The sequence below is a fragment of the Burkholderia sp. 9120 genome, assembly GCF_000745015.1.
Lineage (GTDB): Bacteria > Pseudomonadota > Gammaproteobacteria > Burkholderiales > Burkholderiaceae > Paraburkholderia.
Genome location: NZ_JQNA01000001.1, coordinates 1,778,216 through 1,835,886 on the forward strand (window position 1 = coordinate 1,778,216; position 57,671 = coordinate 1,835,886).

Sequence of the window (57,671 nt, forward strand, 5' to 3'; positions counted from 1 at the left end):
TTCATAACCATTGTTATTAACAAAATTCGCATCTTCAGAAGCAATAATCGCCCGCTTCAGATTGTGCGAAATCTGTTCATACGGCACCCACGTATGCTGCAAAGCCAGATCCGGCCGATCCTGCGACAACCGCCACGCATCCGACCGCATAAAAGCCGTCGAAGAAGGATTAACGGAATTCCACACCGCAATCTGCGCGAAATAAAACGCCTGCGTCGCCAGCCACGCAATCGCCACCACCATGCCCAGATAAAACATCCATCGCACCGGACCTGGCCGGCTCACGTGGCGCGTCGCTGTCATCGTGCTTCCCGTCCTCGAATCGGTGAATTCGGCAAAGTGAACCGCCCGCCCTACGCGTGCGATGGCGCACTCAATAACACACGCAACTCGGCCAGCACCGGCGCGCCGTCAGGCCGCACGCCGCGCCACACGTAAAACGATTCGGCCGCCTGCTCGACCAGCATGCCCAACCCGTCCGCGCCGCGCGCACCTAACTTGCGCGCGTGCTCCATGAACACCGTCGGCTGCGCGCCGTACATCATGTCGTAAGCCAGCGTGCCGCTGCCAAACGCGCGGTCGTCGCACTCGGGCAACGACGCGTCCAGGCTGCCCGCCGTCGCGTTGACGATCACGTCGTAAGCGCCCGCCTCGATCGCTCGCGCGCTGCCGCCACTCAGACGGCACGCGGCGTCGCGCGCGGCCTGCGCGAACTGGTCGACCAGCGCTTCAGCCTTGGCCGCCGTGCGGTTGACGATGGTCAGCGTATGCGGCGCGCGGTCCAGCATCGGCAGCACCACGCCGCGCGCGGCGCCGCCCGCGCCCAGCAACAGAATGCGCGCGCCCTTCAGCGACACGCCAAGATTCACTTCGATGTCACGCACGAGGCCGAAGCCGTCCGTGTTGTCGCCATAAACGCCGTTTGCGTCGAAACGCAAGGTGTTCACCGCGCCCGCCGCAGCCGCGCGCGGCGACAGCGTGTCGGCGAATGCATGCGCGTCGAGCTTGAACGGCACGGTCACGTTCAGACCGCGTCCGCCCGCTTCGACAAACGCGCGCACGTGCGGCACGAACGCATCCACCGGCGCCAGCAGGTGGCCGTACTCGACCGGCTCGCCGGTCTGCGCGGCAAAGCGCCCGTGGATGAACGGCGATTTGCTGTGGCCGACCGGATTGCCGATCACCGCGTAACGATCGAGAGAATCGGTCGAGTTCATCGTCCCGGCTCCGCGATGTGCTGATCCGCGGCGGCATTGGTGGCATTGGTGGCATTGGTGGCATTGGTGGCATTGGTGGCATCGGTTGCGTCGGTCATGCCGGCGCCATCCGCGCTTTGCGCGTCGCTGTCGCCCTCGGCGCTCGCTTCGGCACCGTCGAGGTCCGCTTCGGCCTGAGCCTCGGCTTCGCCTTCGGCGCTGTCGTCCGGCGCGTCGTTGATCTCTTCTTCGCTCTCGTCGGCTTCCTCGGCTTCTTCAGCCTCGCTACCGCTCGTCACGGCCGGCGCGTCGAGCACGTGCAGCAGACGCACGGACGCTTCGACGGTCAATTCGTCGAGCGACATGACTTCCATCTGCAGACGCGTACCGCGTGCATGCACGCCGAGACCCGGCACATGCAGCAGCAACGGAATCTCTTCGAGGCGCACCAGATCGCCCTTCACCACCGACGCCACCACCTGCTTGCGGTTCTCCTGCTTCAACCAGCGCAAGCACCAGAAGTACTCCATGCGACGCTGGTGATCGGCATACGCGCTGTAGGTATCGTCGAAACCTTGCACGACGGCGAACAGATCGGCGTCCTTCGGCTTGAACGGCGCGGCCAGCTTGGCGGTCACGCCATGCTGCACGCACGCGATCAATTGCCACTGATTCACCAGGTCGACGTAACGGCGCAGCGGCGACGTGCTCCACGCGTATTGCGTGACGCCGAGGCCTTCGTGCGGCGCGGCGTTGGTCTGCATGCGGGTACGCTTCGGGCCGGTCGGCGCGCCGAACGCGCGCTGTGTGCGGTAGATGCCAGGCACGCCGTGGTCGTGCAGGTACGCGCCCCACGACGAGTTGGCGAGAATCGCCAGTTCGGCGACGATCGTGTCGAGCGGCGAACCGCGCCGACGCGGCGTGATTGTGATGTGCTCGCCTTCCACGTAAAAATTGAAGTCGGTATTGCGCTGCACCTCGCGGCGCAGACCGTAACCGGCGCGCGCGGCCTGGCGCTTTTCGAACAACGCCTGCGCGAACGGCCACAGCACGGCGATGTCGTCCTTGTGCGGATACTCGCCGGTGCCGGCGGCCAGCGCCTCTTCGGTGACGAGTTCGTCGAGCGTGTTGTGACGCAGATTGTTCTTCACGAACACGCGCTCGGCGCGCGTTTCGCTCGCGACGATCTCCTGGGTCTCACGGTTGACGATCACATACAGCGACAACGCCGGACGCAAGCCGCCCTCGGCCAGCGTGAACGCTTCGACGACGCTGTCGGGCAGCATGGTGATCTTGTCGCCCGGCATATAGACGGTGGACAGGCGTGTGCGAGCGATCTCGTCGACCTCGTCGCCACGCTGAATGCCGAGCGCCGGCGCGGCGATGTGCACGCCGATCCGCAAACGGCCGTCGGCGAGATGCTCGACGGAGAACGCGTCGTCGATTTCAGTGGTGGTGATGTCGTCGATCGAGAAGGCTTGCACGTCGGCTTCCGGCAAATCTTCCGGCAAGCTGCCGACCGTGACCGGCGGAAAACCCGTGCCGTGCGGGAAAAACTCCGACAGGAATTTCGCCTCGTGCAGCGCGCGCGCCGACGGAATCGCGCCGTTGTCGAGCATCAAACGCGCCTGCGAAATGCCGCGCGCCGCAGCGGCCGCTTCGAGCGCCTTGTATTCGATCGTGTTCTTGTCAGGCTTGGTGAGCAGCCCGAGCGCCTTGCTGCCGGTGAAACCTTCCGGCAGGCGGCCAGCCTTCAGCTCGTCTTCGTAGCCCGCTTGCACCAGCGCCTGCTGACGCTTGCGCTCGAGGCCGGCCAGCGCCATCTTCAGTTGTTCCTGCGGCGCGCGCTGATACATGCCGCGGCCCTTGCGGCGGAAGTACACCGGCGAACCATGCAGGCGCAGCACCAGAGCGGCACGCTCGATCGCACCAAAGCTTCCGCCGAAGTACTCCGCGCCCAATGCGGCGAACGGGAATTCGTCTTCCGGCGCGCACTCCCACAGGAAGTCCAGATCGATCTCCTGCGCGACGGTGTCGGCTTGTTGCATCAGCTCGGCCGCGCTCGGTTTTTCGAATTCGATCAACACGTCTTTGGCGCGCACCTTGGCACGCCGGCCGCCCGGCAACTCGACCTGAAAAGCATCGCCCTGGCGCGACAGCACGCTGCCCGCCTTGAAACTGCCCGATTCCTCGAAGAAAACGTTCACTCAATACTCTCGTTCTGACTTGCATCTGCCGGCGCGTCCGACCCGGTTCGGCGATCGGTGACTTGCGTGCGCGGCACGGCAACGTGTTCGTGGTAGTGGATCCGCGGCGCGATGCGCGCGCCGGCGGGTTGAAGCTGGGTTGAATCCTGTTGAAACTGTTTGTGCAACGCGGCAGGCGGCTTACTGTCGCACGCCGGTTCGCCGGTTCGCCGGTTCGCCGGTTCGCCGGTTCGCCGGTTCGCCGGACCGTCCAGACTCAGGCGGCCTCGCGCGGCGCCGGCGGTTCGACGTCTTCCGCGCCGCAAAAGGCCAGCACCTCATCGACGTATTGCGCGAACTCGCTGATCGCGTGGTCGCTCCCTTCGATCAGCGTAGTGCGTGCGCCCGGATAGTGCGCAAGCATTTCGCGGTAGTCGAGCACTTCGTCGCCAGTGGCCGCCATCAAATAATAGCGTTCGGGCTGCGTGATCGACGCGACACCGAGCGCGCGCAGCTCGTCCAGATGATGCGGCTCGACGACGATACTGCCGCCGCCATGCCACAACGGTTGCTCGCCGAGATAGGCGCTCAGGTCGCGCTGCGGCACCACCGCCGGGTTCAACAATACCGCCGGCCAGCCGTGTTTTTCCGCCAGATACGTGGCGAAATAGCCGCCGAGCGAACTGCCGATCACCGTGACGCGCTTCGTGCCGGCCGCGGCCACCAGCGATTCGACCAGCGCCACCGTCTCAAGCGGCGACACCGGCAGCATCGGGCAGCACCATTCGTCGCTACGACCCAGTTCGACCAGACGCGCCGCCAGCACGCGCGCCTTGAACGAATTGGGCGAAGAACGGAAACCGTGCAGATAAAGAATCACGAAGCGCCTCGCGCGGAAAGAGCGTCGAGCAGTTTCTGATGCACGCCGCCGAAGCCGCCGTTGCTCATCACCAGAATCTGGTCACCGGGGCGCGCGGCGTGAACCACGGCTTTGACCAGCGCGTCCAGATTGTCGAAAGCCTGCGCCTTGCCGCCGAGCGGCGCGAGCGCCTCGCCGAGGTTCCAGCCGAGCGCGTCGCGACCGGCGGCCGCGCCGTAGCCGAATACGAGGTCGGCGTCGGCAAGGCTGGCCGGCAATTGCGCTTTCATCACGCCCAGCTTCATGGTGTTCGAGCGCGGCTCCAGCACGGCCAGAATCCGCGTATTGTCGCGGCCGACGCGCGCGCGCAAGCCGGCCACGGTCGTATCGATCGCGGTGGGATGATGCGCGAAGTCGTCGTACACGGTCACGCCGTCGACGCTGCCGCGCACTTCCATGCGGCGCTTCACGTTGCGAAAGCTCGCCAGCGACTGCGCGGCCTGCGCCGGCGGCACGCCGACATGGCGCGCGGCGGCGATCGCGGCCAACGCATTCATGCGGTTATGTTCGCCCTGCACCTGCCACTCGACCACGCCGACGCGCGCGCCCTTGTGATACACGGCGAAACGCTCGTCGACCGGCACGCCGTCTTCCGCCGGCAGGGTTTCCCAGCCGCCCTGCACGCCGAAACGCTCCACTTCGCTCCAGCAACCGCGCGTCAGCACACGCTCCAACGCGTCTTCACGGCCGTTCGTCACAACCCGGCCGATGCCGGGCACCGTGCGGATCAGGTGATGGAACTGCGTTTCGATCGCGGCGAGATCCGGGAAGATATCAGCGTGATCGAACTCCAGATTGTTCAGCACCGCGGTCTTGGGGCGGTAATGGACGAACTTCGAGCGCTTGTCGAAGAAGGCCGTGTCGTACTCGTCGGCCTCGATCACGAAGAAACTCGAATCGGTCAGCCGCGCCGACACACCGAAATTCAACGGCACGCCGCCGATCAGGAAGCCCGGATTGAGGCCGGCGTCTTCGAGCAGCCAGGTCAGCATGGAACTGGTGGTGGTCTTGCCGTGCGTGCCGGCCACCGCCAGCACCCATTTGCCGTTCAGCACATGCTCGCCGAGCCACTGCGGACCGGACACATACGGCAGGCCGCGGTCGAGAATCGCTTCCATGAGCGGGTTGCCGCGCGAGACCACGTTGCCGATCACGAACAGATCCGCGTTCAGGCCGTTCAACTGGTCGGCGTCGTAACCCTCGATCAGGCCGATGCCCTGCGCCTCGAGCTGCGTGCTCATGGGCGGATAGACGCCGGCGTCGCAGCCCGTCACGGTATGACCCGCTCCGCGCGCGAGAACCGCGAGACCGCCCATGAACGTGCCGCAGATACCGAGGATGTGGATGTGCATAAGCCTGTCGTGCCGCGCGGGCGTTTTTTGCGTGGGATGGGAGTGCAGAAGAACGGCCGGAACGATGCCGAAGCGACCGTCTGCGAAGGACGCTATTGTAACCGACGGCTCCCGATCGCCCTATGCGGGGCCGGCCGTTCGGCCAGCATCGGGGCGTAGCGCCCGGTGGCGGAAAGTCGCGCCATCAATCTCTAGTATCATTGCCGGATGGTCCGCAAATCACATTTCGATCCCCTGCGCGTGCGCGAAGAAATCGCTATCGCGGCTGCCAGGATGATCGCCGAAGACGGTCTCGACTACGCCACGGCCAAGCGCAAAGCGGCCCGGCAGGTAGTCGGCGAGAGCCGTGTTGCCGGCGAATGGCTGCCCGATAACGACCAGATCGAAGAAGAAATCCGTGAATACCAGTCGCTCTTTCAGGGCGACAGTCAGCCGCTGCTGTTGCGGCGCTTCCGCCGTGTCGCGGTCGACTGGATGGAGCGACTCGCGCCGTTCAATCCGTATCTGACCGGCGCGGTGCTCGGCGGCACGGCCGGCGAGCACTCGGACGTTCACCTGCAGGTGTTCTGCGACAACCCGAAAGAAGTCGCGATCTACTTCCTGAACGCCAACATCCAGTACGACGTCTCCGAAACGCGGCATTTCGCCGGACGCGGCTACGTCGAAACGCTGAGCTTCCTGTGGCGTCCGGCAAACGAAGGGCGCGAGGCGGAGCCGGTCGGCATCCACGTCGCGCTTTACGAAACCGACGACCTGCGCGGCGCGGTGCGCGCCGACGCACGCGGCCGCACAGCCCGGGCCAATCTGCAAGCGGTTCAAGCGTTGCTCACCAGCAGCGAAGCTACCCCTTCTACTAATTAGACTGATAACCATGAATACGAGACGGATTCTGACAGGCGCGCTCGTCGCGATCGTTGCCGCCTGCGGCGGCGTGCTGGCCAATCACTGGTTCAGCGGCGACAGCGAAGTCGCCCACGCTGCGCAAACCACAGTCGCGCCGAGCGCGGTCGAACAACTGTGGGCCGCGCCGGTCACCACCGTCGACGGCAAGCCGCAGTCGCTAAGTTTGCTGAAAGGGCACCCAATCGTCGTCAACTTCTGGGCGTCGTGGTGTGGCCCCTGCGTCGAGGAAATGCCGGCGCTGTCGCAACTTCAGCGCGATTACGCGAAGAAAGGCATCCAATTCGTTGGACTTGGCGTCGATTCGGAGAAAAACGTCCAGGCGTTCCTGCAAAAGGTGAAGGTGGCGTACCCGATCTACATTACCGGCTTTGGCGGCGCCGACCTGGCGCGGGCCTTCGGCAACAACGCGGGCGGCCTGCCGTTCACCGTGGTGATCGACGCCAAAGGCAATGTGCGCTCGACAAAATTAGGCCAAATCAACCCGGAAGCGCTCCGGCAGACCCTCGACGCGCTTTAAATTTCACATTCTTTTAACGCTCGATTCCTGCCGGTACGCGCAAAAATACGCGCAAATCGCATGAATTTGAGAGAAGATGGGCGCCCGGCGCGACGGCAAATCGCCGCCCGCGCCGCTCGTTACGTGCGGGAAACTAGACAAGTTTCTCTAATCAGCGCTAAAGTGCGCCCAATTCCACGGAAAAAGAAGCGACCATGACGCGACTGCTGGTACTGCACGGACCCAACCTCAACCTTCTCGGCACCCGGGAACCCGAGGTCTACGGTCGCGTGACCTTGCCGCAGATCGATCAGGCGCTGGCGGACCGCGCAGCGGACGCAGGCGTCGAACTGGCGTCGTTCCAGAGCAACCACGAAGGCGCTCTGGTGGATCGCATCCAATCCGCCCGGACTGAAAAAACCGATTTCATACTGATCAATCCCGCCGCGTACACGCACACCAGCGTGGCCATTCGGGACGCACTGGCGGGGGTCGGCATCCCGTTCGTCGAGATTCATCTGTCGAACGTGCATCGTCGCGAACCGTTCCGGCATCACTCGTATTTCTCCGACCAGGCTGAGGGCGTGATTTGCGGCCTCGGCTGGAAGGGATATCTGTACGCGCTCGAATTCGCGCTCGACCGGCTCGCCGCCGGTTCGTCGCGCGGCTGATTCCAAACACGTCTAATTTGCGCCGGCTGCGTATGCGCCGGCACTTTACGCATTGAAAGGGGCTTCCTGATGGATCTACGTAAACTGAAAACTCTGATCGACCTCGTCTCGGAGTCTGGTATCTCCGAACTCGAAGTGACCGAGGGCGAAGGCAAGGTGCGCATCGTCAAGAACGCGCCGCCGGTTTACGTGCAACCGTCCGCCTCGTACGCGCCGCAATACGCGCAGCCGGCTCCGTTCCCGGGCGGCGAAGCGCCGGCCGCGGCCGCAGCAGGCGCCCCGGCTACGCCGGCGCCGGTCGTCCCGCAAGGTCACGTGGTGACGTCGCCGATGGTCGGCACGTTCTACCTCGCGCCGTCGCCGGGCGCCGAGCCGTTCGTTCAGGTGGGCGACACGGTCAAGGAAGGCCAGACGATCTGCATCATCGAAGCGATGAAGCTGCTCAACGAGATCGAGTCGGACAAGGCCGGCGTGGTGAAGGAAATCCTCGTCGATAACGGCCAGGCGGTCGAGTATGGCCAACCGCTGTTCGTGGTCGGCTAACGCGGCACGCTTTGCGCTTTTTGCGCCTGCCGCCCGCGCGTCCGCCCTCCCGGGGCGCGCGACCGATCCTCTGAGGCAGCCTGCACCGTGACCGGCCGGGCGCCCATTGATGAGTCGAAAAACCGCTATGTTTGAAAAAATCCTCATTGCCAATCGTGGCGAGATCGCGCTCCGCATCCAGCGCGCGTGCCGCGAACTCGGCGTCAAGACCGTCGTCGTCTATTCGGAAGCCGACAAGGAAGCCAAGTACGTGAAGCTCGCCGACGAGGCGGTCTGTATCGGCCCGGCGCCTTCCAATCTGAGCTACCTGAACATGCCGGCGCTGATCAGCGCGGCTGAAGTGACGGACGCCGAAGCGATCCACCCGGGCTACGGCTTCCTGTCGGAAAACGCCGACTTCGCCGAGCGCGTCGAACAGTCCGGCTTCACCTTCATCGGCCCGCGCCCGGAAACGATCCGGATGATGGGCGACAAGGTCACGGCCAAGCAGACCATGATCAAGACCGGCGTGCCGTGCGTGCCGGGTTCGGAAGGCGCGTTGCCGGACGATCCGAAAGAGATCGTGAAGATTGCCCGCCAGGTCGGCTATCCGGTCATCATCAAGGCCGCCGGCGGCGGCGGTGGCCGCGGCATGCGCGTGGTCCACACGGAAGCGGCGCTGGTCAACGCGGTCAACATGACGCGTGAAGAAGCCGGCCGCGCGTTCGGCAATCCGCAGGTCTACATGGAGAAATTCCTGGAGAACCCGCGGCACATCGAAATTCAGATCCTCGCGGATTCGTTCAAGAACGCGGTGTGGCTCGGCGAGCGTGACTGCTCGATGCAGCGTCGTCACCAGAAAGTGATTGAAGAAGCGCCGGCGCCGGGTATCGCGCGCCGCCTGATCGAACGGATCGGCGATCGTTGCGCCGACGCCTGCAAGAAGATGGGCTATCTGGGCGCGGGTACGTTCGAGTTCCTGTACGAAAACGGCGAGTTCTACTTCATTGAAATGAACACGCGCGTGCAGGTCGAACACCCGGTGACCGAGCTGATCACGGGCGTCGACATCGTGCAGGAACAGATCCGCATCGCGGCCGGCGAGAAGCTCGCCTTCCGTCAGCGCGACATCGTGTTCAAAGGTCATGCGATCGAATGCCGGATCAACGCGGAAGATCCGTTCAAGTTCACGCCGTCGCCGGGTCGGTTGACCTCGTGGCATATGCCGGGTGGCCCCGGCATTCGCGTCGATTCGCACGCCTACAACGGCTATTTCGTCCCGCCGAACTACGATTCGATGATCGGCAAGCTGATCGCTTACGGTGCGACGCGCGAACAGGCAATCAACCGGATGCGCATCGCGTTGTCGGAAATGGTGGTGGAAGGCATTCTGACCAACATCCCGCTGCACCGCGAGCTGATGCTGGACGCGAAGTTCGTCGAAGGCGGCACCAGCATTCACTACCTCGAAAACCGGCTGGCCGCGAAGCAGCAGGCCGCACCGGAAGAAGCGTAAGTCATGAGCTACCGGGAATTGATCGTCGAGCTGGCACGCGAGCACGCGGAAGAGTTTTCCGACGCGCTGCTCGAGTTGGGCGCGTTGTCCGTGTCGGTGGAAGATGCGGACGCCGATACGCCCGACGAGCAGCCGCTGTTCGGCGAGCCCGGTCTCACGCCGGATCGCAGCGCGTGGCAACGTTCGCGCGTGATCGCTCTGCTCGCGCCGGAACACGAACCGGCGCTGCTGCTGACCGCCGCAGCTAATGAAATTGGCCTCGCGAACGCGCCGTCGTTCACGGTGCGGGAAGTCGAAGACCAGGATTGGGTGCGGCTCACGCAGTCGCAATTCGATCCGATCAAGATCGGCGAGCGCATCTGGGTCGTGCCGTCGTGGCATGACGCGCCGGACCCCGAAGCGCTCGTGCTCGAACTGGATCCGGGCCTCGCGTTCGGCACCGGCAGCCATCCCACCACGCGTCTGTGCATGGAATGGCTCGAGCAATCGGTGCAGGCCGGGCAGTCGGTGCTCGACTACGGTTGCGGCTCCGGCATTCTCGCGATCCTCGCGCAGAAATGCGGCGCGAATCCGGTGTTCGGCATCGACATCGATCCGCAAGCGGTCGAGTCGGCGCGTCAGAACAGCGAACGCAACCGCGCGGACGTTACGTACGGTTTGCCGGACGCCTGCCCGAGCGGCGAGTTCGACATCGTGGTCGCCAACATTCTGTCCAACCCGCTCAAGCTGATGGCGTCGATGCTGGCGTCGAAGGTCAAGCCGGGCGGCAAGATCGCGTTGTCCGGCATTCTGGCGCGCCAGGCGGACGAAGTCGCGCAGGTCTACGCGCAGTGGATCGATATCGGCGTATGGCGCGAACACGAAGGTTGGGTATGTCTGTCGGGAACGCGCCGCGAAAGCCATTAGAATAAGGCGTATTGTCCAACCAACGGCCTTTCGGCTTATCGGCTCAATATGCTCCTGGCAACGCGTTGCCCCTTCTGCGAAACCGTCTTCCGCCTGCAACCGGCGCAGCTCGCGCTGCGCCGCGGCCTCGTGCGCTGCGGGCATTGCAATGAAGTATTCGACGCCTCGAGCAGTCTGTTCGACGTCACCGAAGGCGGCGACTTCTCCACCGCCAAACCCGTCGAAGCCGCCGCCGCGATCGAAGCGTTATCCGGCGTTCGCGCCAGGAGCCCCGATTTCAGCGCTGAAGCGTGGGATCCGTGGGCGCCAACGCCCGACGCCGCGGTCGACAATCGCCTGCTGCACGACACCCACACTGTGCCGCTCTCGCCGGTTTCCACCAGCGCGGGCGTAGCGGTCACGCCGCATCACGCTCACGCGCACGAACCCGATCTGCCGGCCAGCGCATTCAGCACGCCGGTTCCGCCTGACGACGAACCGGTGCTGGCCGACGCGCCGCTCGAACCGTTCGCCTACCGGACCGAACCGCCGGCTGAAGACGCGCCGCGGGTTTGGCACAAGACCGATCGGTCCTCCGAACCTTCGTTGGACGAACCCGTTCTGCCGGAGTCGGCCAGTCTGCATGGCATCCCGGATAACGAACCGCGTTTTAACGCGGCCAGTTTTGCTGCGGGAGCTGGTGCAGGCGTGGCGGCCGGCGCCGCTATCGCCGAAGCCGAAACCGATGCCGATGCCGACGGCGGCACGACGGCGCGCTTCGGTGCATCGACCGCCAACACCTCCGCAACCGACGACCCGACTGCCTTCTCCGGCGCGGCGGCCGCATCCAGTGGCGAACCGTTCTCCGTTCACCCGGTGAACGACGGCGTCGATCCGTTCCCGGTCGTGCGCGAAACCCGCCCGGCCGAGCCGCGGCGCCTGGGCTGGATCATCGCCGGTTCGGTGGTGGCCGTGCTGCTGGTGCTGGCGCTGCTCGCGCAACTCGCCTGGTGGCAACGCGAAACCGTGCTGGTCTACTTCCCGAGCACGCAGACGCTCTACGCGAAAGCCTGCGCGCAACTCGGCTGCCTCGTCACGCCGCCGCACGACATCGACGGCTTGCAGGTCGAACCGTCCGATCTCCGGCAGATCGACGGCCCGCACAAGCTCGAACTGAAGATGCCGCTGCGCAACCGCTTCAACGTGGCGCTGGCCTACCCCGCTATCGAACTGACGCTGCTCGACGATCAGAACAACGTCGCCGTGCGCCGCGTGCTGTGGCCGCAAGACTACGTCCCGCCCGGCACACCGATCGCCGCCGGCCTGCCGGCCCGCAGCACGCAGACGATGATCGTGCATCTCGACACCGGCAACGCGGTCGCCTCCAATTTCCGCGTACAGATTTTTTATCCGTAACGCATCCTCGCGCGCCCGGCCATGATCGGGCGCATTCACCCTCGCATCTATCGTCAACACTGACGAATTTCCGGAGCACAAGAACATGAGTCAAGTCACGCTGGGTGGCAACCCGATCGACGTAGCCGGCACGTTCCCGTCGGTGGGCCAGAACGCCCCCGCTTTCTCGCTGGTCGGCAAGGATCTGAAGTCGCTGTCGCTCGCCGATTTCGCCGGCAAGCGCAAGGTGCTGAACATCGTCCCGAGCCTCGACACGCCGACCTGCGCGACGTCGACCCGCAAGTTCAACGAAGCCGCCGCGAAGCTGACCAACACGGCCGTGATCGTCGTGTCGGGCGACCTGCCGTTCGCCGCGTCGCGCTTCTGCACGACCGAAGGCATCGAGAACGTCGTCACGGCGTCCACGTTCCGCGGTCACGAGTTCGCGCAAGCGTACGGTGTCGACGTGACGAGCGGACCGCTGACGGGCCTGACGGCGCGCGCCGTGGTGGTGCTCGACGAGCACGACAAGGTCGTGCACGCCGAGCTGGTCGGTGAGATCAAAGACGAGCCGAACTACGACGCAGCCCTCGCCGCACTGAAGTAAAACCTTCGCGCACGAACCCCGGCGCCGCGCTTCATGCGCGGCGCTGTCGTATCGTCGCGCGCTTTCTCTATTGTTTTCACAGGAACCCTCGCCTTGGCTACGCTGATTTGCGGCTCGCTCGCCTACGACAACATCATGACTTTCGAAGGCCGCTTCCGGGAGCACATCCTGCCGGAGCAGGTCCATATCCTGAACGTGAGCTTCCTGGTGCCGACCATGCGCCGCGAGTTCGGCGGCTGCGCGGGCAACATGGCTTACGCGCTGCATCTGCTGGGCGGCGACGCGCGCATCATGGGCACGCTCGGCGCGGTCGACGCGCAGTTGTACATGGACCGCTTCACGGCGCTCGGCCTGTCGACGGAAAACGTGCTGGTGGTGCCGGACACGCACTCCGCCCAGGCGATGATCACCACGGACCTCGAGAACAACCAGATCGCCGCGTTCCATCCGGGCGCGATGATGCAGTCGCATCTGAATCGCGCCGATGAAGCAAAAGGCATCACGCTCGCGATCGTCGGACCCGACGGCTTCGACGGCATGGTCCAGCATTCGGAGCACCTGGCCGCTGCGGGCGTGCCGTTCGTCTTCGATCCGGGTCAAGGTTTGCCGCTGTTCGACGGCGCGACACTGCGGCGCATGATTGAACTTGCTACTTATGTAGCTGTCAACGATTACGAAGCCAAACTGGTGAGCAACAAAACGGGTTGGTCGATCGAAGAGATCGCCGGCAAGGTCGAAGCGCTGATCGTCACGCTCGGCGAGCAGGGTTCGCAGATCCATCATGCCGGCGGCGTCGAAGACATTCCGCCGGTCAAGGCACAGCAAGTGCTCGATCCGACCGGTTGCGGCGACGCGTTTCGCGGCGGCTTGCTGTACGGCATCGAGAACAAGCTCGGCTGGGCAACCACCGGCCGTCTGGCGAGCCTGATGGGCGCGCTGAAGATCGAATGCCAGGGCCCGCAAAACTACGCGCCCACGCGGGCGGAGATCAACGAACGGTTCAAGCAGGCGTTCGGATACGACCTGCCGTAATACCGAAAGCTATTGGAGTTAGGGAATGAGAACAACGAGTCGCCTGGTCGTGGCCGCTTTGATCGCCGGTTCACTGGCCATGTCGGGGTGTGCGTATAACAGCAGTTCCGCCGACGTCTATACGGCGTCGCAAGCGCAGCGCGAAGAAACGGTCCGCATGGGCACGGTCGACAGCGTGCGCGCCGTCAAGATCAGTTCGAACAACGGTCAGCCGAGCGGCCTCGGCGCAATCGGCGGTGGCGCGTTGGGTGCGGTGGCCGGCAGTGCGCTCGGCGGCGGCCGCGGTTCGATCGTCACGGGCATCATCGGCGGCCTCGCGGGTGCCGTCGCCGGCAATGCGGTCGAGAACGGCGTGGCGGTACACGACGGCCTCGAGATCACCGTGCGACTCGATAACGGCGACATGCGCGCCATCACGCAGAGCGCCACCGGCGAGATCTTCCGTGCCGGCGACCGCGTGCGACTCCTGTCGAGCGGCGGCGTGACGCGCGTCACGCACTAAAGTTTCCCCTCTCGCGCGGCAAGGCTCAGGCCACCGCCGCGGCGACCTCACACGCATGCCCTCCCCTGTGCATGCGTTTTTTTTCGCCCGCAGGTTTCAGCTTTGGCCAGCGATGCCTGGCAAACGCAGCGCGCCGGGCAGCAGGTTTCAGGTCCAGACGCCAGGCAAAAAAAAGTCCCGTCGCCGGAAACCGGCAACGGGACCCTGACCGAGTAACGCTCTCAACCTACCTTAAGCGCCACTCGATCATCGGACACATCGCGCGATGTGTCGAAGTACTTCTCAAGCTCAAGCTACCGCTTACGGACGGCTGCCCGTCGGGAACGGCCATGCTGCTGCCGGGTTCAGCGCGGTCTTCACCGTCGCTGCCGGTGCTGCGCTCGTGACGGACGTCGCTGCGGGTGCCGGTGCAGCCTTCTTGGCAACAGCCTTCTTCGCAGGAGCAGCCTTCTTCGCAGGAGCGGCAGCCTTCTTCGCCGGTGCAGCCTTCTTCGCGGGAGCGGCCTTCTTGGCAGCGGGAGCAGCCTTCTTCGCAGCAGGCGCAGCCTTCTTGGCAACAGCCTTCTTCGCAGCAGGCGCTGCCTTCTTCGCGGCAGCCTTCTTGGCAGGCGCAGCCTTCTTCGCAGCAGCCTTCTTAGCCGGTGCAGCCTTCTTCGCTGCGGCCTTCTTGGCCGGCGCTGCCTTCTTCGCTGCAACCTTCTTCACTGCGACTTTCTTTGCCGGTGCTGCTTTCTTCGCCGGCGCTGCCTTCTTTGCTGCAACCTTCTTCACTGCGACTTTCTTTGCAGCAACCTTCTTGGCCGGAGCAGCTTTCTTCGCTGCAACCTTCTTCGCCGGTGCTGCCTTCTTCGCTGCAACCTTCTTCACTGCGACTTTCTTAACAGCGACTTTCTTCGCCGGAGCAGCCTTCTTAGCCGGCGCAGCCTTCTTTGCTACAACCTTCTTGGCTGCGGGTTTCTTAGCGACTGCTTTCTTGATAGTTGCCATCATTTTCTCCTTCAGGTTTTCAGATGAGAGTCAGTTCAAACACCACCCTTCGTCAAAACCCGCTTCCCGCGGACGCTTCTCAGGGCGCGCGCTACGAAGCGAGCTATTCATCGGCGTACGCAGGTGCTGCGCGCTTACGCTAATGAATGCGGTAAGGCGCGCCGTGCCGAAAGGCACCGCGCGCCAGATCTGTTCGGCGTTGAAACTCAACGCCGGCAATTGCTTGATCGGGCCGCCGGCGATCACGCCGACGGCTTTTTCCGGAGGGAAGTTTGCCCATCCCACTGAAGGGTTCGCAAAGTGCCAGTCATGTTTGTGGGCCGCGAAGGCACGCGGCGCACCGGGCAAGCTTTGCATCAGGCGGTTCTGCTCCTAACCAAAATTGCCGCGGCGAAGGCCTGCGGCATCCCCATCAATGAATGCATCTGCAGCACGAACCCGGATCACTCCCAGGTCAGCGCGCCGCCAGTCTGATATTCGATCACTCGCGTCTCGAAGAAGTTGCGTTCCTTCTTCAGGTCGATCATTTCGCTCATCCACGGGAACGGGTTTTCCTCGTTCGGGTACAGCGGATCGAGACCGATCTGCTGGCAACGGCGGTTGCAGATGAAGCGCAGATAGCTCTTGAACATCGACGCGTTGAGGCCGAGCACCCCGCGCGGCATCGTGTCTTCCGCGTAACGATATTCGAGTTCGACCGCTTGCTTGAAGATCTCGCGGATGTCCGCGCGGAACTCAGCCGTCCAGAGTTGCGGGTTTTCGAGTTTGATCTGGTTGATCAGGTCGATGCCGAAATTGCAGTGCATCGACTCGTCGCGCAGGATGTATTGGTACTGTTCCGCCGCGCCGGTCATCTTGTTCTGACGGCCGAGCGCCAGGATTTGCGTGAAGCCGACGTAGAAGAACAGGCCTTCCATCACACAGGCGAACACGATCAGCGAGCGCAGCAGCGTCTGGTCTGTCTCGAGCGTACCGGTCTTGAAGCCCGGATCGGTCAGCACATTGATGTACGGAATCAGGAATTCGTCTTTCGCGCGGATCGAGGCAACTTCGTGATACGCGTTGAAGATTTCGCCTTCGTCGAGGCCCAGCGATTCGACGATGTACTGGTAAGCGTGCGTGTGGATCGCCTCTTCGAACGCCTGGCGCAGCAGGAACTGGCGGCATTCGGGCGCCGTGATGTGGCGGTAGGTGCCCAGCACGATGTTATTGGCGGCCAGCGAATCCGCTGTCACGAAGAAGCCCAGGTTGCGCTTGACGATGCGGCGCTCGTCTTCGGTCAGACCGTTCGGGTCTTTCCACAAGGCGATGTCGCGCGACATGTTCACTTCTTGCGGCATCCAGTGGTTGGCGCAACCCGCCAGGTATTTTTCCCAGGCCCACTTGTATTTGAACGGCACCAACTGATTGACGTCGGTCTGGCCGTTGATGATGCGCTTGTCGGCGACGTTGACCCGCGCTTCGGAAACGGCAGCCGTTCCAGCAGCATGAGCCGCGGCGATACCGCTTTCGAAAACATCTTGAGGAGCGAAGACGTTTCGATCCGAGGGAGCATGAGGAGCGGAACGCATTCCGACTTGCGAACCGACAGCCGATCCCGCAGCGCTGCGCAACACATCTTGTTGCGCGCCGCTCGAGGGAGGTACGGCAGTGATCTCGTCATCCCAGTTAAGCATAAATGTCACCATCAATTTAGAACGGTTTGTACCATCTTTTCACGAGCGATAAAAGAGTTCGCTGATGAAAAATCCTGTTTTCGATTCGCGTTGCTACGTTCATACAACACTTTGTTCAACAGACTGTGTGAGTCGCCTCGCGTGAAGCGTGTTGAACGTGTGTCGTCGAGGTGCTTCGCGAGCTCGAAGAGCAACGTGTCGATGCGACGTTTCGCTGCTCTATCTATCTGTATTGCGGAGTGCGTTTGCAGCATCTTGCGGTTGCGTTTTGCTGTGTCGCGTTGCTCGTTGCGTTGCTATCTGCGTTGCTCGTTGCGTTGCTTTTCGCGTTCGTCCGCAGAGGTCTCGCGGTGCTGCTGCGACTCTCTGCTACGCGTCTGCGTTTCGCTTGCGTTCGTCTATCTCTGCTTGCGTCCGCGCCCGCGTCTGTCTGTTCGTCAGCGCAAGCGAAGTGAAGTTCAATGTCGTGTCGAGCGATGCATCGGGCCGGCTGCGTTGATCGGCCCATCGATCGAAGCGTTTGCTCAAGCGCGCTGTGCCGCGCGCTTCGTCGGGTGTTGCCGACTGCTGACTACTGGCTGCTGATCTACCACTGAGGCCTCTCCGAGTTTCCACCGACCCGGCGCCTCGCGACTTCAGTCGCCTGCCCTGCTTCACTGCCCGTCGATGAGCGGCGCGGCTTCGACTTCTTTCACCGCACCGCTCATCGACTTCACTCGTCTGCGTCACTACCGCTTCATCGCATCGAGCTGCGTTGCTCGCCGCATTCGGGTGACTACCTACAACCCGTCAGCAAGCAACGCTCCCGCTATCTGCTTCGCGCTCACCCGCAGCGCTTGTTGGCAACGCTTACTGGCAAGCTTCGCACTCGTCGAAACCTGCGTCGCCCGGACGCATCATGCAGACCGGACCATCCGCTTCCGGCGCTGCTTCGACGACTGCTGCCGTGGCCGCTGCAGCCTGAAAGCCGCCCGGCGTTGCGCCGCCTCCGTTCGCGCCGAAGCCACCCGCTGCGCCGCCAGCCGCGCCACCCGAACCTTCGCCGCCGCCCGAACTCACCGCGTTCAGTTGACCGTGCGCCACCGTCGACTTCTCGACGTGCGTCGCCGCCATCGTGCGGAGGTAGTAGGTCGTCTTCAGACCGCGCACCCAGGCGAGCTTGTAGACCTCGTCGAGCTTCTTACCCGACGCGCCGCCCATGTAAATGTTCAGCGATTGCGCCTGGTCGATCCACTTCTGACGACGCGAAGCCGCTTCAACCAGCCACACCGGATCGAGTTCGAACGCGGTCGCGTAGATCGCGCGCAGGTCCGCCGGAATCCGGTCGATGCGCGACAACGTGCCGTCGAAGTACTTCAGGTCGGCGACCATCACTTCGTCCCACAGACCGCGCGCCTTCAGGTCGCGCACCAGGTAGTCGTTGACCACCGTGAATTCGCCCGACAGATTCGACTTCACATACAGGTTCTGGAACGTCGGTTCGATGCAAGCCGACACGCCGATGATGTTCGAGATCGTCGCCGTCGGCGCGATCGCGACGCAGTTCGAGTTGCGCATGCCGTACTGGGCGACCCGCGAACGCAGTTCGGTCCAGTCCATCGACTCGCTCGAGTCGACTTCCACGTAACCGCCACGCGCGTCGGCCAGCAGCTTCACCGAGTCTTGCGGCAGGATGCCGCGATCCCACAGCGAGCCGCGGTAGCTCGAGTAACGGCCGCGCTCTTGCGCCAGTTCCGTCGACGCGTAGTAAGCGTAGTAGCAGACCGCTTCCATCGACGTATCGGCGAACGCCACCGCCTCTTGCGACGCGTACGGCGTGCGCAGCAGATGCAGGCAGTCCTGGAAGCCCATGATGCCGAGACCGACCGGACGGTGCTTCAGGTTCGAGTTACGCGCCTTGGCGACCGCGTAGTAGTTGATGTCGATCACGTTGTCGAGCATGCGCATCGCGACGCTGATGGTGCGCTTGAGCTTGTCGTGGTCGAGCACGAGCGTGCCGTCGGCCTGTTCCTTCAGGTGGGCGACGAGGTTCACCGAGCCCAGGTTGCAGACGGCGATTTCGGCGTCGCTGGTGTTCAGCGTGATTTCCGTGCACAGGTTCGACGAGTGGACGACACCGACGTGCTGTTGCGGCGAGCGCACATTGCACGGATCCTTGAACGTGATCCACGGGTGGCCGGTTTCGAACAGCATGCCCAGCATCTTGCGCCACAGTTGCGCCGCCGGCAGCGTCTTGAACAGCTTGATCTCGCCGCGCGCGACCTTCGCTTCGTAAGCCGTGTAAGCCGTTTCGAATTCCGCGCCGAACAGGTCGTGCAGGTCCGGGCAGGTGGACGGCGAGAACAGCGTCCAGTCGCCGCCTTCCATCACGCGCTTCATGAACAGGTCGGGAATCCAGTTCGCCGTGTTCATGTCGTGCGTGCGACGACGGTCGTCGCCGGTGTTCTTACGCAGCTCGAGGAATTCCTCGATGTCCAGGTGCCACGTTTCCAGGTACGCGCACACCGCGCCCTTGCGCTTGCCGCCCTGGTTCACGGCGACGGCCGTGTCGTTGACGACCTTCAGGAAGGGAACGACACCTTGCGATTTGCCGTTGGTGCCCTTGATGTGCGAACCGAGCGCACGCACGCGCGTCCAGTCGTTGCCCAGACCGCCGGCGAACTTCGACAGCAGCGCGTTTTCCTTCAGCGCTTCGTAGATACCGTCGAGGTCGTCGTCGACCGTGGTCAGGTAGCACGACGACAGTTGCGAGCGATGCGTGCCCGAGTTGAACAGCGTCGGCGTGGACGACATGAAGTCGAAGCTCGACAGAATGTTGTAGAACTCGATGGCGCGCGCTTCGCGGTCGATCTCGTTCAGCGACAGACCCATCGCGACACGCATAAAGAATGCCTGCGGCATTTCGATCCGCACGCCGTCGTGATGCAGGAAGTAGCGGTCGTACAGCGTTTGCAGACCGAGGTAACCGAATTGCAGGTCGCGGCTGTTGTCGAGCGCGGCGCCCAGGCGCTTCAGGTCGAACTGCTGGAGCTTGTCGTCGAGCAGGCCGGCGCCGATGCCGCGCTTGATGAACTGCGGAAAGTACTCGGCGTAACGCTCGGCCATTTCGCCTTGCGTGACTTCGTCTTCGAGGATCTCGCGGCGGATCGTGTGCAGCAGGATGCGCGCGGTGACCTGGCTATACGCCGGATCTTTTTCGATCATCGTGCGGGCAGCCAGAATCGCCGAGTCGTAGACCTGGGTCATCGGCACGCCGTCGTACAGATTCTTGACCGTTTCCGCGATGATCGGGTCGGCGCTCACGGCGTCGCCCAGATTCGCGCAAGCGGATTCGATGATGCCGCGCAGCGCAGCCATGTCGAGTGGACGCGTGACGCCGTTGTCGGTCACGTTCAGACCCGGCGTGTTGGCGACGATCTGGTCGTCATGACCGCGCGCCTGGGTGCGCTTCTCGCGATACAGCACGTAAGCGCGCGCAACGTTGTGCTCGCCGCCGCGCATCAGCGCGAGTTCGACCTGATCCTGAATGTCTTCAATATGGAACGTGCCGCCGTTCGGGCGGCTGCGCACCAACGCACGCACCACGCTCTGCGTAAGTTGCTCGACCAGTTCGCGCACGCGCGCCGAAGCCGCGCCTTGACCACCGTTGACAGCCAGAAATGCCTTCGTCACGGCGATGGCGATTTTCGACGGCTCGAACGACACGACGCCGCCGTTGCGGCGGATCACCTTGTAGTCGGCGAGCGTCGCTTGCGGCGCGAGCGCCTGTGCGCCTTGTGCCTGGCCGAAGGCCTGGCCGGTCGGTGAACCCTCATAGCGGGTCGTCGCGTTGTCGGTGGTTTGCATGTGCAAAGCTCCTGGTCCTGGAAATGGTGCGGTGATTGCCGCGGATTAAAACGAACGCTGCGCCGCCGCGTGCGCAAGCGATAGGGTGCAGGAAAGAGGCTGGCTGAGCCGGTTGGCGGGATGCGACGGCGACGAAGCCTGATTCGAATTGAAAACGGTCTTCGTCGTATGCGTCGCGATCACTGGCTATGCCCCTTCCCTGAATGCTTCTGGATGCCGCCGGTTGGTCTTGACCGGCCGCGCCACAGGAATTTTTTCACTGCCCGGAATGCTTGCGGCGCCGTGCTCGGAGAGCGGGGCGCCGCTGATTTATGCACTCGGTTATCCACACAGTTATACACAGCCAACACAAGATATGGTGTGAAACCGAATTTCTGGCACCAAGTATAGTGGAGATTCGAGACAGGTCAAATCGTTTTATTTGCTTTGAATGGGTTGACTTTTGGATAGCGCGGCGCGGCGCACTTCCTCGGAGAACAAGGCTGTGCCTTGCTCTCCTCGCATCACGCAAGGTCGCGCAAAGAGGCGTTACGAGTTCGCGGAAAACTTGAGATAGGGGAAATACTGAGCGTCGAGCGCGGTGTCGCGCTGCAGACGTTGCCACTCGAAATGCGGACCTGGATCGGTCTTGCGACCCGGGGCGATGTCCGAGTGACCGGCGAGCGCCTCGACCGGATAGCGGGCCTTCAGCGCGCTCACGAGAGCGCCGAGCGTGCGGTATTGCGCCGCCTCGAAAGCAGCGGTGTCACTGCCCTCCAGCTCGATACCGATCGAGAAATCATTGCAGCGCTCGCGGCCGAAAAAATTCGACGGCCCCGCGTGCCACGCGCGCTCGTTGCAAGAAACGAATTGCTCGAGCGCGCCGTCGCGATGAATCACGAAATGCGCCGAGACCCGCACGCCGCGCAGATGAGTGTCGTAGTACGGGTGCGCGTCGCAGTCGAGCGTGTTGAGGAACAGCTCCGCGATCGCCGTGCCGCCGAACTCGTTCGGCGGCAGGCTGATGTTGTGAACGACGATCAGCGTCGGCACGGCGCCGTCGGGGCGCGCTTCGAAATTCGGCGAACGGAGTTGACTGGCGGCGGCGACCCAACCGTCGGCATCGACGGTGAACGCGCCGCTCATCGAGCGTCGCGGCCCGACGGACGCGCGCTGTGCCGCTGCGCGTGCGCGGCGCTGCAGAACGGCTGCCCCGCCACCACCACGGAATCGCTCTTCGGCGCATGCACGCCGCACTCGACGCAGCGGATCATCGGCTCGGCGAGTTGCGGCCGCGCTTGCGCTTGACCCGCCGGACGGGCGGCGCCATTGGCACCGGCTTGCTGGCCTGGCGCACCGTTCGCTCCCGCGCCGGCGCCGCCGGTGCGCTGCGTGGTTTGCGCATCATGACGACGCAGCGCCTTAACCAGCCATTGGCCGACGACGAACAACAGGATCAGCAGAAATATTTGTCGCATGGAATACGCTCACACTACAGCACGGTGCAACAGCACCTCGAAGACGAAACGGCTGCCGACGTACGCCAGCAACAGCGCGACGAACGACGCCAGCACCCAGCGCAGGGCCGCGCGACCGCGCCAACCCGACACCTTGCGCGCGGTCAGCAGCGCGCCGAACATCACCCACGAAAGAATCGCGAACACGGTCTTGTGATCGAGCCGCAATGCACGGTCGACCAGTTGCTCGCTAAACAGAATGCCCGACAGCAAGGTCAGCGTGAGCAGCACAAAACCCGCGCCGATCAGACGGAACAACAGCTTTTCCAACGTCAGAAGCGGCGGCAGCGTGTCGAGCCAACTCGACAGCCAGCCGTTGCCGGCCGCGGCCGCATGCCGCTGCGCGACGCCGCCGCCGCGCATGGCGTGCAAACGCCGCTCGACCAGCAGCATCAGAATGGCGTGCAGCGCCGCGATCGCAAACAGACCATACGCGATGTTGGCGATCAGGAAGTGCAGCTTGAACAACGGCGCGGCCGAATACGGCAGCACGCGCACGCCGCCGAACGCCAACGGCATCAGCGAAGCGACGCAGGCGAGCGGCAACACCAGCAGACGCAGCCCGTCGAGCGGAAAGAAAAAACTCTCTATCCAGTAGATGCCGGCGCCGAGCCAGAACATGGCCGACAGCGCGAACGCGAAGCCGAACACCATTGCGTTCTGCGGGAAGATGGTGGTGTGCAGCAGCACGCCGTGCGCGGCCAGCGCCACGCCAAGCAGCGCGCGGCCAGCCGAGCTCATGCCCGAGGCGGCCGGCGCGCTGGCCGCGGCGGGCACCGGCGGCACGCTCTCGAGCATGGGGCGCACGGCGGCGTGCCGGTGCGAGCGCCAGCCGGCCACGGCTAAACCGCCGTAGAGGAGCGCAGTGAGGGCATACAGTACAATATCCATATTCGAAGTTTACACTAGGCCCCTACTCCGCGACGTCTTCCACTTCGCGCGCTGCCCGGGCCGCACTGTTCATCGCTCCCCATGCTCGACAATCTGACTCAACGGATGGCGCGCGTCGTCAAGACGCTGCGCGGCGAAGCCCGGCTCACCGAGGCGAACACCCAGGAAATGCTGCGCGAGGTTCGCCTGGCGCTGCTCGAGGCCGACGTGGCGCTGCCCGTCGTGCGCGAGTTCATCGCCAAGGTGAAGGAGAAGGCGCTCGGCGAAGAAGTCATCAGCAGCCTGTCGCCGGGTCAGGCGCTCGTCGGCGTGGTGCAGCGCGAGCTGACCGCGATCATCGGCGGCGACTACGAAGGCAAGGCGGTCGAACTCAACCTCGCCGTCACGCCGCCGGCCATCATCCTGATGGCGGGTCTGCAGGGCGCGGGTAAGACCACCACGGTCGGCAAGCTCGCCAAGCTGCTGCGCGAAATGTACAAGAAGAAGGTCCTCACCGTTTCGTGCGACGTCTACCGTCCCGCTGCTATCGCGCAGTTGAAGATGGTGACCGAGCAGGTCGGCGCGGACTTCTTCCCGTCGGAACCCGATCAGAAGCCGGTCGACATTGCGCGCGCCGCGGTGGACTGGGCCAAGCGTCACTACCATGACGTGCTGCTCGTCGACACGGCCGGCCGTCTCGGTATCGACGAAGTGATGATGGCGGAAATCACCGCGCTGCACACCGAACTGAAACCGGCGGAAACGCTGTTCGTGGTCGACGCGATGCTGGGCCAGGACGCGGTCAACACCGCCAAAGCTTTTAGCGACGCATTGCCGCTCACCGGCGTGGTGCTCACCAAGCTCGACGGCGACTCGCGCGGTGGCGCGGCGCTGTCCGTGCGTCATGTGACCGGCAAGCCGATCAAGTTCGTCGGCGTCGCCGAAAAGCTCGACGGCCTCGAAGTGTTCTACCCGGATCGCATGGCGAACCGGATTCTCGGCATGGGCGACATTCTCGCCCTCGTCGAAGAAGCGCAGAAAGGCGTGGACGTCCAGGCCGCGCAGAAGCTCGCCGACAAGGTCAAGAAAGGCGGCGACTTCGACCTCAACGATTTCCGCGCGCAGCTCACGCAAATGAAGAGCATGGGCGGCCTGTCGTCGCTGATGGACAAGCTGCCCGCGCAATTCCAGCAGGCTGCGGCCGGCGCCAACATGGGCATGGCCGAATCGCAGATGCGTCGCATGGAAGGCATCATCAATTCGATGACGCCGCTCGAGCGCGCCAAGCCGGATCTCATCAAGGCCACCCGCAAGCGGCGCATTGCCGCGGGCGCGGGCGTGCAGGTGCAGGAAGTCAACCGCATGCTGAATCAGTACGACCAGATGCGCACCATGATGAAGAAGCTCAAGGGCGGCAATCTGCAGAAGATGATGCGCGGCATGAAGGGCATGTTGCCCGGCATGCGCTAAGCTTGTTCAAGATGGCGGGCGCGTGCTTTTCGCGCGCGAACGTCGGAAAGCGCTGGCTTCCGATTTGTGCGGGTTTATTCTGTACCGCGCGCCGCCGATCTCACCCACACTATGTATACAGTTATTGCCCGTCAGACGTCATGAACCGCGAAGAAGCCCTGCATATTTTTAGCCACTCCGAAGAAATCGTTTCGGCCAACGACGTCAACGCGTCGATCAGCGGCATGGCGGACGCCATCCGCAGCGAGATGAGCGAGGACTTCCCGCTCGTGCTGTCGGTCATGGGCGGCGCGGCGGTGTTCACCGGCATGCTGCTGCCGCACCTCGATTTTCCGCTCGAGTTCGACTACATCCACCTGACCCGCTACCGCAACACCACCAAGGGCGGCAACGAGATGCAGTGGCGCGTCGCGCCGGCCGAGTCGGTGAAGGATCGCGTGGTGCTGGTGCTCGACGACATTCTCGACGAAGGCGAGACGATGGCCGCGATCCGCGACCGCATTCTCGCGATGGGCGCGAAGCGTTTCCTGAGCGCGGTGCTTTGCGAGAAGATCATTCCGAAAGCTAAACCGCTGCGCCCGGATTACTGCGGGTTCGAAGTGCCGGACCGCTATGTGTTCGGCTGCGGGATGGACGCGAAAGGTTACTGGCGCAACCTGCCGACCATTCGTGCGCTGACCGAAGGGGCTTGAGACTCCAGTTCCTGCGACTACGCCGTGATCACGCGGCGTACCGGCGAAAGAAAAGCGACCCGCGGGTCGCTTTTTTGTTGGTCGCTGCTTGTCGAATCGAGTGGACTTGAATGGCACCGGGCGTCAAAGCTGATGCACGAACGACCGGATGCCGCCCAACATCATCTCGACCGAAATCGCCACCAGCACCAAACCCATCAGGCGTTCGAACGCCATCATCGCGCGCTCGCCGAGCCAGGCCTGAATGCGCTCGGCCAGCATCAGCACGATCGCGCAGACGATCATCGTGACAGTCAGCGCGCCGATCCACTCAAACATCTTGCCCGGCGCCTGCGACGTCAGCAGCATCACCGTGGCCAACGCCGACGGACCCGCCAGCGCCGGAATCGCGAGCGGCACGATCAGCGGCTCGCCGCCGCGCGTGTCGCCGCCGAACGGTCCGTCCGGATGCGGAAACACCATTCTGAGCGCAATCAGGAACAACACGATGCCGCCGCCGATCCGCAACGACTGATCGGTCAGGCTCATCATGCGCAGAAAACCCTGCCCGACCACCATGAAGACCAGCAGGATCGCAAACGCGATCGCCACTTCACGGAGAATCACGACCGTGCGCCGCTGCGGCGACACTCCGCGTAGACAACTAATAAAGAGCGGAATGTTGCCGAGCGGATCGGTGATCAGAATCAGCAGGATAGTCGCGGACAGGAAGGTGTACTCCACCGTCCGCTCCGCTTAGCTCGCCAACGCGGCGCGAATCTTCCCGATCACCGTTTGCGCGGCGTCTTCGACCGGCAGCAGCGTCGCTTCGGCGTCGCGGCGGCCCTGATATTCGAGCTTGCCTTCTTTCAGGCCACGGTCGCCGATCACCAGACGATGCGGCACGCCGATCAGCTCCCAGTCGGCGAACATCACGCCCGGGCGCTCGCCACGGTCGTCGAGAATCACGTCGATACCCGCTTCGACGAGTGCCGCGTACAGCTTGTCGGCCTGCTCGCGCACGGCGTCGCTGCGGTCATAGCCCATCGGGCACAGCACGACTTCGAACGGCGCGATCGATTCCGGCCAGATGATGCCCTTGTCGTCGAAATTCTGTTCGATCGCCGCGCCCAGGATACGCGTCACGCCAATACCGTAGCAGCCCATTTCCATCGGCTGCGGCTTGCCGTTTTCGTCGAGGCAGGTCGCGTTCATGGCTTCCGAATACTTCTTGCCGAGCTGGAACACGTGGCCCACTTCGATCCCGCGGCAGATGTCGATCACGCCCTTGCCGTCCGGCGACGGATCGCCCTTCTTCACGTTGCGAATATCGGCGACGACCGGCTCCGGCAGATCGCGGCCCCAGTTCACACCGGCGATGTGGAAATCCACCTCGTTCGCGCCGACGACGAAGTCGCTCATGTTCGCGACGGTGCGATCCGCGACGACCTTGACCGGCTTCTTCGTGTTGATCGGACCGAGGTAGCCGGGCGGCGTGCCGAAGGTCTCGACGATTTCAGCCTCGGTTGCCATGCGGAATTCAGCCAGACCCGGCAGCTTGCTCGCCTTGATTTCGTTCAGGTCGTGATCGCCGCGCAGCATCAGCAACCAGATGGTCGGCTCGGCGCCTTCGTTTTCGGTCGCGAGAATGATCGACTTGATGGTGCGCTCGAGCGGAATGTTCAGCAGTTCGGCGACGGCCTCGCACTTCGCCTTGCCCGGCGTGGCGGTTTTCGTCAGCGCTTCAGCAGGTGCCGCGCGTTCCGCGTACAGCGGCAACGCTTCGGCCGCTTCGACGTTCGCCGCGAACTCGGAGGTCGGGCAATAAGCGATCGCGTCTTCACCTGTGTCGGCGATCACGTGGAATTCGTGCGAACCGCTGCCGCCGATCGAACCGTTGTCCGCCGCCACCGCGCGGAAGTCCAGACCGAGACGCGTGAAGATGCGCACGTACGCGTCGTACATCTTGCGATACGACTCGCGCAGACCTTCGGCGTCTTTGTCGAACGAGTACGCGTCTTTCATGATGAATTCGCGACCACGCATCACGCCGAAACGCGGACGGATCTCGTCGCGGAACTTCGTCTGGATCTGGTAGAAATTCACCGGCAACTGACGGTAGCTCTTGATCTGATTACGCGCGATGTCCGTGACCACTTCTTCGTGGGTCGGTCCGATCACGAAATCGGTTTGCTTGCGGTCTTTGAAACGGAGCAGCTCGGGGCCGTATTTTTCCCAGCGGCCCGATTCCTGCCACAACTCGGCCGGTTGCACGGCCGGCATCAGCAGTTCGATCCCGCCGGCCCGGTTCATTTCTTCACGCACGATGGCTTCCACCTTGCGGATCGAACGCAGGCCGACCGGCAGGTAGTTATAAATACCGCCGGCCACGCGACGGATCATGCCGGCGCGCACCATGAGCTTGTGGCTGACGATCTCGGCGTCGGCGGGCGCTTCTTTCAGCGTGCCGATAAAGAAACGGGAAGCTTTCATTCAGATTTTCCAAAAGCGGCGGCTCCGGAAGGACCGCCCGAAAGGTGAAAACGGTAGGGAATCGACACAGACACGGCGCTCTGTCAGCCCGGTTCGCCCGACGCCTGGCACAGCGCCGCGTGCTCACGCCTAAGGCGCCTCGACACGCTTTCGCACGCCGCCGAAGCTGCCGCGCAAAGCCTTCACACACGGGATAAGGCACGGAAAGACTGACAGGCTACCGCAAACGCGGGGCCTTTTGCGGCGAATCGTTCCAATCTGGTGCGAATCGGTGCGTCGGGTCCGTTATCTGTTTATAATCAAAGCAATTTTAAAGGATTCGAAGGTGGTTGTATGCTGGATCGTGAAGGCTTTCGCCCGAACGTCGGCATCATCCTCTTGAACGCGCACAACGAGGTGTTTTGGGGCAAACGGCTCCGTGAACATTCCTGGCAGTTTCCGCAAGGGGGCATCAAGTACGGAGAGACCCCCGTGCAAGCGATGTATCGGGAGTTACACGAAGAAACCGGGCTGCTTCCTGAGCACGTCAAGGTGATCGGCCGCACGCGCGACTGGTTGCGTTACGAGGTGCCTGACAAGTTCATCAAGCGCGAAGTACGCGGTCATTACCGCGGCCAGAAACAAATCTGGTTTTTGCTCCGGATGGTTGGACGCGATTGCGACATCTGCTTGCGCGCCACCGACCACCCTGAGTTCGATGCGTGGCGCTGGAACGAGTACTGGGTGCCCCTCGACTGTGTGATCGAGTTCAAGCGGGATGTGTATCAGTTGGCGCTGACGGAGCTATCCCGCTTCATGCGCCGGGCTGTGCCGCGTGCGGAAAAACCTGTCGGGCACCACGTGCCGCGTTATCCCCGGATAGCGTCGTCAATGGAGAGTCCGCCGGATTCCACGATAATGACGGTGACCTCCGTGACCACGGTGACATCTGTCAGCATCGAAACATCGGTTCACACCACGATCGCGTCCGATTGCGGTTCGGGTTCCGGATCGGAGCCCGAGTTGGGCGCCGCGCCGGAGCATGAGGACGAGGGCGAATCCGCTCGCGAAACCGCCGGCTCGCTATTCCGCCCGGGCGCGCGCAATTAACAACGCTGTGCGGCTGTCCTGGCCGCCTCAACCGGCGCGGCTCACTGAGCCGCGCCGGTGTTTCGAGGAAATCATATTGAAAGCACTTGCTCTCGTCGTGGCGTGCGTCGCCACCGGCGCCCTGCTGGCTGGTTGCTCGAGCGCCGGCAAACCCACGAATAAAGACGACAGCGCGTTCGTCTACCTGCTGGACCGCCAGGGTAGCTGGGTCGAAAACAAGGTGGACACGTTGCCGCCGCTGCCGCAAGACGCGAATCTGCTGCCGTTCGCAGTTTCGGGCAATACCCCGCTGCAGTTCGCGGTCGACAAGAATTCGCTCACTGTCGGTACCGACGGTGTGGTTCGCCTTACCGTCGTCGTGACGAGCCCGAGCGGCGCACGTAATGTGATCTATGAAGGCATTCGCTGCGACACGTACGAATGGCGCCAGTACGCAGGCCTGAATGCGGATCATGACGGTTGGGACACCACGGTCGCGAACAATTTCACGCGTATTGAAGATGGTGCGCTGAACGCGTATCAGTCGGCGCTGTATCAGGATTATCTGTGCGCGAGCAAGATGCCTACGGGCAACGCTCAGCGGATTCTTGAGAATATCCGCTACAAGCGCACTGCGGCCTCGTTGATCCGTTAAGGGTGAGTTGTTCCTGAGCAAGTTGTTCGAAGTCGCAACGGGTCGTGGATGTGAAAAAAGCCGTTTCAGCTTGTGCTGAAACGGCTTTTTTGTGTGCGCTGTGCGGCTGGCTCCGGATCTGCTGCGAACCGGCGCTAGGCTCAGACCAGGACCAGATTGTCGCGATGAATCAGCTCGGGCTCGAGCATGTAGCCGAGCACGGATTCGATCTCGCCACTCGGGCGACGCTGAATCAGCTTGGTTTCCGCGCTGCTGTAGTTCGTCAAACCACGCGCCACTTCTCGCCCCGCAGCGCTCAGGCAAGCAATCACCTCGCCGCGCGCGAACGCGCCCTGCACACCGACGATGCCGATCGGCAGCAAGCTCTTGCCACCTTCGGTCAGCTTTTCGACCGCGCCGTCGTCGATTACGACATGGCCGCGCACTTGCAGGTGGTCCGCCATCCATTGCTTGCGGGCCGCCATGCGCGCCGTGCGTGCGATCAACTGCGTGCCGATCGCTTCGCCCGACGCCAGCCGCGACAGCACGTCCGCCTCGCGCCCGCTCGCGATCACCGTATTGGCGCCGCTGTGAGCCGCGCGCTTGGCGGCGAGAATCTTGGTCAGCATGCCGCCGCGCCCCAGGCTGGAGCCGGCGCCGCCAGCCATCGCCTCAAGTTCCAGCGCACCGGCATCGGCCTGCTGCACGAGCGTGGCGTTCGGATCCTTGCGCGGGTCTGCGGTGAAGAGCCCTTGCTGATCGGTGAGAATGATGAGCGCGTCGCCCTCGATCAGATTCGCGACCAAGGCACCGAGCGTGTCGTTGTCGCCGAACTTGATTTCGTCGGTGACGACCGTGTCGTTCTCGTTGATGATCGGCACCACGCCAAGACGCAACAGCGTCAACAACGTGGAACGCGCGTTCAGATAGCGCTCGCGATCGGCCAGGTCGGCGTGTGTCAGCAGAATCTGCGCGGTCTGGATCGAATGCTCGGCAAAGCGGCTTTCGTAGACCTGCGCGAGCCCCATCTGACCGACGGCCGCGGCCGCCTGCAATTCGTCGATTTCGCGCGGACGTTTGGTCCAGCCGAGCCGCTGCATACCTTCGGCAATCGCGCCGGAACTAACCAGCACGACCTCTTTGCCTTGCGCGCGCAGAGCCGCGATTTGCGCCGCCCAGCGGCCGATCGCCGCATGGTCGAGGCCGCGCCCGTCATTCGTGACGAGGCTCGAACCAACTTTCACTACCAATCGCCGTGAATCTGCGATGACGGAACGCATTGTGCGCAGTCTCCAAATTGACGCGTGATGCAAGCCGGCAGCCCATCCAGGCGCGCCGGCGCTCGTGCTTTCTTATTCTTGCGGGTCGACGCTGGATTCGTCCGCGACGGGCGGCGCGGCCGGCTTTTCGCGGAAACGCACGTCGGCGGCGAGATCTTCGGCTTCGGCCGCACGCTGCGCGTCCGAGTGCGAGGCGATGTGGTCGAACACCGCGTAGCAAAGGTTCTCGCAACCCTGACCGGTCAGCGCCGAGATTTCGAACACTGGGCCGTCCCAACCGAAGCCTTCGAGGAACGCCGAAACGCGCGCTTCGCGTTCGTCTTCGGGCACCATGTCGAGCTTGTTGAGGACCAGCCAGCGCTTCTTCTCATACAGCAGCTCGTCGTATTTGCGCAGCTCGTTGACGATCGCCTTGGCTTCCGCGACCGGGTCGACCGCTTCGTCGAACGGTGCGAGGTCGACGATATGCAGCAACAAGCCGGTGCGCTGCAGGTGACGCAGGAACTGGTGACCAAGGCCGGCGCCTTCCGCTGCACCTTCAATCAGACCGGGAATGTCCGCGATCACGAAGCTGCGGCTCGGACCGACGCGCACTACGCCAAGGTTCGGCGCGAGCGTGGTGAACGGGTAGTCGGCGATCTTCGGCCGCGCGTTCGACACCGACGAAATAAAGGTCGACTTGCCGGCGTTCGGCATGCCGAGCAGACCGACGTCAGCCAGCACCTTCAGTTCGAGACGCACCATGCGGCGCTCGCCCGGCTTGCCGTCGGTCTTCTGACGCGGTGCGCGGTTGGTACTGGATTTGAAATGCAGGTTACCGAGACCGCCCGCACCGCCCTGCGCGATTTGCACGCTCTGGTTGTGCTCGGTCAGATCGGCGATCAACTCGCCGGTTTCCATGTCGGAAATGGTCGTGCCGACCGGCATGCGCAGCGTGATGTCGTCGCCGCCCTTGCCGTAGCAGTCGGCGCCACGACCGTTTTCGCCGTTGCGCGCCAGGTGTTTTTTCGCGTAGCGGTAGTCGATCAGCGTGTTGATATTGCGGTCCGCGACCGCAACCACGCTGCCGCCCCGGCCGCCGTCGCCGCCATCCGGGCCGCCGAACGGAACGAATTTCTCGCGGCGCATCGACGCGCTGCCATCCCCTCCGTCGCCGGCGATGACTTCAATCCTCGCTTCGTCAATGAACTTCATGCGTAACTCCGTCCCGTGGTGTGCTGCCAGATGGTGCTGCTAGATTTAATGCTACTGGATGTACTCGATGCTGCTATTTTGCCGCGCCAGCCGGGTGCCGATCAATCGGCCGAACGGCATAGGACTGACGGCATGAGCGGCGCGTTCACGCCCATTCGTCCGGCAAAAGCCGCCGGAATAAAAAAAGCCCCGCTAACTTCGCGGGGCCTTTTACCGGTCCTGAAGCCCGTGCCTGAGTAAGCTCAGACTGCTGCCGGGACGACGTTGACCATGTGCTTCTTCGCTGCGCCTTTCGTCGAAAAATTGACGTGGCCGTCCGTCAGCGCGAACAAGGTGTGATCCTTGCCGATACCGACGTTTTCGCCCGGGTGCATGCGCGTACCACGTTGACGAACAATGATGCCGCCAGCGTTGATAGCCTGACCGCCGTAAACCTTCACGCCGAGGCGCTTCGATTCGGAGTCGCGGCCGTTGCGGGATGATCCGCCTGCCTTTTTGTGTGCCATTTGATTTGCTCCTTAACCGTTGCGCTTACGCGTTGATCGCGTCGATGCGCAGTTCGGTATAGTTCTGGCGGTGGCCGCCATGCTTCTGGTAGTGCTTCCGGCGACGCATCTTGAAGATGGTCACTTTCTTGTGACGACCTTGCGACACGACGGTAGCCTTGACGGAAGCCCCACTGACCAGCGGCGTACCGAACTTAATCGATTCGCCTTCGCCCACTGCGAGAACCTGGTCGAGCGTGATTTCAGCGTCAATGTCTGCCGGTATCTGTTCTACTTTAAGTTTTTCGCCGACGGCAACTTTATACTGCTTGCCACCGGTTTTTATGACCGCGTACATTGAGAACCTCACTCTGTGTTCATTTTTTCCACGCACCGCGCGCGGAAACCCGTGATTATACATAGAGTTAGCTACGCGGTCAAAACTCATTGAGAGATACCGTGCAAGGTGCGCAGCGCCTCGCGGCCGCGCCCCAGCGCACGGCCCCGTCGCTGCCGAACGCGCCGCACGGCAGCCCGCGACACGGAACTGCCGCGATTCGCCTTATAATTCGCGGCACTACCCAATTCAGCCATCATGTCGTCGACTGCCACCCCCTCCTCCAACGCCGCCAGCCTGCTCGCTCCGATCGCCGAAGACATGCAGCAGGTCAATCGCGTCATCAGGCACCGTCTAGCGTCGGACGTGATGCTGATCAATCAGATCTCCGAGTACATCATTAGTGCCGGCGGCAAGCGGCTGCGGCCCGCGCTGCTTTTGCTGGTGGCCGGTGCGCTGGGTGAAACCACGGGGCACCGGCATGAACTGGCGGCGGTCGTCGAGTTCATCCACACCGCCACGCTGCTGCACGATGACGTTGTAGACGAATCCGATCTGCGGCGCGGTCGCCAGACTGCCAACGCGCTGTTCGGCAACGCCGCGAGCGTGCTGGTCGGCGATTTCCTCTACTCGCGCTCGTTCCAGATGATGGTTGGCGTCGGCAAGATGCGGGTCATGGAGATTCTGTCGGAGGCGACCAACATCATCTCCGAAGGCGAAGTGCTGCAGTTGCTGAACATGCATGATGCGGACGTGGACGAAGCCCGCTACATGCAGGTGATCCGCTACAAAACGGCCAAGCTGTTCGAGGCGGCCGCCCAGCTCGGCGCCGTGCTCGCCGGCTCAGACGCGAAAACTGAAGCCGCCGCTGCGGAGTTCGGCCGGCGCATCGGCACCGCGTTCCAGATCATGGACGACTGGCTCGACTACACAGGCACGGCCGAATCAATGGGCAAGAATGCCGGCGACGATCTGCGCGAGGGCAAACCGACCCTCCCGCTGATCTATCTGATCGAACGCGGCACGCCAGAACAATCTGCGCTCGCCCGGGAAGCGATCGAGCAAGGCGGCACCGCCCGGTTCGACACGATTTTCGAAGCCATCACGCGCTCCGGCGCGCTGGACCACACGCTGGACTGTGCGAAGCAGGAAGCTCAGGCCGCCGCAGCAGCAATTTCTTCATTTCCCGATTCCATTTTCAAAGATAGCCTGCTAGAATTATGTTCTTACTCGACGGCAAGACAGTCTTGAACGAGACTGAAACACCATAAGAGTCCAGCAGTACAAAATCGGGGTGTAGCTTAGCCTGGTAGAGCGCTACGTTCGGGACGTAGAGGCCGGAGGTTCGAATCCTCTCACCCCGACCAGATTTGCCTTGATGTTGAAGGCTCGAAAAACCGCCCAGCTTGCTCGGCGGTTTTTTGTTTTGGGTCGGCGGTTTGTCGAATCGTCCAGTGGACGCTGTTTGAACCGCTCCACCAACATCGCCGGCAGCGCCCCCGTTGCAATGTAGGCGCGCCGCACTCGATCGGCATCCGCCAGACACCGGCGGATCTCGCTATCCCGCACGCGACGATGCGTCGCGCACTCTGCCGCCGGGTCACTCACAACGTCCACCAGAATCAGTCGTGGCAGCCGGCTTCGGTGCCGTGCTGCGCCGCACGCGAAATAACGGCGCGCGTCTCTGCAATAAGCAAACGCAATCCGATCAATATCAGTGCCGCGTGATTGTTAATCTCGGCCGCGCGCTCTCGCCTCATCTTAATAATAGGAATAAATTCAAGTCATTAAAAGATAGACGAACAAGCTTGCGCGATGAATAAACCTGGAATAATATTGACTCGAACCAAACGCTTGCCCGATATATTTCGGCATGCCAATCAAACCCAACTAACAGCTAGTCACGAAGGGCCCGCACCGTCGTTGGTTCGGCACGCCCGTAGCGCCTGGCTTTTGGCAATCCGTGAGCGGAGTTTGGTTGAGTCAACCCACGTTAATACCAGGAGACTCAGGCCGTCCGAAAAAATCACCTGATTATCCGAGAAATTCTTATTAGCAGTCGCGCGAATTAAGACTCGCGCTCAATTGGTTTCACTGGAACAAAATCCGCCTGTTATTTAGTCAATGCATTCCATCAACTTCGCTCCCGTCTATCCGGTTAGCCCCATCAGTTTCGAGCACCCTTGTGGCGCCGATCTGGAATATGACGCTGAATTCATCGCGTTGCAGCAAGTCGCAACCGGCCGTCGCGAACAACAATTCGGCGACACGCTGATTCCAGCCGTCGCACCGGACTGGCGGCAAGTGGCGGCGTTGGCGATCGCGTTGCTCGACAGATCGATCGACTTGCGCCTCTTCGCACTGTTGACGCTAGCCTGGACCGCCATTGACGGTCTGGAAGGCTACGCGAAGGGCATCTCGCTCGCCGCAGACGCGCTCGATCAATTCTGGGAGCCCATTCATCCTCAGCTCCAGGCAGCCGGAGAATTCGATCCACTTCCGCGGCTCAACGCATTAGCCGCGTTCACGGATCGCGAGGCCCTCGGACACGCGGTCCGCAGCGCCACGTTGCTGCACTGGCGGCTGGGCCCGCTGTCGCTGCGGGACGCGGCGGCCATTCTCGAAGGAAGACCGGCTTCAGCCGCGAATATGGGTTCGTCGTCGAACGCCGACCTGCAAGCGGAGTTGCGCTCGGTGCTACACGGCGCCCCCGAAGAACTCGCCATTGCGCGGCAAGTGCTCCACGCCATTGAACGCATCTCAGCGCACATCTCGATGAATCTGGACTACGCGTGGGGGTCGGATTCAAGCGCTGTCGAACATCCACTGACCGTGGTTTTGCAGGCAGCGCAGAAACCCGGGAGCGCGAACCTGTCGTCGATCACCGATCATCCCGAGTTCCAACGCGGGCCGAATACCCGAACCGAACACGGTGAAGAGACGCACTGGCGCCGGGAGTCTGTCCAGGAAGAACGGTTCACCCAGCCGTCCGTTAAAACCGGGCAGGTTCAGCAATTCGATCCGGCGTCGGCATCGCTATCAGCGCGGCCCGTTGCCGGCGTCCTCGGACCGCCCAGCAGCCCCATCGCGCTCGGTTCACGCCAGGACGCCATGCTCGCGCTCGAAAGCGTATGCCGTTATCTGGAGCGCACGGAGCCGGGCCATCCCGCGCCTCTGCTGGTACGTCGCGCACAGCGGCTGATGCACATGAACTTCCGCGAAATCGTGCGCGACATGCTGCCCGGCGCATTGCCGCAAATCGAGGCCCTCGCGGGCGAGCCCCAGCAACCAGCGGCTAGTTCCGGCAACTGATCCAACCCACGAGCTGCGAGCAGCCGAAACCCATAGGGAGCGCAAGTCAACATGATCCATTCGAACGCATCGAAAGCAAAAGCAACCGGGCAGAAATTCATCGCGCGAAATCGGGCGCCGCGCGTGCAGATCGAATACGACGTCGAGGTGTACGGCAGCGAGCGCAAAGTGGAAATCCCATTCGTGATGGGTGTCATCGCCGATCTTGCCGGCAAATCCGCCCGCCCTCTACCTGGTTTCGAGGTGCGCAAATTCATGGAAATCGACGTCGACAATTTCGACGAACGGCTCAAGTCGGTCCAGCCTCGGGTGGCGCTTCAAGTGTCGAACGACATTGCCGGCCAAGGCATGCTCGCCGCCGAGCTCACCTTCGAATGCATGGCAGATTTCTCGCCCGCCAGGATCGCGCACCAGGTGCCCGCGCTCGACCAGTTGCTGCAGGCGCGCTCGCAATTGTCGAACCTGCTGTCTTATATGGACGGCAAAAGCGGCGCGGAAGCCTTGCTCACCGAGGCATTGAAGAACCCAGCGTTGCTGAAAGCGCTTGCCGGTACATCGGTCCCTCTCGAAACAAAAAATGCGACCTAGACACCGCCATTGAGACCGCTGACAAAGATAGGCACGACCACCGTGCATGACATCGACTCAAGGATCGCTTTCGGAGATCACCATGACTCTCGCACAGTCCATCACCCAGCAATCAGCCAGCCCGACGTTCACGGCTGAACATTTTTCAGCCGCACTGATGCGGGAATTCAATCCGCGCACCGAGCAAACGCAGCAGGCCATTGACGGCGCGGTCAGAACGCTCGCTTTGCAGGCGCTGGAAAACGCGGTCGTTATGTCGGACGACGCGTATCAGACGATCCAGACGGTGATTGCCGAAATCGATCGCAAGCTGTCACAGCAGATCAACTCGATCATTCATCACCCCGATTTCCAGCAGTTGGAATCGGCGTGGCGCGGACTGCACTATCTGGTCAACCACAGCGAAACGGACGAATTGCTGAAGATCCGCTGCATGCCGATCAGCAAGACGGAACTGAGCCGTATGCTGAAACGGCACAAGGGCGTCGCGTGGGATCAGAGTCCACTGTTCAAGAAGGTCTACGAGGAAGAATACGGCCAGTTCGGCGGCGAACCGCTCGGCTGCCTGGTCGGTGACTACTACTTCGACCACAGCCCGCCTGATGTCGAAACCCTCGGCGAAATTGCCAGGATCGCCGCCGCCGCGCACTGCCCGTTCATTACCGGCGCCTCGCCCGCGGTCATGCAAATGGCGTCGTGGCAGGAGTTGTCGAATCCGCGCGACCTCAGCAAGATTTTTCAGAACAGCGAATACGCCGCGTGGCGCCATTTGCGTGAGTCGGACGACTCGCGCTATCTCGGCCTGACCATGCCGCGTTTTCTCGCGCGCCTGCCGTATGGCGCACGCGAGAATCCTGTCGATGCTTTCGATTTCGAGGAAGACACGGAAGGCGCCAATCACGAGCGCTACACGTGGATCAACTCCGCGTACGCGATGGCGTTCAACGTCAATCGCTCGTTCAAGTATTACGGCTGGTGCACGTCGATTCGCGGCGTCGAATCGGGCGGCACGGTGCAGGATCTGCCCACCCACACATTTCCCACCGACGACGGCGGCGTCGACATCAAGTGTCCGACTGAAATCGCCATTAGCGATCGGCGCGAGGCGGAACTCGCTAAAAACGGCTTCATGCCGTTCGTGCATCGCAAGAACTCCAATAGCGCAACGTTCATCGGTGCGCAATCGCTGCAACGGCCAGCCGAATATCACGACGCCACCGCCACCGACAACGCGCAACTGGCCGCGCGTCTGCCCTATCTGTTCGCGTGCTGCCGCTTTGCTCACTATCTAAAGTGCATCGTGCGCGACAAGATCGGTTCATTCAGGGAACGCGGCGACATGGAAGCGTGGCTGAACAACTGGATCATGAATTACGTAGACGGCGACCCGGTCAACTCGTCGCAGGACACCAAGGCAAGAAAACCACTGGCGGCGGCCCAAATCGTGGTTGAGGACCTGGACGACAACCCCGGCTACTACCGCGCCAAATTTTTCTTGCGTCCGCACTATCAACTCGAAGGCCTCACCGTGTCATTGCGGCTGGTGTCGAAGTTGCCGGCGCTGAAAGACAGCGCGACATCAGCGCAACGGCTCTAAACATCAAGTCATCAGTTTCGCTTCATTGAACAGGGAACGGAAAAATGTCAGTGGATATGTACATGCGGGTAGACGGCGTCACCGGCGAATCGAAAGACGCCAACCATAAAGGGTGGATCGACATCCAGTCCTATTCGTGGGGCGCGGCGCAGCCCGGCAATATGGCGACGGGAAGTGGCGGCGGCATCGGCAAAGCCAGTTTCCAGGATCTGGAGGTCGAAACCTTCATGGATAAAGCCGCGCCGGCGATCCTCAAGTACTGCGCCAACGGCAGGCATTTGCCACAGGTCGAAGTCTCGGTGTGCAAAGCGGGCGGGGCACAGATCGAGTATCTGCGAATCACACTCTCCGAGGTTCTGGTCACGTCCGTCCTGCAGGGCGCCGCGAGAACGTCCGAGGCGGTGCAGGTGACTTACGCATTCCAGGCAGCCAAGGTGAGGAAACAATATTGGGAGCAGACCGACCAGGGCAATCGCGGCGGCGAAAGCGTGCTCGCCTGGGACGTCAAGCAGAACCGCGAGGTTTAAGCCAGCCTTCCTTCTTCAGCGAGTTGTACGGGCAAACCAACGCGATTGCCCGCATGGCTCACCTGCCAGCGAGACTATCTGTGAACGAGCCTTCTTTCTTGCGCGAGCCGTGGGATTCCGCGGCGCCGCGCCGTGGACCGCGTATCGACGTTCAGCCCATGCTGCTGGATCGCCTGACCGCGCACCGTTCGCCCGTATGGAACGAGTCGGGCGAACGCCACGTGCCGCCGCATACGGCGTCGCGCACGGCATTGCGCGAATCGATTCTGCGCGATCTTGGCTGGCTCATGAACAGTGTCCCGCTTGACGTGACGGATAACCTCGACGCCTATCCGCACGTACGCCGCTCGGTGATCAATTTCGGCATGAACGCGTTGGCCGGCTCGTGTTTGCCGGCCAACGGTTGGACTCACATCGAAGGCGCGATTCGCGAAGCGATCACGCAGTTCGAGCCACGCATTCTGGCCGACAGCATCGAGGTGCGATGCGTCGCCGGATCAAACGCGGATCGACACGGCCACACGCTGCCGCTGGAGATCAGCGGACAGTTGTGGGCGGCCGGCGCGCCGCAAGCGTTTGTGCTGCGTTCGCAAATCGATCTCGAGAACGGCCGCGTCATCTTGCACTCGCCAGGTATCGCGTAATGGACGCACGCCTGCTCGACTACTACAACCGCGAACTCGCCTACCTGCGCGAACTCGGCGCCGAGTTCGCGGAAGCGTTTCCGAACACCGCCGGCCATCTCGGCATGCACAGCACGTCCGTGCCGGACCCGTATGTCGAGCGGCTACTGGAAGGTTTCAGCTTTCTGACCGCGCGCATCCAGTTGAAGATGGATGCCGAATTTCCGCGCTTTTCGCAGCGGCTGCTGGATGTCGTCTACCCGAACTACCTGGCGCCGTTGCCGTCGATGGCGATCGTCGCCGTGCAGCCCAATCTGCGCGAAGGCAGCCTGAATGAGGGCTACACGTTGCCGGCCGGTACACCGCTGCGCGCTCATCTCAGCCAGGGGGAACAGACCGCCTGCGACTTTCGCACGGCTCACGCGCTGACGCTTTGGCCGCTACGCGTGACGGAGGTCAGGCTGCGCGGCGTGCCAACCGAATTACCGCTGTCACGACTCAACGTTCAAGGCGAAGTACGCGCCGCGTTGCACGTACGGCTCGAAGTCAGCGGCGCCGACAGCGTGACCCAATTGCCGCTCGACGCCTTGACACTTTTCCTCAGTGGCGCGGAAAACCAGGCGTTGCCTTTGCTGGAACTGCTGCTCGCACATTCCGTCGGCGTGGTCTGCAGTGACGGCGCGCAGACCGCAAACCGTTGCTCGCTGCTCGACAGCGAAGCCCTCCATCACGAAGGATTCGACGCGGCCCAGGCGCTGTTGCCCTACGGTTCGCGCTCGTTCCACGGCTATCGGCTCCTGCACGAGTACTTCGCGTTCCCGGCGCGCTTCCTGTTTTTCAGCATCAGGCATCTGCGCCCCGCGCTGCGCAAGATTGAAGGCACGACGTTTTCGCTGACCATCCTGCTTGACAAGACCGCGCCCGAACTCGAGCGCTCGGTCGACATCCGCAGTCTTGCGCTGTTCTGCACGCCGGTCATCAATCTGTTTCCGAAACGCACGGATCGCATCGCGATCACGCTGCAACGCCACGAACATCATTTGGTGGTGGACCGTACGAGGCCGCTCGACCATGAGATCCATACCGTCGAGAAAGTGACCGGGCATCGGCAGTCCTCCGGCAGTCACTGTGAGTTCCGGGCGTTCTACGGCACGTTTTCCGCCGACGCGCCCGGCGGCCACGGCCGCTATTTCTCGGTCCGTCGCGAACCTCGCCTCGGCAAAGCCGCGCGCGGCCAAGGGCACGGCAACGCACCGGCCGCTTATAGCGGCAGCGAAGTGTTCCTCTCGTTGGTCGACCAGAACGACGCCCCGTTTTCCGACGATCTGCGCCAGTTGTCGGTGGAAGCGCTCTGCACCAATCGCGACCTCGCGCCACTGATTCCGCTCGCCGGCAACAGCGATTTCAGTTTGCGTATTTCCGCGCCCGTCAGCGCTATCAAGGTGCTGCGCGGACCGACGCCGCCGCGCCCGGCGCTTGCCGATAGCGACATCACCTGGCGCCTGATCAGCCACCTCGGCCTCAACTATCTGACGCTGACCGATCTCGACGGCGATCAAGGCGCGCAAGTGCTGCGCGAGTTGCTCGAACTTTATGCGGGCGCCGCGCAAGCCAACGTGATGCCGCAGATTCAGGGGCTGCGCAGCGTTCAGGTTCAGCCCGTCTACCGTCAGTTGCCGCAGCCGGGGCCGCTGATGTTCGGACGCGGCGTAGCCGTTTCGCTAATGCTCGACGAACTCGCTTTTTCCGGCGCCAGTCCCTATCTGTTCGGCGCGGTGCTGGAGCAATTCTTCGCCCGCCATGTGTCGCTGAACAGCTTCAGCGAACTCGCCGTGGCAACGCTGCAGCGCGGCGAGATCAACCGGTGGGCGCCGCGTGTCGGCTGCCGCCCGATCGCATGAACGGCGCCGCCCATCCGTCGCTGCCGACCTTCTGGCAGCAGGTCGCAAACGCGCCGCACGCATACGACCTCTACGCGCTGTTGCGCTGGCTCGACGCCCGCTCCGGTATGCCGGCGCGCCTCGGACACGCGATTCATCCGGGCGACGAGCCACTACGCATCGGCCAGCAACCGTCTCTCGTATTTGCGCCCGCCACGCTGGCGAGCGCGACGCCGGCGATTGAAGGCGCGCCGCCGCGCGTGTCGATCTTCGGCTTCGGCCTGTTCGGCCCCAACGGTCCGCTGCCGCTTCATTTGACCGAATACGCGCGCGACCGGGCGCGCAATCACGACGACTCCGCGTTGACCGCGTTCGCCGATCTGTTTCATCACCGGTTGACGCTGCTGTTCTATCGCGCATGGGCCGACGCACAAGCTACCGTGAGCCTCGACCGTGGCGCGGGCGCGCGCTTCGACGCGTATGTCGCGAGCCTGATTCATCTGGGCTTGCCGTCGCAGACTCCCCACGGTGGCCTGCCCGCTCACGCTTGCCATTTCATGGCCGGCCATCTGGTGCGGCAAACCCGCAATCCGGCGGGACTGCAGCAGATCCTGCAAGCGTATCTCGGCGTGCCGGTGGCGATCGTCGAGTTCGTACCGAGCTGGATACCGGTCGACGCGTCACAACGCACCCAACTGCGTGGCAGCGCGGCGACCCGCAAGCTCGGCAGCGGCGCGCTGCTCGGCGTCGCGGTGCGCGACGTGCAGTCGAAGTTCGAGCTCAGGGTCGGCCCGTTATCGCACGCGCAGTTTTTAGCGCTCTTGCCGCGCACGCCGCGCGCGCGTCAGGTCGCGCAGTGGGTGCGTCTGTACGGCGGCGTCGAATGGGCGTGGGACCTGCGGCTGGTTCTGGCCGCCGACCAGGTGAGCGGCGCCACGTTGGGCGGTAACAGCCCGAACAACCCGCCATTGGGCTGGGGTAGTTGGCTCGGCACCCGCACTGGCGCTACCTCCAACGCCGATGCCACCACCGTCGACGCCGACGATTTCGTCTACCAACCCGAACTATACGAACAGGAAACCGCCACTGCCTGAGCAGCCCCGAAGCCGCACTCACTAACCCTCACGTCCGTCACGCCCGTCGCGCCCGCACGCCCGTCACGCAGGAAACTTGTCATGAACCACATCGTCACCGCACACACGCCGCTCGATCCGGCCATGCTCGCGTTCCGTTCGTTGACCGGCACGGAAATGCTGTCGTCGCTGTACGAGTTTCAGGTGGAACTGGTGAGCCCTTCCGCCTCGCTCGATATGAACGCGCTGCTCGGCAAGCCGCTCTCGCTGGATATCGTCACGAGCTCCGGCGCGCTGCGCCATCTCGGCGGCCAGATCGCGCGCTGTGCATTCAGCGGCCGTGAAACCAGTACGGCGCGCAGCTATGTCTACACGGTTACGCTGCGTCCGTGGCTCTGGTATCTCACGCAGAGCACGGATTGCCGGATTTTCCAGAACCTGTCGGTCGTGGAGATTCTGCGGCAGGTGTTCGACAAATACCGTTTCCAGGTCGACGAACGTCTGCTGACCGCGTATCGCAGTTGGGACTACTGCGTGCAGTACGAGGAGAGCGATTTTGCGTTCGTCAGCAGGCTGATGGAGCAGGAAGGCATCTACTACTTTTTCCGTCACGAAGCGGACCAGCAGGTGCTGGTGCTGGCCGACGACCTCAGCGCGCACGATCCGCTGCCAGGCCATGCGGCGCTGCCCTGGCTCGCCGCCGACCATCTCGCGCTGCCCACCGAAGAAGGCGTCGACGCCTGGCATCCGGCGGTCGAACTGAGCCCCGGCGCCTACACCGTCGACGACTACGACTTCCGCAAACCGCAAGCCGATCTGTCGCAGGTGCGCGCCAGGCCGTTGAGCGCCGAGCACGGCGAATACGCGAAATACCAATGGCGAGGCGGCTATATCGAAGCCGATCAGGGCGAACACTATGCACGTGTACGCCTCGAAGCGGAACAGGCCGCGCACGCACGCGTTCAGGCGCATACGCGTTTGCGTGCGATCGCGCCGGGCTACCTGTTCACGTTGCAAGGCTGTCCGCGGCAGGTGGAAAACCGCGCTTGCCTGATAGTCGGCGTGAGCTATCGACTGCAGGAAGGCGGCTACGCAACCGGCAGCAGCAAAGCCCGCTTCGAATTCGATTTCATCGCGCAACCCGCGTCGCTGCCCTATCGCGCGCCGAGCGTGACGGGCGTGCCAAGGGCGACCGGTCCGCAAACCGCCGTAGTGGTCGGACCAGCCGGCCACGAACTTTGGACCGATCAATACGGCCGCGTGAAATTGCAGTTTCGCTGGGACCGCTACGGCACGCGCGACGAAAACAGTTCGTGCTGGGTGCGCGTGTCGAGCGCATGGGGCGGCGCCCAATTCGGCGGCATTCACGTGCCGCGAATCGGTCAGGAGGTCGTGGTCGATTTTCTGAACGGCGAACTCGACCGGCCGCTCGTCACCGGCCGCGTCTACAACGCCGATCAGATGCCGCCTTTCAGCCTGCCGGAAGCCGCGACGCAAAGCGGCTTCGTCACGCGCACACCCGGCGGCACCCGCGCGAACGCCAACATGCTGAGTTTCGAAGACAAGCGTGGGGTGGAAAAGATCAGCCTGCACGCGGAGCGCGACTACGCGCTGTCGGTGGAAAACGACGCGACGCACGATGTCGGCGGCGACAAAACCGAATCGGTCGCGAACAATACGTCGACCTCAGTCGGCGGCAGTTCATCCGTCTCGGTCAAGGGCGATTCGACCTCGATCACGCTCGGTACGTCCCGCTCGTTTACGGCGCACCAGATCAGTGTGCTCGGCACCGGCGTCAGCATGACCGGCGCGAGCGCGGGCGTGACCGGTTCGGCCATGTCCGCAAACGGTTCGTGGGTCGGGGCGAATGGCTCGAGCGTCACCACGACGGGAACGTCGGTTTCCTCCACCGGTTCATCGGTTTCCGCGACCGGCTCTTCGGTCAGCAGCACCGGGTCGAGTGTCAGTGCGACCGGCGTGTCGTATAGCACCGTCGGCCTGTCGGTCACGTTCTGACGTCGGCCATCCGAATCCATCCGTTATGAAAATCATCAAGCCCACGCCGCTCGGTATCCTCACGCGCTCCTACCGCGCGCACGGTCGCGAACACCTCGGCATCGCGATTCCGGTCATGGCGACACTCGGCGCGACGCCGCAAATCGTGAGCGAATCCGAGTTGTGGAATACGGTCGGTGATGAACTGGCGGGCTATACGCTCGACGTGGCACTGCCCAAATCGCACGCCGAGTTTCTGGTGTCCGCGAATGCCTACGGCACGTACTGTGAACGCGGTGACCGCGGTGGTCGCACTAACACTTGCCAGGTCGGCATCCGCTTCGCGGGCGTGCAGAAGCGGTTACGCGTGTCGGGCGAGCGCAACTGGAACGGCGACACAGCCACGGCGGCCAAACCGTTCGAGTCGCTACGGATCGACTGGCTGCATGCCTACGGTGGTGCCGGGTATGCGGACAATCCCGTCGGTCTGGGATTCAGCAGCGCAACCGGCGACGACCGCGACACGCCGGCTCTACTGCCCAACATCGAATACGCGGAGAACGCGCTCATGCAGCGTGGGCAACACATCGCGCCCGCCGCCTTTACGCCGATCGCGCCGAGTTGGCCGCAACGCAGCGCGCTCTTTGGTCAGTTAGACGAGGCGTGGCACGAGCAGGATCGTCCCGGCTTTCCTCGCACGATGGATCGTCGCTATTTCAACGTCGCACCGCTGGACCAGCAATTGCCGGCACACGCGGCGCTGCCGGACGGCGCGGCCTATGAGATCAAGCGCTTGCATCCGGAGCGCGAAGTGATCGCGGGCGTCTTGCCGGCGTTGCGTGCTCGCAGCTTTATCCGGCGGCGTCAGTCCACGCTGCTGACTGAAATTGCGATGCGTCTGACCACTGCCTGGTTCATTCCCCATCGCGAGCGTGTGGTGATGATTTTTCACGGCGTCGCGGAAATCGAAACGTTCGATGCTCATGACATCGCCTGTTTGCTGATCGCCGCCGAGGCAAGCAGCCAAGCTCGATCAGCGGAGCACTATCAGCGTGTTTTCGAATTGCGGATGGACAGTCAGCACGGCGCGCTGCATGCGTTGCGCGATAGCGACCTTATGCCCGCGTCGATACCCGCATCGACAGCCGCCGACTCAACGCGCGACAACGCCGGCACGCCAGGCGATCCATCACACGGCGCATGGCAGCGCAACCTGTTAAACCGCGCACGATCGCTCGCCGACGAAGCCGCCTTCTCCGCGCAGCACGCAGGCATCCCGTTCCCTGCCAATGCGTTCGCAACATCGCCTGGCCCGACGCACGCACCGCGGCTCGACGATCTGGCCGAGTTCGTGCAGCGTCAGGAACAACTGGCGAGCGAACAGCGCGCCGCGCTAGACCAGACGCGGCAGCGTATCGAGGATGAACACGCCGCCCACTGTCCACCCACGGCACCACGACGCGGGCCGCCGACGCTGCTTCACGACAACGCGCCGCCCGCTCACCCCGTTGATTCCCGGCAAGCCGAAATGGCCGACATGACACGCGAGGCAACCTTCAAACTACGTGAAGCCTACCGCCATACCGCGCACTACCAAGAGGCCGCCCCACGCCTCGACGCGAGTACGGCTGCGGCTCACGCGATACGTGACCGCGTCATAGCCCTGCATGCCAACGGCGAATCGCTCGCCGATCTGGACCTGACGGGCGCCGATCTAAGCGGCCTGAGTTTGCGCGGCGCGTTGCTATCCTCCGCGCTGCTCGAAAACGCCGACCTCACCGACGCCGATCTCACCGGCGCCACGTTGAACGACGCGGTGCTTGTCCGCACCACGCTCACTCGCGCCACATTACACGGCGCGAATCTGAGCCGCGCCAACCTTTCACTGGCGCACTGCGACGACACCAATTTCGACGAAGCAACGCTCGACGGCGCTCTGTTCGAACGCACTCAATTGCACCGATGCAAGCTGCGCCGCGCATCGATCGACCGCGCTCGCTTCAGCCAGTGTCGTTTCGATTCCGTCGATTTCAGCGAGGCCACGCTGAGCGATCTGGCGTTCATCGAACAGGCTTTTCAGCATGTCGACTTCAGCCGCGCGCGAATCCGCAAGCTGGCGTTGATCCAGTGCACGGCCGACCACGTCAGTTTTTCCGAGGCCGACATTCACGGCTTTGCAGGCATCGACACCTCGGCGGTCGGTATCCGTTTCGATCGCGCCACGTTGCGCCAGGCCTGCTTCGTGAAAAACAGCGTGCTGGATCGCGCCGATTTCTCGCACGCCACGCTCAGCGAAGTGAACTTGCGTCAAGCCAGCGCGAAGGGCGCCAATTTCAGCCATGCGCGAATCGACCAATGCGACTTCTCCGATGCCTGCCTGCACGACGCCAATCTGCAAAACGCACGGGTCGAGAACGGCTACATGGTTCGCACCGATCTGCGCGGCGCGAGGCTGGCAGGCGCTGACTTGATCGGCGGCTATCTGCGAGGTGCCGATCTGCGCGGCGCAGGCCTGCACGAAGCGAATCTGTTTCGCGCCAATCTCGCCGAAGTTTTGCCGGATGACGTTTCACGAAGCGGCGAACGCGGGCAGTTCGACGGCGCTTATCTGGAGCAGGCCGTGTTCCATCCGTTAGCGAGCCCGCCATGAGTCTCACGCGCGAACAGATCCAACAGATGATCCGCCGAGGTGAAATCATCGAGCAGCAATCAGTGGGAGCGCTCGACTTGACGCGCGGAGATCTGTCGGGCGGCATCTTCGCGAACGTTACGTTCAGCGGCACGCAACTCACTCACGCGCGGCTCAGCGAATGCGTGTTCAACGAGTGCAGCTTCACGGACGCCGATCTGACTTGTGCCGACCTGTCGAAAAGCGTCATCGTGAACGGCGAGTGGATGCGCACGGACCTCACCGACAGCACGCTCGACGACTGCCGCTTCACCGGCACGCACGCAAGCGGCACACGCTTCACGCGAGCGCGCGCCACTCACGTTGCCTTTCTTAAGTGCGAGCTGAGCGGATGCCAGTTCGACTCGGCGCGAATCGACTTCGCCTGTTTTGACGAAACGCCGATGGATGGCGCGGACTGGTCGGCCGCCGCGATTCGCCAGAGCCTTTTCTATCGACTGGATTTGCACGATGTACGTTTCGCGCAGAGCCGCTTCGACCGCGTTATTTTTAGCGAATCGAATCTGACGGGACAAACGTTTCGCGGACAGACATTCGACCAATGCCAGTTCATTCGCGCCGAACTCCAGGGCGTGGACTTCACATCGGCGCGGCTGCCGTGCTGCAATTTTCAGGGCGCCGAACTCGACCACGCGGTGCTGGACGACGTGGACGCGCCCTTCGCCAACTTCTTCGAGGCGCGCGTGAACCACGCGCAGTGCCGTGGCGGGCGCCTGCCGAACAGCATCTGGGTCGACGCTCGCGCGGCAAGCGCCGATTTCAGCGGTGCGGATTTGTCCGGCGCGGTGTTTCATCGCGCCGATGCGAGCGGCGCGCTTTTTGTGCAGACGCGACTCGACCGTGCGGATTTTTCGTCGGCGTTGCTGCACGGGGCGGATTTTCGCGATGCGCTGTTTGCGCGAACGCGCTTTGATGGGGCGCGCGTTGATGATGACTGCGAGCGCATTCATGCCAGCGAGACACGCGCCTGCGCCTACGCCGACGGCGCACACGCCCATGTCGTTGGCAAACACGTCCACGCCGGCGACGCACGACTCCATGCTGGCGACGCACGCGTCCACCTCGGCTGCAAACCCCCTCCCATCCTCTGGCAAGACCGTCCCGGCGTAGCCGCCAGCGACACCGCACTGCAAGCCGCGCGCGCCTGGTCGGCACGTCGGAACGATCGCGCGGCACCGCCTTCCACCTCTGAATCTCTATGACATCAACCGTAGCCAAATCTAGAACGCTGCCGACCATGCCCGCTGAAACCGCCGGCACCGTACTTGCGTTGCTGCAAGACGACATGTTGCTAGTAGTCTGCGCGGGCACCCGGCTAAGGTGCCGACGCGCATTCAGTTGCCTGATCGCGCCAGAGATCGGCGACCGCGTCATCGTGAGCCACGTCGAGCCGCAGCGCCCCCATGTGTTGGCTATCCTCAACCGGCCTCACGGGCGCAGCGCATGCATTCGCATCGACGGCGATCTACTACTCGAATCGGCGAGCCATATCCATATTCGCGCCGAACAAGGCCTTCAACTGCACGCGGACAACGACCTGGCGTTGCACGGCAAGCGCCTCGCACTCGACGCGGACAAAGCGACGCTCGTCGCGCGTAAAGCATCGATCACCTGCGCCGAGTTCGAAGGCCACGCCGGTGTGCTGCGGTTGATCGGTAAAAGCCTGGAGAGCGTCTTCGAGCGCGTCGTGCATATCGCAAAGACCAGTTTTCGCACGGTCGAGACGGTCGATCATCTGCGTTGCGCTCATCTCGACTACGCCGCATCGGAGGCCGTACGTCTGCATGGCAAGCACACGTTGCTGACCGCCGAGCGTCTGGCGAAACTCGACGCCCAACAAATCCACCTCGGCTAGGAGCATCCATGGTCATGGTCAATTCAAGCGCGGCCGGCGCCAACGACGCCATCAGCGTCAACAAGACCCCGCCGTTGGGCGTGCCGGTCGCTTACGACAACAACGCCCAATGCGTGCAGGCAATTCCGAACGTCAGCAATATCCTGGTCGCCTGCGCGCCTGCTCACAATCTCGCGACCATCATTCCGGTCACCACCGGCGACGCGCCGGGCTCGATGGGCGGCGTCAGTTCCGGCACCGTCTGCGCGAGTTCGCGCCATATCAACGGCGCCAACACGGTACTGCTGCACGGCATGCCGACTACCCGGATGACCGACCCCACGCAACAGAATGCGACCAACGCGATAGGCACGGGCACCTCGCCCAGTCAGACGCACATTCTTAATCTGGCGAGTTGAACCGCGCATGATCCCGATGCAATGGCGCGCGCGGTTTCCGACGACGGCGTCTCCCCTAACGCGGCAAATGCTGCTGGCTCTGCTGCCCCAGTTGATCCTGCTCACGCTGCTCACCGGCTGCGCAACAACACGCCCACCCGCAGACACCGCTTTCACGCTCTCTCTCGACGCCAGCCCAACCGTCAATCCAGACAGCCTCGGACGTCCCGCGCCGATTCTCGTCGGCCTCTACGACCTGAAATCGACCGCCGCTTTCACCGCGAGCGGCTTCGCGCCGTTACAGGACCACGCGAAGGCAAGTCTGGGTGACGACCTCGTCGGGTTCGACCAGCTCATTCTGCGGCCCGGCGAACAACGGACGCTCGAACGGTCGATCGAACGGACAGGCAATACGCGGATGCGCTCGCTGGGCATCGTCGCCGGTTACCGCGAATTGAACCGACACGTCTGGCGCGTCGCCATCGCGTTACCCGTCGCCGAAGAGTCCAGCCTCCCCTCGTTCTGGCCGTTCGAACCGCAGCGACCCGTCGTGCAAGTGCAAGTGAAACTGGACGACAGCGGCATCGTCGTCCGAACCCTGAATCGGAACCCTTGATGAAGCATTCCACCGCGCCGTTGAATTTACCGTTGAAAGACTCGGGCGCGTCCCGCAGCAAGGTCGTCTGGTCGGAAGGCATGTATCTGCGCCCGCAGCATTTCCAGCAGTTCGAACGTTACGTCGAGAGCTATGTGCAATTGCGTTGTCGCGGCTTGCAGCGCGCGTTCTGGGGCTTCACGAGCGTCGAAATCGATCATGACGCGCTAGCCTTGGGGAAAGTTTCGCTGACCATGGCGCAAGGCGTGTTTCCTGACGGCACCCCCTTTCTGCTGACGGGCCCCGACGAACTGCCCGCGCCGCTCGACATTCCCGTCGACGCAAAAGATCAGCTCGTGCTGCTCGCGTTGCCGCTCAGGCGGCCGGGCGGCGAAGACACGATCTTCGAGGAACGCGCCGATTCGCTCGCGCGCTATAGCGCCTATGTCCGCGAAATCGCGGACGGCAATGCGGTCGCCCTGGGACCGGCCAGCGTGCAGATCGCCCGCGCGCGACTGCGTCTGGTGCCGGCGTCCGAACTGGGCAGCGAATGGCAGGCCATCGGCCTGCTACGCGTGGTCGAGCGGCGTAGCGACAACCATCTTGTGCTCGACAAACTCTACATTCCGCCGATGCTGATCGCCGGCCAGCATCCGCTGCTCGCCGGCTACATCCGCGAGTTGCACGGCCTGCTCGAGCAACGCGGCGATGCGTTGGCGAACCGGCTGTCGCGGCCGGGACGCGGCGGCGTCGCGGAAGTCGCGGACTTCCTGCTGCTCGCGCTGATCAATCGGGCGCAGGCCGATACTTCGCACGAACACGAACTCGGCGAGGTGCATCCCGAGTCGCTGTTTCAGCAGTGGTTGAGGCTCGCGTTCGACCTCGCCACTTACACCAACCACGAGCGCCGGCCGACGGTTCGTCCAGCGTACCGGCACGACGATCTGCAAGGCAGCTTTTCGCCGCTGATGGCCGAGTTGCGGCGCGCGTTGTCGACGGTGCTCGAACAGAACGCGGTCGCGATTGAGTTGCAGGAACGCGCGCACCGCGTGTGGGTCGCGCGGATTCCGAGCCCCGAGTTGCTGCATAGCGCCGGCTTCGTGCTCGCCGTGCACGCCGATCTGCCCGCCGAGACCGTTCGCGCACGCTTTCCCGCACAGATCAAGATCGGGCCGGCCGAGCGGCTCGCCGATCTGGTGAATCTGCATCTGCCCGGCATCGCGTTGCGCACGCTGCCGGTTGCGCCTCGGCAGATTCCGTATCACGCGAGCTATCACTACTTCGAACTGGATACCGGCGCCGAGCTTTGGAAGCAACTGGAAAAATCCAGCGGACTCGCGCTGCACGTCGCGGGCGATCTGCCGGGTCTGACGATGGAATGCTGGGCGATTCGCGGGTGATGCAGCATCGATCAGACGCCCGCAACGCGCTCGTCGTCGCTGCCAACCCGCTGCTCGACCTGCTCGCGCCGATCCGCACCAGCACGGACCTCGCGCCGCAGCAGCTGCGCGAATATCTGCTCGATCAGATCCGGCAGTTTCAGGCGCGCGCGCAACGTGCGGCCATTCCCGTCGAGACGATCGTCGCCGCGCGCTATTGCCTGTGCACCGCGCTCGACGAAGCGGCAGCGCTCGCACCGTGGAGCGGCGGTGGCGCGTGGTCGACGCACAGTCTGCTGGTGGCCTTTCACAACGAGACCTGGGGCGGCGAAAAGTTCTTCCAGTTGCTGGCGCGCCTGTCGGTGAGCACGCACGCGCATCGCGACATGATCGAGCTGCAGTACTTCTGCCTGATGCTCGGTTTCCAGGGACGCTACCGCGTGATCGACAACGGTGCCGCGCAACGCGAAACGCTGATGCGTCGGCTGCACAAATTGCTGCATGAAACGGGCGGCGGATACGCGCTGCCGTTGTCGCCCGAATGGCGCGCCGCGGACCGGACGCCGGTGCGGCGAGTGCGCCGCGGGCTGCCGTTGTGGGCGTGGTTGCTGTTCGTCGGTGTGAGCGGTAGCGCGAGTTTCACCGCGTTTCTGCTGGCGACTACCGCGCACGCCGATCGAGTCTATGCGGCGATCGTCACGCTTCATCTGCCCGAGCTAAACACCCACGCGAGCGACGCGCCGCTGTCGAACAGGCTGCGGCAAGCGCTCGACGCGGATCTGCAAAGCGGCCTGCTCGCGCTGCGCGAAGAGGCGGACCGCAGCGTGATCGCGATGCGCGGCGACGGCCTGTTCAACTCCGGTTCGGCCACCGCGAATCCGGCTTATCTGCCGGTGCTCGTGCATCTCGCCGGTGTGCTGAACCGGGTGAGCGGCGAAATCGCGATTACCGGTCATACGGACAATCAGCCGATTCGAGATCACCGCTTCGAGTCGAACCTCGCGCTGTCGCAAGCCCGTGCCAGCGCGGTCAGGCAATGGCTGCTGGCGGCCGGCCTCGACGCGAACCGCAGCATCACCGTGACGGGGCGTGGCGACGAACAGCCGGTGGCCACCAATCAGACAGCCGATGGTCGCGCGCAAAACCGCCGCGTGGAGATCGTACTGGTCCCGCTTCCCCCAGACAGACAAGGCATTTCGCAGGCGACCGATCAATGAAGTTCGTAACACGGGTAGTGAAGCTGATGTTGTCCCGGGAGTGGTGGCTGTGTGTGTGGCTATGCGTCGAAATCGCGCTGGTCGTCGCGTTGATCTGGAGCGTGGGGCCGCTGCTGGCGATCGGCGCGACGCGTCCGTTGGAAAGTGCGGCGGTGCGAGCGTGGTTGATTGCGCTCGTGCTGCTGGCCGGATGCATGCGGCTGGTTTGGCGGATGCGGGGAAGTGCGAGCGGTGCGGGTGCGGGTGCGGGTGCGGGTGCGGGTGCGGGTGCGGGTGCGGGTGCGGGTGCGGGTGCGGGTGCGGGTGCGGGTGCGGGCATGATCGCGCGTTGGCGTGAACACCGGACGAATTCGAGCGCCTTGAAAACAGCGGAAAGCAGCAGCACCGCCGACGGTGCCGCAGTTGCCGAACTATGCGCCCGTTTTCGCGAGGCGCTCTATCTGCTGCGTCGCGCAACCCCGACCACAGGCAAGCTCACGGCACGGCTCGATACCATCACCGGTCAGTACGCGTATCGATCGCCGTGGTATTTGGTGGTCGGCAGCAGCGGCTCGGGCAAGACCGCTGTACTCGTCCACGGCGGACTCGAACTGTCGACCGCCAAGCAAGCGGCGCGCGCTGCCGCCGGCCGTGTCGAGGCGACCCAGCAATGCGACTGGTGGTTCAGTAACCACGCGGTGCTCGTCGATACGCCGGGCCACTTTCTGGAAGCCGCCGACGACACCCAGCGGCGCGGCACCGAGTGGCGTGCCCTGCTCGCGCTGCTCCGCAAACATCGGCCGCGCCAACCGCTCAACGGCGTGCTACTGACAGTCGCGATCGACTCGCTGCTCGCACTGAACGAAGCCGAACGCGCGGCCTACGCGACGCGTCTGCGCAAGCCGCTGCAATCGATGCGGGCGGCGCTCGACATGCAGGTCCCGATCTACTTATGTTTCACCCGAATGGATCGCCTCAGCGGCTTCGTCGAGTATTTTTCCGCGCTGAACCGCGAGGGCCGCGAGCAGGTTTGGGGCGCGACATTTCCGCTCGATGAAACCGCAGCAGCACGCAACAGCGCCACCGCCGCATTCGCCGACGCATTCGACAAACTCGCGCAGCGCCTGAGCGACGGCTTGCGCGACGTCGTGGGCGCCGACCCCGATCTCGATAGCCGGGCGCTCGCCTATCTATTCCCGCAGCAGTTCGCGAGTCTGCGCGAGGTGCTCGACGGCTTCTGTTCGACGCTGTTTCAGACGTCGCATCTGGAAGCCAACCTCGTCGCGCGCGGCATCTACTTCACTAGCGCCTTGCAGAGCGGGCCGACGATCGACCGGATACTGACGCCGGTCAGACAACAGTTGCACAGCGTAATGCCGTCACCGGCACCCGCAACCAGTCGCGTCGGCCAAAGCTATTTTCTCAAGCAACTGCTGCACGAGGCCGTCTTTGCCGATGCCGGCCTCGCCGGCACGAGTCGCGCGTCGCTGCGGCGCCGTCTGATCGCGCACACGGCGCTCGCGGTGACGAGCGGTGCCCTGTTGCTGACACTGCTAGCCGGCTGGACGATCAGCTATTCGAACAACCGTGCCTATCTCGACGAAGTCGGCGCGCACGTCGCCGCGTTCAACCTGCACGCGCGCCCGCCGATCGCGTTGCCCGCCGCTGCGTTGGCGCCGCTCGCGCCGATGCTCGACACAGTGCGAGGCCTGCCCCGCAGCGAGCACTTCGAGATCGATGCCCCGCCGGCCTTGCGCTACGGACTCGGTCTTTACCCCGGCGCAAGAATCGGCGACGCCGGCGAGACGATCTATCGCCGCGCGCTTGACGACAAACTGCTGCCGCAGACCGCCGCACATCTTGAAGCGCTGCTGTCCAACGCCCCGCTCGACGATCCGGAATATACGTACGACGCGCTCAAGGCCTATCTGATGCTTCACGACGCCGCTCACTACGACGGCGGTTTTGTCGCCGCATGGCTGATCCTCGACACGCAGACGTCGTTGCCATCGAGCACCACGCTCGACCAACGCGCACATCTGGAAGCGCACCTCACGCGGCTCTTCGAAGCGCGCGCGGTCGCGTCGCCGTTCGCGCTCAACGCAGCCCTGGTGAGCCGCGTGCGTGAGCGGCTCGCACGCGATTCGTTCGCTCAGCGTGCTTACCATCAGTTGCGCCGCGAACTGCTGCGCATGCCGCACGCCGCGCCGCTCACCGTCGTCAGCGCGGGTGGCCCGCAGGCAGCGCTCGTGTTCCGGCGCATCAGCGGCAAACCGCTCAGCGACGGCATCGACAGCCTGTATACGTATCGAGGCTATTGGGACATCTTCGACAAACGCGTCGCCAACGCCACCGCGCAACTGCGCAGCGAAGAACCATGGGTGCTGGGCATCGACGCCGCGCCCACGGTCGACACCGCGCGCCTCGCGCTTGAAGTCCGACGCGCGTACTTCAACGACTACATCGAAGTCTGGGATGCGTATCTCAACGACTTGACGCTGATCGATAGCAAGTCGATTGCGCAAAGCACGCGAATCGCGCGCACGCTATCGGCGCCGGATTCGCCGCTCAGACAATTTCTGCAAGCCGCCGCCCGTGAGACGAATCTGTCGCGAACCGCCTCCTCGTCCGAGCAGCGCCCCGCGGCGGCTCGCATGCAGCAGCGCCTCGGCGAAGCGCGGCAATCGCTCGCGGCGATGTTCGGCAACGCCGCGCCCGCAGTGCCGCAAGCGGCCAGCGAAGACCGACCCGAGCCCGTCGTCGACGCGCATTTCGAACCACTGCGCCGCCTCGTCGCCTCGTCCGACGGAGGCGCCGCCGGCACGGCGCCGTTCGACGGCAACCTGCGCGTGGTCGACGAGTTGTACAGCTACCTGACGTCGGCGAGCGCGGCACTCAACAGCGGCAATGCGCCGCCGCCAACCGGCGTGTTCGACAAACTGCAGGCCGATGCCGGACGTATGCCGATGCCCTTACGCAAGATGTTCGGCGACCTGTCGCAGAACGGTTCGGCGCAGATCGGCGGCGCGCTGCGCGCCAATCTCGCGCAAGACGCCCAAGGCGGCATAGGCCGACTGTGCCGCCACATGATCGACGGGCGCTATCCATTCGTGCGCAACGCCACCCGCGATGTCGCGCTCGACGATTTTTCGAAGCTGTTCGCGACGGGCGGCTTGATGGACAGCTTTTTTCAAAAAAATCTGGCGTCGCAAATCGACGTCAGCGGCAGCCGCTGGCGCTTCAGGCGCGACGCGACCGGCGCCGCCTCGGGCGATGCCCGTCTGGCCGGCTCGTTCCAGAATGCCGACATCATCCGCACCGCGTTTTTCTCCGGCAATGCCACGACGCCGGCGCTGCAGGTCGAGCTGACGCCGCTCGAACTGGATCCGGGGATCGCGCAGTACACGCTGGATGTCGACGGCCAAACGATCCGCTACGCCCATGGCCCGCAACTGCCCACCACAGTGAAATGGCCGGGCCCCGGCGGCGGCGGTCAGGTCAGCTTGCAGATCAGCACACCCGGCGGCGCCGACGGTCTGCAAACGCAGGGACCGTGGGCGCTGCACCGTTTGCTCGACAAGGCGCGCATTACACCGGGCGCGACGCCCGAGCACTTCGTTGCCACCTTCGACTTCAACGGCCGCAAGCTGTCTTTGCGGGTCATCGCCAACAGCAGCTACAACCCGTTCAGGTTGCCGCAAATGGACGCGTTTTCGTGTCCGTCGTAAAGCCGCTCGCTATCAGATCAGGACGTTTGCTCCATGCCCTCTTTTCGCCTTCAGTTGATGATCGTCGCCTGCCACGGCAAGGCGCTACCGAACGACCCGGGCGCGGTCTTCGACGCCGCCGGCGGCTCGATCGGCCGCGCGCCGGACAACACGCTGGTGCTGCCCGACGACGATGACGGCGGCAGCGCGGTGGCGCGTCGCCATGCGTCGATCAGCGCGCACGGCGACGGCTGGCAGTTGCTCAATACCAGCGAGCATGCGGCGATCGCCGTTAATGGCAAGCTGATCGAGCCGCGCGGACAGATCGAGCTGCACGCGGGCGATATCGTCAATATCGGCGCCTATGTGCTGCGGGCGGCGGCGTGCCCCGAGTTGCCGGTCTGGAATCTGACGGACGGGTCCACGCTGACCGACGCGCGTTCCGCCGCTGGCTCTGGCTCTGGCTCTGGCGCCGGTCCTGCCGCTGACTCCGCCGAAAACGCAGCAGCGAATCCGCTTTACGTAACACCACGACCGTATGGCCTTTCCGAAGACCGGCCGTTCAGTCCCGGAACCTCGACTTCGTTACACGATCTGCTCGATACGCCGCTCGATCCGCTCGCGCTATTCGAACCACCGGCTACGAGATGGTCGAACACCCGATGGAACGAAGCGAACGTTCCCGACCTGTTCGCCGACCTCGCCGCCGCACCACCCGGCGCGTTCGACGCATCGCGTACGGACAACGCGCCCGGTCATACGATCCGCGACCATGTGGCGGAATTCGACGGCCATCTGCGGCTAAAGATCGCCACGCCGATAGAGGAGACGACGCGGCATAACGCTATCACCCAGCGAACCGACTACGCCGACGCGTTTGGCCGCTTATACGACGCATCGGCCTGCGTCGTGCGTGTCGCCGTGCCGAATTACGGCGGTAAAACTCATGCAAGGAACGACCCACCACACAAGGCACCGATCGACGTGGGCAAAACTATCGAATCCGCCGCCCTGCTCGCCCACGCCTTTCTCGATGGTGCCGGCGTCCCCTGCGACGCAGCAGCCGAGGCCGGCTTCACCCCAGAATTCATGCACACGCTAGGAACACTGGTCCGCACACTCAAACAACCTACCGGCCAAAACTAACAACTACCCACTCGATCAGGGTCGGCGCGCCGCATAACCAAAACTATCCCTCCCAAGCTCGCGGCGCCCGTCCCCTCGGCATCCCGCCCGGCCATCCCGCGGAGAGCCGCGGCGGCCCCCTCTGCTATATTCTCTCCATCCTGTCCCTCTCCTTCACGACGCGTGGAACAACTTCCCCTATGGGCGCAGATCGGCGCAGTTTGTCTGCTGCTCGTCTGCTCCAGTTTCTTTTCCATTTCTGAAACGGCGATGATGGCGCTCAACCGTCATCGCCTGAAGCACCTGGCCAATCAGAACGTGCTCGGCGCAAAGACCACGCAAGGCCTGCTCGCGCGTACCGACCAGTTGTTAAGCGTGGTGCTGATCGGCAACAACCTGTTCAATACGATCATTCCGGTGCTGACCACCTCGATCGCGCTGCACACGTTCGGCCGCAACAACGT

General features: G+C 63.3%; 51 protein-coding genes and 1 tRNA gene (2 of these 52 running past the window's edge). 34 read left to right on the forward strand and 18 right to left on the reverse strand.

Annotated elements, in window-relative coordinates; translation table 11 throughout:
- The 5 genes from mtgA to mpl form a co-directional block, all read right to left on the reverse strand.
- Positions 1-303 carry the beginning of a monofunctional biosynthetic peptidoglycan transglycosylase gene (gene mtgA, locus FA94_RS07930; RefSeq protein ID WP_035548687.1) on the reverse strand. Its footprint begins 420 nt before the window's first position, so the window shows 303 of its 723 coding nt (coding positions 1-303); it begins with the start codon at positions 301-303; its stop codon lies beyond the left edge, outside the window.
- Positions 304-353: 50 nt separating this feature from the next.
- Positions 354-1,217, reverse strand: a complete 864-nt coding sequence (gene aroE / locus FA94_RS07935; protein WP_035548691.1) for a shikimate dehydrogenase — start codon at positions 1,215-1,217, stop codon at positions 354-356.
- Positions 1,214-3,403: a ribonuclease catalytic domain-containing protein gene (locus tag FA94_RS07940; RefSeq protein ID WP_035548693.1), complete on the reverse strand. Its 2,190-nt coding sequence runs from the start codon at positions 3,401-3,403 to the stop codon at positions 1,214-1,216. The genes aroE and FA94_RS07940 overlap by 4 nt, the downstream gene beginning before the upstream one ends.
- Positions 3,404-3,659: 256 nt before the next feature.
- A complete protein-coding gene (locus FA94_RS07950; RefSeq protein WP_035548699.1) occupies positions 3,660-4,262 on the reverse strand; it encodes a YqiA/YcfP family alpha/beta fold hydrolase in 603 nt (200 codons plus the stop codon).
- Complete coding sequence (gene mpl, locus FA94_RS07955) at positions 4,259-5,653, reverse strand: UDP-N-acetylmuramate:L-alanyl-gamma-D-glutamyl-meso-diaminopimelate ligase (protein WP_035548700.1); 1,395 nt, start codon at positions 5,651-5,653, stop codon at positions 4,259-4,261. The genes FA94_RS07950 and mpl overlap by 4 nt, the downstream gene beginning before the upstream one ends.
- A gap of 207 nt (positions 5,654-5,860) precedes the next feature.
- Between mpl and FA94_RS07960 the strand changes: the two genes are divergently transcribed.
- The 10 genes from FA94_RS07960 to FA94_RS08005 all read left to right on the forward strand — a co-directional run bounded on the left by FA94_RS07960 (position 5,861) and on the right by FA94_RS08005 (position 14,182).
- Complete coding sequence (locus tag FA94_RS07960) at positions 5,861-6,514, forward strand: hypothetical protein (RefSeq protein ID WP_035548703.1); 654 nt, start codon at positions 5,861-5,863, stop codon at positions 6,512-6,514.
- Between the two features lie 10 nt (positions 6,515-6,524).
- Positions 6,525-7,073 (forward strand): TlpA family protein disulfide reductase, encoded by a 549-nt coding sequence (locus FA94_RS07965; protein WP_035548706.1) that lies wholly within the window; start codon positions 6,525-6,527, stop codon positions 7,071-7,073.
- Positions 7,074-7,267: 194 nt separating this feature from the next.
- Entirely contained in the window at positions 7,268-7,723 is a 456-nt protein-coding gene (gene aroQ, locus FA94_RS07970; protein ID WP_006051861.1) for a type II 3-dehydroquinate dehydratase, read from the forward strand.
- Between the two features lie 69 nt (positions 7,724-7,792).
- The gene (gene accB / locus FA94_RS07975) at positions 7,793-8,266 is read left to right on the forward strand and encodes an acetyl-CoA carboxylase biotin carboxyl carrier protein (RefSeq protein ID WP_035548710.1); all 474 of its coding nucleotides are present in this window, start codon (positions 7,793-7,795) and stop codon (positions 8,264-8,266) included.
- 127 nt (positions 8,267-8,393) lie between these two features.
- A complete protein-coding gene (gene accC, locus FA94_RS07980) occupies positions 8,394-9,761 on the forward strand; it encodes an acetyl-CoA carboxylase biotin carboxylase subunit (protein WP_035548712.1) in 1,368 nt (455 codons plus the stop codon).
- Between the two features lie 3 nt (positions 9,762-9,764).
- Positions 9,765-10,667, forward strand: a complete 903-nt coding sequence (gene prmA / locus FA94_RS07985) for a 50S ribosomal protein L11 methyltransferase (RefSeq protein WP_035548716.1) — start codon at positions 9,765-9,767, stop codon at positions 10,665-10,667.
- 48 nt (positions 10,668-10,715) lie between these two features.
- On the forward strand, positions 10,716-12,062 hold the full coding sequence (locus tag FA94_RS07990) for a zinc-ribbon and DUF3426 domain-containing protein (RefSeq protein WP_035548720.1): 1,347 nt from the start codon (positions 10,716-10,718) through the stop codon (positions 12,060-12,062).
- 85 nt (positions 12,063-12,147) lie between these two features.
- A complete protein-coding gene (gene tpx / locus FA94_RS07995) occupies positions 12,148-12,648 on the forward strand; it encodes a thiol peroxidase (RefSeq protein ID WP_035548722.1) in 501 nt (166 codons plus the stop codon).
- Between the two features lie 93 nt (positions 12,649-12,741).
- A complete protein-coding gene (locus FA94_RS08000) occupies positions 12,742-13,680 on the forward strand; it encodes a carbohydrate kinase family protein (protein WP_035548724.1) in 939 nt (312 codons plus the stop codon).
- A gap of 25 nt (positions 13,681-13,705) precedes the next feature.
- Positions 13,706-14,182 (forward strand): outer membrane lipoprotein, encoded by a 477-nt coding sequence (locus FA94_RS08005; protein WP_035548728.1) that lies wholly within the window; start codon positions 13,706-13,708, stop codon positions 14,180-14,182.
- Positions 14,183-14,482: 300 nt separating this feature from the next.
- Here the strand turns inward: FA94_RS08005 and FA94_RS08010 are convergent, their stop codons facing one another.
- From FA94_RS08010 to FA94_RS08040, 7 genes are all read right to left on the reverse strand, one after another.
- On the reverse strand, positions 14,483-15,169 hold the full coding sequence (locus tag FA94_RS08010) for a histone H1-like DNA-binding protein (RefSeq protein WP_035548731.1): 687 nt from the start codon (positions 15,167-15,169) through the stop codon (positions 14,483-14,485).
- A gap of 30 nt (positions 15,170-15,199) precedes the next feature.
- Positions 15,200-15,526: a hypothetical protein gene (locus FA94_RS08015; protein ID WP_035548732.1), complete on the reverse strand. Its 327-nt coding sequence runs from the start codon at positions 15,524-15,526 to the stop codon at positions 15,200-15,202.
- 86 nt (positions 15,527-15,612) lie between these two features.
- Positions 15,613-16,845 carry a ribonucleotide-diphosphate reductase subunit beta gene (locus tag FA94_RS08020; RefSeq protein ID WP_081935765.1) on the reverse strand — a complete coding sequence of 411 codons (1,233 nt, stop codon included), beginning with the start codon at positions 16,843-16,845 and terminating at the stop codon, positions 15,613-15,615.
- Positions 16,846-17,694: 849 nt separating this feature from the next.
- The gene (locus FA94_RS08025; RefSeq protein WP_035548738.1) at positions 17,695-20,691 is read right to left on the reverse strand and encodes a ribonucleoside-diphosphate reductase subunit alpha; all 2,997 of its coding nucleotides are present in this window, start codon (positions 20,689-20,691) and stop codon (positions 17,695-17,697) included.
- A 528-nt stretch (positions 20,692-21,219) separates the two neighbouring features.
- On the reverse strand, positions 21,220-21,816 hold the full coding sequence (gene ampD, locus FA94_RS08030) for a 1,6-anhydro-N-acetylmuramyl-L-alanine amidase AmpD (protein WP_035548741.1): 597 nt from the start codon (positions 21,814-21,816) through the stop codon (positions 21,220-21,222).
- On the reverse strand, positions 21,813-22,148 hold the full coding sequence (locus FA94_RS08035; protein WP_035548744.1) for a PP0621 family protein: 336 nt from the start codon (positions 22,146-22,148) through the stop codon (positions 21,813-21,815). Before FA94_RS08035 ends, ampD begins: the two co-directional genes overlap by 4 nt.
- Positions 22,149-22,157: 9 nt before the next feature.
- The gene (locus FA94_RS08040; RefSeq protein ID WP_035548747.1) at positions 22,158-23,078 is read right to left on the reverse strand and encodes a cytochrome C assembly family protein; all 921 of its coding nucleotides are present in this window, start codon (positions 23,076-23,078) and stop codon (positions 22,158-22,160) included.
- An 81-nt stretch (positions 23,079-23,159) separates the two neighbouring features.
- Here FA94_RS08040 and ffh point away from each other — a divergent pair, with 81 nt between their 5' ends.
- On the forward strand, positions 23,160-24,527 hold the full coding sequence (ffh, locus tag FA94_RS08045; protein ID WP_035548750.1) for a signal recognition particle protein: 1,368 nt from the start codon (positions 23,160-23,162) through the stop codon (positions 24,525-24,527).
- Between the two features lie 140 nt (positions 24,528-24,667).
- On the forward strand, positions 24,668-25,219 hold the full coding sequence (locus tag FA94_RS08050; RefSeq protein ID WP_035548752.1) for a hypoxanthine-guanine phosphoribosyltransferase: 552 nt from the start codon (positions 24,668-24,670) through the stop codon (positions 25,217-25,219).
- 123 nt (positions 25,220-25,342) lie between these two features.
- Here FA94_RS08050 and FA94_RS08055 read toward each other — a convergent pair whose 3' ends face one another.
- Both FA94_RS08055 and FA94_RS08060 read right to left on the reverse strand, forming a co-directional pair.
- Entirely contained in the window at positions 25,343-25,942 is a 600-nt protein-coding gene (locus FA94_RS08055; RefSeq protein WP_035548754.1) for a MarC family protein, read from the reverse strand.
- A gap of 12 nt (positions 25,943-25,954) precedes the next feature.
- On the reverse strand, positions 25,955-27,691 hold the full coding sequence (locus FA94_RS08060) for a proline--tRNA ligase (RefSeq protein WP_035548756.1): 1,737 nt from the start codon (positions 27,689-27,691) through the stop codon (positions 25,955-25,957).
- Between the two features lie 333 nt (positions 27,692-28,024).
- Here FA94_RS08060 and FA94_RS08065 point away from each other — a divergent pair, with 333 nt between their 5' ends.
- Positions 28,025-28,780, forward strand: a complete 756-nt coding sequence (locus FA94_RS08065) for an RNA pyrophosphohydrolase (protein WP_035548758.1) — start codon at positions 28,025-28,027, stop codon at positions 28,778-28,780.
- Positions 28,781-28,856: 76 nt separating this feature from the next.
- Positions 28,857-29,414, forward strand: a complete 558-nt coding sequence (locus tag FA94_RS08070) for a CNP1-like family protein (protein WP_035548761.1) — start codon at positions 28,857-28,859, stop codon at positions 29,412-29,414.
- Positions 29,415-29,554: 140 nt separating this feature from the next.
- On the opposite strand, the gene proB is transcribed toward FA94_RS08070, so the two are convergent.
- From proB to rplU, 4 genes are all read right to left on the reverse strand, one after another.
- Complete coding sequence (gene proB, locus FA94_RS08075) at positions 29,555-30,673, reverse strand: glutamate 5-kinase (protein ID WP_035548763.1); 1,119 nt, start codon at positions 30,671-30,673, stop codon at positions 29,555-29,557.
- A 72-nt stretch (positions 30,674-30,745) separates the two neighbouring features.
- Positions 30,746-31,867, reverse strand: a complete 1,122-nt coding sequence (gene cgtA / locus FA94_RS08080; RefSeq protein WP_035548766.1) for an Obg family GTPase CgtA — start codon at positions 31,865-31,867, stop codon at positions 30,746-30,748.
- 242 nt (positions 31,868-32,109) lie between these two features.
- A complete protein-coding gene (gene rpmA, locus FA94_RS08085; RefSeq protein ID WP_007180330.1) occupies positions 32,110-32,373 on the reverse strand; it encodes a 50S ribosomal protein L27 in 264 nt (87 codons plus the stop codon).
- 25 nt (positions 32,374-32,398) lie between these two features.
- Complete coding sequence (gene rplU, locus FA94_RS08090) at positions 32,399-32,710, reverse strand: 50S ribosomal protein L21 (protein ID WP_007747161.1); 312 nt, start codon at positions 32,708-32,710, stop codon at positions 32,399-32,401.
- Positions 32,711-32,947: 237 nt separating this feature from the next.
- Here rplU and FA94_RS08095 point away from each other — a divergent pair, with 237 nt between their 5' ends.
- From FA94_RS08095 to FA94_RS08190, 20 genes are all read left to right on the forward strand, one after another.
- A complete protein-coding gene (locus FA94_RS08095) occupies positions 32,948-33,940 on the forward strand; it encodes a polyprenyl synthetase family protein (RefSeq protein WP_035548769.1) in 993 nt (330 codons plus the stop codon).
- Between the two features lie 39 nt (positions 33,941-33,979).
- A tRNA-Pro gene (locus tag FA94_RS08100) sits at positions 33,980-34,056 on the forward strand.
- A gap of 757 nt (positions 34,057-34,813) precedes the next feature.
- Positions 34,814-36,001 carry a type VI secretion system protein TssA gene (gene tssA, locus FA94_RS08105; RefSeq protein ID WP_035548771.1) on the forward strand — a complete coding sequence of 396 codons (1,188 nt, stop codon included), beginning with the start codon at positions 34,814-34,816 and terminating at the stop codon, positions 35,999-36,001.
- 51 nt (positions 36,002-36,052) lie between these two features.
- Entirely contained in the window at positions 36,053-36,589 is a 537-nt protein-coding gene (gene tssB, locus FA94_RS08110; RefSeq protein WP_051980413.1) for a type VI secretion system contractile sheath small subunit, read from the forward strand.
- A gap of 82 nt (positions 36,590-36,671) precedes the next feature.
- Positions 36,672-38,186: a type VI secretion system contractile sheath large subunit gene (gene tssC / locus FA94_RS08115; RefSeq protein WP_035548773.1), complete on the forward strand. Its 1,515-nt coding sequence runs from the start codon at positions 36,672-36,674 to the stop codon at positions 38,184-38,186.
- A 44-nt stretch (positions 38,187-38,230) separates the two neighbouring features.
- On the forward strand, positions 38,231-38,713 hold the full coding sequence (locus FA94_RS08120; RefSeq protein WP_035548776.1) for an Hcp family type VI secretion system effector: 483 nt from the start codon (positions 38,231-38,233) through the stop codon (positions 38,711-38,713).
- An 80-nt stretch (positions 38,714-38,793) separates the two neighbouring features.
- Positions 38,794-39,357, forward strand: coding sequence for a type VI secretion system baseplate subunit TssE (gene tssE, locus FA94_RS08125; protein WP_176061387.1), 564 nt, complete (start codon positions 38,794-38,796; stop codon positions 39,355-39,357).
- On the forward strand, positions 39,357-41,237 hold the full coding sequence (tssF, locus tag FA94_RS08130; RefSeq protein ID WP_035548781.1) for a type VI secretion system baseplate subunit TssF: 1,881 nt from the start codon (positions 39,357-39,359) through the stop codon (positions 41,235-41,237). The genes tssE and tssF overlap by 1 nt, the downstream gene beginning before the upstream one ends.
- The gene (gene tssG / locus FA94_RS08135) at positions 41,234-42,310 is read left to right on the forward strand and encodes a type VI secretion system baseplate subunit TssG (RefSeq protein WP_081935811.1); all 1,077 of its coding nucleotides are present in this window, start codon (positions 41,234-41,236) and stop codon (positions 42,308-42,310) included. The genes tssF and tssG overlap by 4 nt, the downstream gene beginning before the upstream one ends.
- Positions 42,311-42,391: 81 nt before the next feature.
- Positions 42,392-44,305, forward strand: coding sequence for a type VI secretion system Vgr family protein (locus FA94_RS08140; protein ID WP_051980416.1), 1,914 nt, complete (start codon positions 42,392-42,394; stop codon positions 44,303-44,305).
- A gap of 25 nt (positions 44,306-44,330) precedes the next feature.
- Complete coding sequence (locus tag FA94_RS08145) at positions 44,331-46,934, forward strand: DUF2169 family type VI secretion system accessory protein (protein WP_035548784.1); 2,604 nt, start codon at positions 44,331-44,333, stop codon at positions 46,932-46,934.
- On the forward strand, positions 46,931-48,175 hold the full coding sequence (locus FA94_RS08150; protein ID WP_051980418.1) for a pentapeptide repeat-containing protein: 1,245 nt from the start codon (positions 46,931-46,933) through the stop codon (positions 48,173-48,175). Before FA94_RS08145 ends, FA94_RS08150 begins: the two co-directional genes overlap by 4 nt.
- A gap of 35 nt (positions 48,176-48,210) precedes the next feature.
- On the forward strand, positions 48,211-48,828 hold the full coding sequence (locus tag FA94_RS08155; protein ID WP_051980420.1) for a DUF3540 domain-containing protein: 618 nt from the start codon (positions 48,211-48,213) through the stop codon (positions 48,826-48,828).
- Positions 48,829-48,836: 8 nt separating this feature from the next.
- A complete protein-coding gene (locus FA94_RS08160) occupies positions 48,837-49,226 on the forward strand; it encodes a DUF4150 domain-containing protein (RefSeq protein WP_035548790.1) in 390 nt (129 codons plus the stop codon).
- Positions 49,227-49,293: 67 nt separating this feature from the next.
- On the forward strand, positions 49,294-49,821 hold the full coding sequence (tssJ, locus tag FA94_RS08165) for a type VI secretion system lipoprotein TssJ (RefSeq protein WP_051980421.1): 528 nt from the start codon (positions 49,294-49,296) through the stop codon (positions 49,819-49,821).
- Complete coding sequence (tssK, locus tag FA94_RS08170; RefSeq protein ID WP_051980422.1) at positions 49,821-51,200, forward strand: type VI secretion system baseplate subunit TssK; 1,380 nt, start codon at positions 49,821-49,823, stop codon at positions 51,198-51,200. Before tssJ ends, tssK begins: the two co-directional genes overlap by 1 nt.
- Positions 51,200-52,396: a type VI secretion system protein TssL, long form gene (tssL, locus tag FA94_RS08175; protein ID WP_197070183.1), complete on the forward strand. Its 1,197-nt coding sequence runs from the start codon at positions 51,200-51,202 to the stop codon at positions 52,394-52,396. The genes tssK and tssL overlap by 1 nt, the downstream gene beginning before the upstream one ends.
- Positions 52,393-56,103: a type VI secretion system membrane subunit TssM gene (gene tssM / locus FA94_RS08180; RefSeq protein WP_035548792.1), complete on the forward strand. Its 3,711-nt coding sequence runs from the start codon at positions 52,393-52,395 to the stop codon at positions 56,101-56,103. Before tssL ends, tssM begins: the two co-directional genes overlap by 4 nt.
- A gap of 33 nt (positions 56,104-56,136) precedes the next feature.
- On the forward strand, positions 56,137-57,228 hold the full coding sequence (locus tag FA94_RS08185) for an FHA domain-containing protein (protein ID WP_081935773.1): 1,092 nt from the start codon (positions 56,137-56,139) through the stop codon (positions 57,226-57,228).
- 162 nt (positions 57,229-57,390) lie between these two features.
- A protein-coding gene (locus tag FA94_RS08190) for an HlyC/CorC family transporter (protein ID WP_081935775.1) crosses the window boundary here: on the forward strand, positions 57,391-57,671 show its start. The gene runs 1,024 nt beyond the window's last position; 281 of the gene's 1,305 nt are visible here — the first part of the coding sequence; its start codon is at positions 57,391-57,393; the stop codon falls past the right edge of the window.

What these genes read in the sequence shown, in the direction of transcription:
- aroE (WP_035548691.1), bottom strand. Translation starts at nt 1,217, where the DNA reads ATGAACTCGACCGATTCTCTCGATCGTTACGCGGTGATCGGCAATCCG.
- mpl (WP_035548700.1), bottom strand. Translation starts at nt 5,653, where the DNA reads ATGCACATCCACATCCTCGGTATCTGCGGCACGTTCATGGGCGGTCTC.
- FA94_RS07960 (WP_035548703.1), top strand. Translation starts at nt 5,861, where the DNA reads ATGGTCCGCAAATCACATTTCGATCCCCTGCGCGTGCGCGAAGAAATC.
- FA94_RS07965 (WP_035548706.1), top strand. Translation starts at nt 6,525, where the DNA reads ATGAATACGAGACGGATTCTGACAGGCGCGCTCGTCGCGATCGTTGCC.
- aroQ (WP_006051861.1), top strand. Translation starts at nt 7,268, where the DNA reads ATGACGCGACTGCTGGTACTGCACGGACCCAACCTCAACCTTCTCGGC.
- accB (WP_035548710.1), top strand. Translation starts at nt 7,793, where the DNA reads ATGGATCTACGTAAACTGAAAACTCTGATCGACCTCGTCTCGGAGTCT.
- accC (WP_035548712.1), top strand. Translation starts at nt 8,394, where the DNA reads ATGTTTGAAAAAATCCTCATTGCCAATCGTGGCGAGATCGCGCTCCGC.
- prmA (WP_035548716.1), top strand. Translation starts at nt 9,765, where the DNA reads ATGAGCTACCGGGAATTGATCGTCGAGCTGGCACGCGAGCACGCGGAA.
- FA94_RS07990 (WP_035548720.1), top strand. Translation starts at nt 10,716, where the DNA reads ATGCTCCTGGCAACGCGTTGCCCCTTCTGCGAAACCGTCTTCCGCCTG.
- tpx (WP_035548722.1), top strand. Translation starts at nt 12,148, where the DNA reads ATGAGTCAAGTCACGCTGGGTGGCAACCCGATCGACGTAGCCGGCACG.
- FA94_RS08005 (WP_035548728.1), top strand. Translation starts at nt 13,706, where the DNA reads ATGAGAACAACGAGTCGCCTGGTCGTGGCCGCTTTGATCGCCGGTTCA.
- FA94_RS08010 (WP_035548731.1), bottom strand. Translation starts at nt 15,169, where the DNA reads ATGGCAACTATCAAGAAAGCAGTCGCTAAGAAACCCGCAGCCAAGAAG.
- FA94_RS08015 (WP_035548732.1), bottom strand. Translation starts at nt 15,526, where the DNA reads ATGCAAAGCTTGCCCGGTGCGCCGCGTGCCTTCGCGGCCCACAAACAT.
- FA94_RS08020 (WP_081935765.1), bottom strand. Translation starts at nt 16,845, where the DNA reads ATGCTTAACTGGGATGACGAGATCACTGCCGTACCTCCCTCGAGCGGC.
- FA94_RS08025 (WP_035548738.1), bottom strand. Translation starts at nt 20,691, where the DNA reads ATGCAAACCACCGACAACGCGACGACCCGCTATGAGGGTTCACCGACC.
- ampD (WP_035548741.1), bottom strand. Translation starts at nt 21,816, where the DNA reads ATGAGCGGCGCGTTCACCGTCGATGCCGACGGTTGGGTCGCCGCCGCC.
- FA94_RS08035 (WP_035548744.1), bottom strand. Translation starts at nt 22,148, where the DNA reads ATGCGACAAATATTTCTGCTGATCCTGTTGTTCGTCGTCGGCCAATGG.
- FA94_RS08040 (WP_035548747.1), bottom strand. Translation starts at nt 23,078, where the DNA reads ATGGATATTGTACTGTATGCCCTCACTGCGCTCCTCTACGGCGGTTTA.
- ffh (WP_035548750.1), top strand. Translation starts at nt 23,160, where the DNA reads ATGCTCGACAATCTGACTCAACGGATGGCGCGCGTCGTCAAGACGCTG.
- FA94_RS08050 (WP_035548752.1), top strand. Translation starts at nt 24,668, where the DNA reads ATGAACCGCGAAGAAGCCCTGCATATTTTTAGCCACTCCGAAGAAATC.
- FA94_RS08060 (WP_035548756.1), bottom strand. Translation starts at nt 27,691, where the DNA reads ATGAAAGCTTCCCGTTTCTTTATCGGCACGCTGAAAGAAGCGCCCGCC.
- FA94_RS08065 (WP_035548758.1), top strand. Translation starts at nt 28,025, where the DNA reads ATGCTGGATCGTGAAGGCTTTCGCCCGAACGTCGGCATCATCCTCTTG.
- proB (WP_035548763.1), bottom strand. Translation starts at nt 30,673, where the DNA reads ATGCGTTCCGTCATCGCAGATTCACGGCGATTGGTAGTGAAAGTTGGT.
- cgtA (WP_035548766.1), bottom strand. Translation starts at nt 31,867, where the DNA reads ATGAAGTTCATTGACGAAGCGAGGATTGAAGTCATCGCCGGCGACGGA.
- rpmA (WP_007180330.1), bottom strand. Translation starts at nt 32,373, where the DNA reads ATGGCACACAAAAAGGCAGGCGGATCATCCCGCAACGGCCGCGACTCC.
- rplU (WP_007747161.1), bottom strand. Translation starts at nt 32,710, where the DNA reads ATGTACGCGGTCATAAAAACCGGTGGCAAGCAGTATAAAGTTGCCGTC.
- FA94_RS08095 (WP_035548769.1), top strand. Translation starts at nt 32,948, where the DNA reads ATGTCGTCGACTGCCACCCCCTCCTCCAACGCCGCCAGCCTGCTCGCT.
- tssA (WP_035548771.1), top strand. Translation starts at nt 34,814, where the DNA reads ATGCATTCCATCAACTTCGCTCCCGTCTATCCGGTTAGCCCCATCAGT.
- tssB (WP_051980413.1), top strand. Translation starts at nt 36,053, where the DNA reads ATGATCCATTCGAACGCATCGAAAGCAAAAGCAACCGGGCAGAAATTC.
- tssC (WP_035548773.1), top strand. Translation starts at nt 36,672, where the DNA reads ATGACTCTCGCACAGTCCATCACCCAGCAATCAGCCAGCCCGACGTTC.
- FA94_RS08120 (WP_035548776.1), top strand. Translation starts at nt 38,231, where the DNA reads ATGTCAGTGGATATGTACATGCGGGTAGACGGCGTCACCGGCGAATCG.
- tssF (WP_035548781.1), top strand. Translation starts at nt 39,357, where the DNA reads ATGGACGCACGCCTGCTCGACTACTACAACCGCGAACTCGCCTACCTG.
- tssG (WP_081935811.1), top strand. Translation starts at nt 41,234, where the DNA reads ATGAACGGCGCCGCCCATCCGTCGCTGCCGACCTTCTGGCAGCAGGTC.
- FA94_RS08140 (WP_051980416.1), top strand. Translation starts at nt 42,392, where the DNA reads ATGAACCACATCGTCACCGCACACACGCCGCTCGATCCGGCCATGCTC.
- FA94_RS08145 (WP_035548784.1), top strand. Translation starts at nt 44,331, where the DNA reads ATGAAAATCATCAAGCCCACGCCGCTCGGTATCCTCACGCGCTCCTAC.
- FA94_RS08150 (WP_051980418.1), top strand. Translation starts at nt 46,931, where the DNA reads ATGAGTCTCACGCGCGAACAGATCCAACAGATGATCCGCCGAGGTGAA.
- FA94_RS08155 (WP_051980420.1), top strand. Translation starts at nt 48,211, where the DNA reads ATGCCCGCTGAAACCGCCGGCACCGTACTTGCGTTGCTGCAAGACGAC.
- FA94_RS08160 (WP_035548790.1), top strand. Translation starts at nt 48,837, where the DNA reads ATGGTCATGGTCAATTCAAGCGCGGCCGGCGCCAACGACGCCATCAGC.
- tssJ (WP_051980421.1), top strand. Translation starts at nt 49,294, where the DNA reads ATGCTGCTGGCTCTGCTGCCCCAGTTGATCCTGCTCACGCTGCTCACC.
- tssK (WP_051980422.1), top strand. Translation starts at nt 49,821, where the DNA reads ATGAAGCATTCCACCGCGCCGTTGAATTTACCGTTGAAAGACTCGGGC.
- tssL (WP_197070183.1), top strand. Translation starts at nt 51,200, where the DNA reads ATGCAGCATCGATCAGACGCCCGCAACGCGCTCGTCGTCGCTGCCAAC.
- tssM (WP_035548792.1), top strand. Translation starts at nt 52,393, where the DNA reads ATGAAGTTCGTAACACGGGTAGTGAAGCTGATGTTGTCCCGGGAGTGG.
- FA94_RS08185 (WP_081935773.1), top strand. Translation starts at nt 56,137, where the DNA reads ATGCCCTCTTTTCGCCTTCAGTTGATGATCGTCGCCTGCCACGGCAAG.